The 57,671-nt window shown below is 65.8% G+C and carries 48 protein-coding genes (1 of these 48 only partly in view); 15 read left to right on the top strand and 33 right to left on the bottom strand.

Annotated elements, in window-relative coordinates:
* Positions 1 to 60: 60 nt before the first annotated feature.
* The 3 genes from dmpI to ABD301_RS18915 form a co-directional block, all read right to left on the bottom strand.
* A complete protein-coding gene (dmpI, locus tag ABD301_RS18905; protein WP_163569384.1) occupies positions 61 to 243 on the bottom strand; it encodes a 4-oxalocrotonate tautomerase DmpI in 183 nt (60 codons plus the stop codon).
* 91 nt (positions 244 to 334) lie between these two features.
* Complete coding sequence (locus ABD301_RS18910; RefSeq protein WP_163569385.1) at positions 335 to 1,216, bottom strand: LysR family transcriptional regulator; 882 nt, start codon at positions 1,214 to 1,216, stop codon at positions 335 to 337.
* Positions 1,217 to 1,344: 128 nt separating this feature from the next.
* The gene (locus tag ABD301_RS18915; RefSeq protein ID WP_344311567.1) at positions 1,345 to 2,520 is read right to left on the bottom strand and encodes a cytochrome P450; all 1,176 of its coding nucleotides are present in this window, start codon (positions 2,518 to 2,520) and stop codon (positions 1,345 to 1,347) included.
* Between the two features lie 99 nt (positions 2,521 to 2,619).
* On the opposite strand from ABD301_RS18915, the gene ABD301_RS18920 reads away from it, so the two are divergent.
* On the top strand, positions 2,620 to 3,282 hold the full coding sequence (locus ABD301_RS18920) for a TetR/AcrR family transcriptional regulator (protein WP_279581014.1): 663 nt from the start codon (positions 2,620 to 2,622) through the stop codon (positions 3,280 to 3,282).
* Between the two features lie 12 nt (positions 3,283 to 3,294).
* Here the strand turns inward: ABD301_RS18920 and ABD301_RS18925 are convergent, their stop codons facing one another.
* Together ABD301_RS18925 and ABD301_RS18930 are read right to left on the bottom strand one after the other, a co-directional pair.
* The gene (locus tag ABD301_RS18925) at positions 3,295 to 4,188 is read right to left on the bottom strand and encodes an NAD(+)/NADH kinase (protein ID WP_344311569.1); all 894 of its coding nucleotides are present in this window, start codon (positions 4,186 to 4,188) and stop codon (positions 3,295 to 3,297) included.
* Positions 4,185 to 5,183 (bottom strand): SPFH domain-containing protein, encoded by a 999-nt coding sequence (locus tag ABD301_RS18930; RefSeq protein WP_344311570.1) that lies wholly within the window; start codon positions 5,181 to 5,183, stop codon positions 4,185 to 4,187. The genes ABD301_RS18925 and ABD301_RS18930 overlap by 4 nt, the downstream gene beginning before the upstream one ends.
* Before the next feature lie 85 nt (positions 5,184 to 5,268).
* On the opposite strand from ABD301_RS18930, the gene ABD301_RS18935 reads away from it, so the two are divergent.
* Complete coding sequence (locus tag ABD301_RS18935; RefSeq protein ID WP_344311571.1) at positions 5,269 to 5,937, top strand: NUDIX hydrolase; 669 nt, start codon at positions 5,269 to 5,271, stop codon at positions 5,935 to 5,937.
* Here ABD301_RS18935 and ABD301_RS18940 read toward each other — a convergent pair.
* Positions 5,934 to 7,112, bottom strand: coding sequence for an MFS transporter (locus ABD301_RS18940; RefSeq protein ID WP_344311572.1), 1,179 nt, complete (start codon positions 7,110 to 7,112; stop codon positions 5,934 to 5,936). The two genes, ABD301_RS18935 and ABD301_RS18940, sit on opposite strands and share 4 nt — an antisense overlap.
* Positions 7,113 to 7,163: 51 nt before the next feature.
* On the opposite strand from ABD301_RS18940, the gene ABD301_RS18945 reads away from it, so the two are divergent.
* Positions 7,164 to 7,631: a winged helix-turn-helix transcriptional regulator gene (locus tag ABD301_RS18945; protein WP_163569387.1), complete on the top strand. Its 468-nt coding sequence runs from the start codon at positions 7,164 to 7,166 to the stop codon at positions 7,629 to 7,631.
* A gap of 23 nt (positions 7,632 to 7,654) precedes the next feature.
* Here ABD301_RS18945 and ABD301_RS18950 read toward each other — a convergent pair whose 3' ends face one another.
* The 5 genes from ABD301_RS18950 to ABD301_RS18970 form a co-directional block, all read right to left on the bottom strand.
* Positions 7,655 to 8,092 (bottom strand): OsmC family peroxiredoxin, encoded by a 438-nt coding sequence (locus ABD301_RS18950; protein WP_163569388.1) that lies wholly within the window; start codon positions 8,090 to 8,092, stop codon positions 7,655 to 7,657.
* A gap of 44 nt (positions 8,093 to 8,136) precedes the next feature.
* Positions 8,137 to 8,583 carry a MarR family winged helix-turn-helix transcriptional regulator gene (locus ABD301_RS18955; RefSeq protein WP_279581021.1) on the bottom strand — a complete coding sequence of 149 codons (447 nt, stop codon included), beginning with the start codon at positions 8,581 to 8,583 and terminating at the stop codon, positions 8,137 to 8,139.
* A 41-nt stretch (positions 8,584 to 8,624) separates the two neighbouring features.
* Positions 8,625 to 9,893, bottom strand: a complete 1,269-nt coding sequence (locus ABD301_RS18960; protein WP_344311574.1) for a nitric oxide synthase oxygenase — start codon at positions 9,891 to 9,893, stop codon at positions 8,625 to 8,627.
* Positions 9,894 to 10,216: 323 nt separating this feature from the next.
* The gene (locus ABD301_RS18965; RefSeq protein ID WP_344311575.1) at positions 10,217 to 13,441 is read right to left on the bottom strand and encodes a discoidin domain-containing protein; all 3,225 of its coding nucleotides are present in this window, start codon (positions 13,439 to 13,441) and stop codon (positions 10,217 to 10,219) included.
* 102 nt (positions 13,442 to 13,543) lie between these two features.
* Positions 13,544 to 14,401, bottom strand: coding sequence for a LysR family transcriptional regulator (locus ABD301_RS18970; RefSeq protein ID WP_163569392.1), 858 nt, complete (start codon positions 14,399 to 14,401; stop codon positions 13,544 to 13,546).
* A 68-nt stretch (positions 14,402 to 14,469) separates the two neighbouring features.
* On the opposite strand from ABD301_RS18970, the gene ABD301_RS18975 reads away from it, so the two are divergent.
* Complete coding sequence (locus tag ABD301_RS18975; protein ID WP_163569393.1) at positions 14,470 to 15,405, top strand: EamA family transporter; 936 nt, start codon at positions 14,470 to 14,472, stop codon at positions 15,403 to 15,405.
* Here ABD301_RS18975 and ABD301_RS18980 read toward each other — a convergent pair.
* Both ABD301_RS18980 and ABD301_RS18985 read right to left on the bottom strand, forming a co-directional pair.
* A complete protein-coding gene (locus tag ABD301_RS18980) occupies positions 15,296 to 18,610 on the bottom strand; it encodes a glycoside hydrolase domain-containing protein (protein WP_344311576.1) in 3,315 nt (1,104 codons plus the stop codon). The two genes, ABD301_RS18975 and ABD301_RS18980, sit on opposite strands and share 110 nt — an antisense overlap.
* Before the next feature lie 102 nt (positions 18,611 to 18,712).
* Positions 18,713 to 20,356: an IS1634 family transposase gene (locus tag ABD301_RS18985; RefSeq protein ID WP_344311577.1), complete on the bottom strand. Its 1,644-nt coding sequence runs from the start codon at positions 20,354 to 20,356 to the stop codon at positions 18,713 to 18,715.
* Positions 20,357 to 20,502: 146 nt separating this feature from the next.
* Here ABD301_RS18985 and ABD301_RS18990 point away from each other — a divergent pair, with 146 nt between their 5' ends.
* From ABD301_RS18990 to ABD301_RS19000, 3 genes are read left to right on the top strand one after another with little or no spacing between them, the layout of a single operon-like run.
* Positions 20,503 to 23,106, top strand: coding sequence for a bifunctional FO biosynthesis protein CofGH (locus tag ABD301_RS18990; protein WP_344311579.1), 2,604 nt, complete (start codon positions 20,503 to 20,505; stop codon positions 23,104 to 23,106).
* Positions 23,107 to 23,149: 43 nt separating this feature from the next.
* Complete coding sequence (locus tag ABD301_RS18995) at positions 23,150 to 24,109, top strand: SDR family NAD(P)-dependent oxidoreductase (protein ID WP_344311580.1); 960 nt, start codon at positions 23,150 to 23,152, stop codon at positions 24,107 to 24,109.
* Between the two features lie 40 nt (positions 24,110 to 24,149).
* Positions 24,150 to 25,574 carry an amidase gene (locus tag ABD301_RS19000; RefSeq protein ID WP_344311581.1) on the top strand — a complete coding sequence of 475 codons (1,425 nt, stop codon included), beginning with the start codon at positions 24,150 to 24,152 and terminating at the stop codon, positions 25,572 to 25,574.
* On the opposite strand, the gene ABD301_RS19005 is transcribed toward ABD301_RS19000, so the two are convergent.
* From ABD301_RS19005 to ABD301_RS19015, 3 genes are all read right to left on the bottom strand, one after another.
* Positions 25,571 to 25,870: a hypothetical protein gene (locus ABD301_RS19005; protein ID WP_163569397.1), complete on the bottom strand. Its 300-nt coding sequence runs from the start codon at positions 25,868 to 25,870 to the stop codon at positions 25,571 to 25,573. The two genes, ABD301_RS19000 and ABD301_RS19005, sit on opposite strands and share 4 nt — an antisense overlap.
* Before the next feature lie 133 nt (positions 25,871 to 26,003).
* Positions 26,004 to 28,523: an ATP-binding protein gene (locus ABD301_RS19010; protein ID WP_344311582.1), complete on the bottom strand. Its 2,520-nt coding sequence runs from the start codon at positions 28,521 to 28,523 to the stop codon at positions 26,004 to 26,006.
* Between the two features lie 90 nt (positions 28,524 to 28,613).
* Complete coding sequence (locus ABD301_RS19015; RefSeq protein ID WP_344311583.1) at positions 28,614 to 29,609, bottom strand: 2-dehydropantoate 2-reductase; 996 nt, start codon at positions 29,607 to 29,609, stop codon at positions 28,614 to 28,616.
* Positions 29,610 to 29,798: 189 nt separating this feature from the next.
* On the opposite strand from ABD301_RS19015, the gene ABD301_RS19020 reads away from it, so the two are divergent.
* Positions 29,799 to 30,530: a GntR family transcriptional regulator gene (locus ABD301_RS19020; RefSeq protein ID WP_344311585.1), complete on the top strand. Its 732-nt coding sequence runs from the start codon at positions 29,799 to 29,801 to the stop codon at positions 30,528 to 30,530.
* A gap of 1 nt (position 30,531) precedes the next feature.
* Here ABD301_RS19020 and ABD301_RS19025 read toward each other — a convergent pair whose 3' ends face one another.
* From ABD301_RS19025 to sucC, 11 genes are all read right to left on the bottom strand, one after another.
* Complete coding sequence (locus ABD301_RS19025; RefSeq protein ID WP_344311586.1) at positions 30,532 to 30,747, bottom strand: hypothetical protein; 216 nt, start codon at positions 30,745 to 30,747, stop codon at positions 30,532 to 30,534.
* Positions 30,722 to 31,138: an MFS transporter gene (locus ABD301_RS19030; RefSeq protein ID WP_344311587.1), complete on the bottom strand. Its 417-nt coding sequence runs from the start codon at positions 31,136 to 31,138 to the stop codon at positions 30,722 to 30,724. Before ABD301_RS19030 ends, ABD301_RS19025 begins: the two co-directional genes overlap by 26 nt.
* Before the next feature lie 408 nt (positions 31,139 to 31,546).
* Positions 31,547 to 32,950: an OFA family MFS transporter gene (locus tag ABD301_RS19035; protein WP_344311588.1), complete on the bottom strand. Its 1,404-nt coding sequence runs from the start codon at positions 32,948 to 32,950 to the stop codon at positions 31,547 to 31,549.
* Positions 32,951 to 33,030: 80 nt separating this feature from the next.
* Positions 33,031 to 35,178, bottom strand: coding sequence for an acetate--CoA ligase family protein (locus ABD301_RS19040; RefSeq protein ID WP_344311590.1), 2,148 nt, complete (start codon positions 35,176 to 35,178; stop codon positions 33,031 to 33,033).
* A gap of 69 nt (positions 35,179 to 35,247) precedes the next feature.
* Entirely contained in the window at positions 35,248 to 36,477 is a 1,230-nt protein-coding gene (frc, locus tag ABD301_RS19045) for a formyl-CoA transferase (protein ID WP_344311591.1), read from the bottom strand.
* A 28-nt stretch (positions 36,478 to 36,505) separates the two neighbouring features.
* Positions 36,506 to 38,233 carry a thiamine pyrophosphate-binding protein gene (locus ABD301_RS19050; RefSeq protein WP_344311593.1) on the bottom strand — a complete coding sequence of 576 codons (1,728 nt, stop codon included), beginning with the start codon at positions 38,231 to 38,233 and terminating at the stop codon, positions 36,506 to 36,508.
* A gap of 158 nt (positions 38,234 to 38,391) precedes the next feature.
* On the bottom strand, positions 38,392 to 40,113 hold the full coding sequence (gene gcl, locus ABD301_RS19055; protein ID WP_344311595.1) for a glyoxylate carboligase: 1,722 nt from the start codon (positions 40,111 to 40,113) through the stop codon (positions 38,392 to 38,394).
* Entirely contained in the window at positions 40,110 to 40,997 is an 888-nt protein-coding gene (locus ABD301_RS19060; protein WP_344311596.1) for a 2-hydroxy-3-oxopropionate reductase, read from the bottom strand. Before ABD301_RS19060 ends, gcl begins: the two co-directional genes overlap by 4 nt.
* The gene (locus ABD301_RS19065) at positions 40,994 to 41,824 is read right to left on the bottom strand and encodes a hydroxypyruvate isomerase family protein (RefSeq protein WP_163569401.1); all 831 of its coding nucleotides are present in this window, start codon (positions 41,822 to 41,824) and stop codon (positions 40,994 to 40,996) included. Before ABD301_RS19065 ends, ABD301_RS19060 begins: the two co-directional genes overlap by 4 nt.
* A gap of 12 nt (positions 41,825 to 41,836) precedes the next feature.
* A complete protein-coding gene (gene sucD / locus ABD301_RS19070) occupies positions 41,837 to 42,733 on the bottom strand; it encodes a succinate--CoA ligase subunit alpha (protein WP_163569402.1) in 897 nt (298 codons plus the stop codon).
* 3 nt (positions 42,734 to 42,736) lie between these two features.
* A complete protein-coding gene (gene sucC, locus ABD301_RS19075; protein WP_344311597.1) occupies positions 42,737 to 43,876 on the bottom strand; it encodes an ADP-forming succinate--CoA ligase subunit beta in 1,140 nt (379 codons plus the stop codon).
* Positions 43,877 to 44,001: 125 nt separating this feature from the next.
* Here sucC and ABD301_RS19080 point away from each other — a divergent pair, with 125 nt between their 5' ends.
* The gene (locus ABD301_RS19080) at positions 44,002 to 45,339 is read left to right on the top strand and encodes an OFA family MFS transporter (protein WP_344311598.1); all 1,338 of its coding nucleotides are present in this window, start codon (positions 44,002 to 44,004) and stop codon (positions 45,337 to 45,339) included.
* A gap of 32 nt (positions 45,340 to 45,371) precedes the next feature.
* Here the strand turns inward: ABD301_RS19080 and ABD301_RS19085 are convergent, their stop codons facing one another.
* From ABD301_RS19085 to ABD301_RS19095, 3 genes are all read right to left on the bottom strand, one after another.
* The gene (locus tag ABD301_RS19085; protein ID WP_344311599.1) at positions 45,372 to 46,856 is read right to left on the bottom strand and encodes a serine/threonine-protein kinase; all 1,485 of its coding nucleotides are present in this window, start codon (positions 46,854 to 46,856) and stop codon (positions 45,372 to 45,374) included.
* Between the two features lie 151 nt (positions 46,857 to 47,007).
* Complete coding sequence (locus ABD301_RS19090) at positions 47,008 to 48,381, bottom strand: NADP-dependent succinic semialdehyde dehydrogenase (RefSeq protein ID WP_344311600.1); 1,374 nt, start codon at positions 48,379 to 48,381, stop codon at positions 47,008 to 47,010.
* A gap of 93 nt (positions 48,382 to 48,474) precedes the next feature.
* Positions 48,475 to 49,104 (bottom strand): DJ-1/PfpI family protein, encoded by a 630-nt coding sequence (locus tag ABD301_RS19095; protein WP_344311601.1) that lies wholly within the window; start codon positions 49,102 to 49,104, stop codon positions 48,475 to 48,477.
* 111 nt (positions 49,105 to 49,215) lie between these two features.
* On the opposite strand from ABD301_RS19095, the gene ABD301_RS19100 reads away from it, so the two are divergent.
* Both ABD301_RS19100 and ABD301_RS19105 read left to right on the top strand, forming a co-directional pair.
* Entirely contained in the window at positions 49,216 to 50,142 is a 927-nt protein-coding gene (locus ABD301_RS19100; protein WP_344311602.1) for a LysR family transcriptional regulator, read from the top strand.
* Between the two features lie 38 nt (positions 50,143 to 50,180).
* Positions 50,181 to 51,593, top strand: a complete 1,413-nt coding sequence (locus ABD301_RS19105) for a M1 family metallopeptidase (protein ID WP_344311603.1) — start codon at positions 50,181 to 50,183, stop codon at positions 51,591 to 51,593.
* A gap of 93 nt (positions 51,594 to 51,686) precedes the next feature.
* Here ABD301_RS19105 and ABD301_RS19110 read toward each other — a convergent pair whose 3' ends face one another.
* Complete coding sequence (locus tag ABD301_RS19110; protein WP_344311604.1) at positions 51,687 to 52,619, bottom strand: LysR family transcriptional regulator; 933 nt, start codon at positions 52,617 to 52,619, stop codon at positions 51,687 to 51,689.
* An 87-nt stretch (positions 52,620 to 52,706) separates the two neighbouring features.
* On the opposite strand from ABD301_RS19110, the gene ABD301_RS19115 reads away from it, so the two are divergent.
* Genes ABD301_RS19115 through ABD301_RS19130 form a run of 4 tightly spaced genes read left to right on the top strand, consistent with a single transcriptional unit; the run spans position 52,707 to position 56,426 of the window.
* Positions 52,707 to 53,441: an SDR family oxidoreductase gene (locus ABD301_RS19115; protein ID WP_163571738.1), complete on the top strand. Its 735-nt coding sequence runs from the start codon at positions 52,707 to 52,709 to the stop codon at positions 53,439 to 53,441.
* A gap of 46 nt (positions 53,442 to 53,487) precedes the next feature.
* Positions 53,488 to 54,483, top strand: a complete 996-nt coding sequence (locus ABD301_RS19120) for an alcohol dehydrogenase catalytic domain-containing protein (protein ID WP_344311605.1) — start codon at positions 53,488 to 53,490, stop codon at positions 54,481 to 54,483.
* Positions 54,484 to 54,532: 49 nt separating this feature from the next.
* The gene (locus ABD301_RS19125; RefSeq protein WP_344311651.1) at positions 54,533 to 56,161 is read left to right on the top strand and encodes an acetolactate synthase large subunit; all 1,629 of its coding nucleotides are present in this window, start codon (positions 54,533 to 54,535) and stop codon (positions 56,159 to 56,161) included.
* A 16-nt stretch (positions 56,162 to 56,177) separates the two neighbouring features.
* Positions 56,178 to 56,426 carry a DUF2630 family protein gene (locus ABD301_RS19130; RefSeq protein WP_344311606.1) on the top strand — a complete coding sequence of 83 codons (249 nt, stop codon included), beginning with the start codon at positions 56,178 to 56,180 and terminating at the stop codon, positions 56,424 to 56,426.
* 187 nt (positions 56,427 to 56,613) lie between these two features.
* Here ABD301_RS19130 and ABD301_RS19135 read toward each other — a convergent pair whose 3' ends face one another.
* Complete coding sequence (locus tag ABD301_RS19135) at positions 56,614 to 57,252, bottom strand: RICIN domain-containing protein (protein WP_163571736.1); 639 nt, start codon at positions 57,250 to 57,252, stop codon at positions 56,614 to 56,616.
* Positions 57,253 to 57,401: 149 nt separating this feature from the next.
* Positions 57,402 to 57,671 carry the end of a class I SAM-dependent methyltransferase gene (locus ABD301_RS19140; RefSeq protein WP_344311607.1) on the bottom strand. 684 nt of this gene lie beyond the right edge of the window, so only the last 270 of its 954 coding nucleotides appear in the window; its start codon lies off the right edge, out of view; the stop codon is at positions 57,402 to 57,404.

Consider the following 57,671-nt stretch of genomic DNA (forward strand, 5'->3'; position numbering starts at 1 on the left):
GCGGTCCTCCCGGGTGTAGAGCCTCACTCTCGCACCCGGGAGATTCCACCGCCCAACCGCCTACTTGTCGGCGGTCAGCTTGCCGGCGCGGCCCCAGCTGTCCGTGGGCACCTCGTGGAACCACACGTCCACGGCTTCGGCCGGGACCTGGTACGCGTCAACGAAAGCGTCGGTGATGCGCTTGATCAGGTCCCGCTTCTGCTCGACCGTCTTGGGGCCTTGCTGAATAGTGACGACAGGCACGATGTTTCTCCTTGTTTTCGGCCAGTTCCTGACCTCTGCATTCCAGCGCGAAAACCAGCCGGGACCAAGAAGCAAGGCACGCTCGCAGCGATCACCGATCGAGATCGCCCACCGTCGCGCAGGCCGTCAACAGCCGGTCGAGATGGCGGGTCGGTGCCTGCCCACGGACCACCAGCGCGGTCATCAATGCCAGGCCCGGGGCCGCGAGCGGCCGGAAAGCCACCAGGTCAGCCCGCAGTTGCCGGGCGTGCGAGGCATAAACGACGGTCCACAGTGGCGTACCAGCGCCGATCATCGCCAGTGTGTCCGACAAGGACCCGGCGGGTTTTCCTGGTACGGGTTCAAAACCAGCCGAGTGACACGCTTGCACCACCAGGTCGACCAAGGCCGGATGGTTGCGCCGGGCGGTCAACCGCAGCGGGAGGCCCGCGAGGTCGGCCAGCGCGACCTCGTCGGCGGCCGCCAGCGGATGGGTCGCCGGGATCGCCACCAGCAGTTGGTCCCGCCACACCGGGATCGCCCGCAGCTGTGGATTTTCGCTCGTACCACGGACAAACGCGGCATCCAACTCGCCGCTCACGACCTGCTCCAGCCGCTGCGCGGTCGGCGCCGAGACGAGCTCGACCCGGACGCCGGCGAGCGCCGCCAGGACGTGATCGAGGTGCGCGCCAAGGCCGGTGCTGGTCCCCAACCGCAGAATCGTCGCCTCGGCGGACGCGAAGCCGGCCACCGCCAGCCGGGCCCGCTCCACGGCGGCCAACACCGCCAACGCCTCCGGCAGGAAGTGCTCACCGGCGGCCGTCAGTCGTACGTGCCGAGGCGACCGATCGAACAGGTCCACCGCGAGCTCCCGCTCCAGCCTTCGCAGCTGCTGGCTGACCGCCGACTGGACGATGTGCAGCCGCTCGGCGGCCCGACCGAAGTGCCGTTCCTCGGCCACCATCACGAAATACCGCAATTGACGCAGCTCCACGACCCCGATCCTGCCGTATAGGTTTGCCAGAGGTCATCGTCGAGGTGCGCGACGAGCGGGTTCACCGCGACGGCGTCCACGGCCGAGGGCGGCTGATCCCCCTGGTGTTGCTGGAGCGGTCCGGCGTTTTACCAGGCCACCGGCAGTGAGCTGACGCCGTACACGAACGAGTAGGCGCGCAACGGGACCTCATCGATCGGCACCGCGAGCCGCAGTCCCGGGAAGCGCCGGAACAGCGCGGGAAAGGCCGTACGCATCTCCATCCGGGCCAACGGAGCGCCCAGGCAGTGGTGCACGCCGTGCCCGAACGCCACGTGCCGGGCGGCCTTGCGGGTGATGTCGAAGGTGTCCATGTCCTCGCCGAGTGCCGCGTCGCGATTGGCCGACGGCAGGGACACCACGACGATGTCGCCGGCGGCGAGGCGCTGGCCGCTCAGAGTGGTGTCCGTCGTGACACCGCGCGGAATGCCGGAGTGCACGATCGTCAAGTAGCGCAGCAGCTCTTCGATCGCAGGCTCGACCGCGTCATCGCGATCGCGTACGAGCGCCAGCTGGTCCGGGTTCTGCAGCAGCAGCAAAGTGCCGAGGCCGAGCATGTTCGCGGTCGTCTCATGGCCGGCGATCAGCAGCAGGTCGCCGATGCCGGCGAGCTCCTTGTCGGTGACGTCGTCACCGTGCTCTCGTACGAGCATGCCGAGCAGGTCGTCGCCTGGATTCAGTCGCTGGCGGCGGACGAACTCCGCCATGTAAGCGCGCGCTGCGGTGATCGCGGCGACCCGCTCCTCCATGGGCAGCGACATGTCCAGCCGCGCGTTGCTGTGCCGCTGGAACTCGACTCGGTCCTCGTACGGGACGCCGAGCAGCTCGCTGATCACCAGCGACGGCACCGGCAAAGCGAAGGCCGACACCAGGTCGGCCGGCGCACCCGTACGCTCCATCGCGTCCAGATGGTCAGTGACGATCTCGGTCACCCGCGGCTCCAGTCGCTGCATCCGCCGCATGGTGAACTCGGCTGTCAGGAGCCGGCGCAGCCGGGTGTGCTCCGGCGGGTCGTACGCAAGCAGCATGCCGTCCGACTCTGTCTGCAGGCCGGGTCCGGGCATCGGACGGTTGGCGTTGCTGAACCGGGTCGCGTCGCCGAGGACCTCGCGTACGTCCTCATAGCGGGTGACCAGCCAGGCCTGCGTCCCCCACGGCATCGTTATCCGGGTCACCGGCTGCTCACGGCGGAACTCGGCCAGGATCGCGTCCGGATCAAAACGGTCACGACGCATGTGAACGGGCATGAGCGGAGTCTGGGTCATCGGAAGGTCCCTCTCCCACGTTAATCGAGATTTGACTATCACTTCGTCGTCTACACTAACACAACCGATAGTCAACTATCAGTCTGCTAGGATGGCTCAGTGCACGACCAAGTGATGCCGCCCGCCGACTCCCCGCCACGCGGCCGGGCGCCGCGCGCCGACGCGGCTCGCAACGCCGAGCGGATCCTGGAGTCGGCTCGGCTGGCTTTCGCGCAGGACGGGCCGCAGGTGCGGCTGGAGGAGATCGCGAAACGGGCCGGCGTCGGAGTCGCCACCCTCTACCGGCACTACCCGCGCAAGGAAGACCTGATCACCGCGATTTTCAACTGGCAGTACGAGGAAAAGGTGGGGCCGGTCGTACGCCGAGCCCGCACCGACGACGATCCGTGGCGCGCGCTGGTCATGCTTTTGGAGGCCGGCCTGGAAATGGCCGAGCAGGAGGCGAATATTTTCGCCGCCGCCAAGGAAACCGGCTCACTGCTGGCCGGCCTCGCCTCGGAGTTCTTCGGCACGATCGCGACCGTCGTGCAGCGCGGACAGGAGGCCGGTCTGGTCCGCGCCGACCTCGACGCCGACGACCTGCCGCGGCTGGTTTTCATGCTGGTCAGCACTATTCGGCTGACCCCGGAGCCCAGCGGCGGCTGGCGCCGTTATCTGGCCCTCATGTTGGACGCCCTCCGGCCGGCCGCCGCCACCGACCTGCCGCCCGCCCCCAAACTCTGGTTTTCCCCTTACCACCCACCTGCGGACGGCTGCTCTTAGCGGTTCGTTGGGTCAGGCCACCAGGCGCAGGGTCTGGCTGGCCACCTGGACGCTGACGGTCTGTCCCCAGGACAGGTGCAGCGCGTCGGTTTCCAGGCCATCGCCGAAAACCACCAGCTCGTCGGACTCGACAGTCACTTCCAGAGCAGTTCCGGCAAGCACGCCTTCGACGAGATCGACGCCGGTCGAGGGCGACGGCCATGCCTCGCGTACGAACCAGGACAGTGCCGGAGCCAGCGGCCCGGGCAACGCCAGCTGGCTGTGCCGCTCCAGCCACGCCGAGCGGCACCAGCCGGTCGCACCCGTACCGGTGCCGACCAGAATTCCGGACGACGCCTGCCGTTGCGCGCCATCGGACGTACGAACGGTGTAGCGCGCGGTCTGGTGGCTGGACTGTCCAATGTAGATCTCATTGAGCGCGATCAGCCGCTGGGTGTCGTCGGCCACCGCGGTCACCATCGTACGAGCCTCGACATGGCTGGCGAGCTTCCCAGCGGCCGCCAGGTCGAGCAGCTTTCCAGCGGCCTCAGGACAATGTTGGACCAGCACACCCGGATTGCGGGCGCGGTCGGCATTAATGCCGATCACCGGTTGGCCGTCCAGGTATTTCGCCGCGTTCGCGACCAACCCGTCCTGGCCGACAATGACCACGATGTCCTCGGGTGCGAACAGGAAACGGGGCAGATCGGCGCGCTCCACCGACCCACGCCGCCAGTCCGCCGGGATCGCCGCCGACACAGCCGCGATCGCTCGCTGCTGCTGGGAATGTCGTTCCTGCACCGCGGCGAGGTCACGCCCTCGGGTGGACAGGAAAAAGGCGGCCTGCCCGCGAGTGCCGTGCCGGGCCAACACATCGTCGAACTCGGTCCGGCGGTGCACCAACACGACCCTGGGCGCGAGGCTCATGACTGCTGAGCCAGCTTCGCGAGCAGGCCGGACAAAAGTTCCGGAGTCACCACCAGGCTGCCAATTTCCGGCAAGTTCCCGGCCAGCTCTTTTGCCGCCAACGCCAGCAAAGTGCCCTGCGACAGATCTCTGTACGCGGCGAGGTGAGCAGTTTCGGCGGCCGCCTCAGCGTCGCCCAGCACCCGCTTCGCGTCGGCCCGCGCGGTGGCCAGCGCCACCTCGCGCTCGGCCTGCGCCGCGGTCTCGATCCGGTTCGCCGCGGCCGCTTCTTCGGCTTGCCTACGGGCATTCGTGCCGCGTTGGCCGACCAGCTCCTGCTCCCGACGGGCCAGCTCGATCTGGCTGTCCAGCTCGTTCTGCGCGATCGCCCGCTCGCGCTCGACGGCGACCGCCCGGCGCTCGTACGTGGCACGATCCGCTTCCTGCTGAACCAGCTCTCTCGCCGGCGTCTGCAGCGCACGCTCCACCTCGGACTCGGGCCGGATCGCCACCACCCGTACGCCGATCACGTCCAAACCAATCTCCGCCAGCCGCGCGTTTGTGGCCAGCCCCAGGGTTATCCCGTCCCGTACGGTGGCCGGCCCGTCCACGAGGGCGTCCGCCAACGTCGTACGTACGAGCAGCTCGACGGCATACTGCTGCGCGGTTTCAGTCAGCAGCCCGGCAATCTGCTCCAGCGGAGCCGACCGCCAGCCGCCGAAATCAGGATCGATGCTGAAATCCAGCCGGCCGTCCGCCTTCCCCGGGTCCACGATTCGGTAGGTGACGGTCGCCTGCACGCTGACGTCCTGAAAATCGGCCGTACGAGCGTGGAAAAGCAACGGCAGCTGGCGATCATCCACCGGCACCTCGCTCAACACCGCGGACAGCGGCCGGAACCAGAAGGACGCGCCCGTACCGGCGTGCAGGACCTTTCCGTTGCGCAGGTGGCGTATGTGCAAGGTCGGTGTGCCGCGCAGGTGCCGCAGCCCGGGAAGTCTGGTGATGTCAGCCATGATTCGCTCCTTATCGTCATCTCGACGATAAGACCGTCGACCGCTTCTCGTCAATGTGACGACAACGACTGGTAGGGTCGATCGCATGACTATGGCGGTGGCGGTCGATCTGGTGGTGCTCACCGTGCGCGAGAACGAGCTGTGCGCGCTCGTCATCCGGCGCGGCATCGCGCCCTATCGCGGGCGATGGGCGCTGCCTGGCGGTTTCGTGCTTCCCGACGAGGACCTGCCAGACGCGGCTGTCCGCGAGCTTTCCGAGGAAACCCGGACCGCCAACGTCCATCTTGAGCAACTCGGCACGTACGGGCGACCCGGCCGCGATCCACGGATGCGCGTCATCACCGTCGCCTACCTCGCACTGGCCGCCGACCTCCCGGCGCCCACCGCCGGCAGCGACGCCGCCGAAGCGCGCTGGTCCACTGTGGACGATCTCGTTAGCACTCCCCGCCGATTGGCCTTCGACCACCACGAAATCCTCACCGACGGCATCGAACGAGCCCGCGCGAAACTGGAATACAGCCCGCTCGCGACCGCGTTCTGCGCACCCGAATTCACCGTCGCGGAGCTCCGGCTGGTCTACGAGACGGTGTGGGGCGTGCGACTGGACCCCCGCAACTTCCACCGCAAGGTCGCCGGCGCCGAAGGATTCCTGTTGCCCACCGGAACAACCACCACCCGCCACGGCGGCCGCCCGGCTCAACTCTTTCGCCGCGGGCCTGCCACCATCCTGTCCCCACCCATGCTCCGCAACTAACGCGAGGGTAGCCAAACGACTAATGCTGCCGCACTGAAAGCGGCGCCCAGAATGCATACGCCACCCCAGCCCGCGAGCGAGTACACAGTGGTGGAAGCGATCGCACCCAGCCCGCTGCCGATCGAATAGAAAACCATGTAGCCGCCCACCACTCGGCTGCCAGCATCGGGACGCAGCCCGAAAATCAGACTTTGGTTGGTCACGTGCACGGCCTGGACTGCGAGGTCGAGCAGGAGCGCACCGACCGCGAGCGCCCACAGAGACTGCCGAGTGAGCGCGATGGGCAGCCAACAAAGGACAAGCAGCACCAACGCTCCCCCGGTGGTCCACCGTGCATAGCCCCTATCGTTGAGCCGCCCGGCCGGACCCGCGGCCACCGCACCGGCCACGCCGGCCAGCCCGAACGCACCAATCGCACTGTGGGACAAGGACATCTCGCTGAGCGGTAGGGCCACCGCACTCCACAGCGTGTTGAAAGCCGCGAAAATCAGCAGAGCCAGCGTCGCACGCGTACGAAAGACCCGCTCCCGCAGGAAAAGTGTCACCATGGATCCGAGCAGCTGGCGATAGCTCACCTCGGCCAGCGGCCGGTGGCTCGGCGGCAGCACACGATACAGCGCAACCATCACCGCGACCGTCAGGGCCGCGGACAACAAATAGACGGACCGCCAGCCGGCGAGGTCGGCTACCGCGCCGGAAACAACTCGGGCCAGCAGGATCCCGATGACCACACCACTGGTCACACTGCCCACCACCCGGCCGCGCCGGGCCGGCTCGGCCAGCGATGCCGCGTACGCGACCAGGGTCTGCACCACGACGGCCAGCAGTCCGACCGCCGCGAGAGCCGCCAACAACACTCCGCCCGCGCCGGCCGTCCCCACGATGACCAGCGCCGCCGCGAGCAGGACCAACTGAACGACCGCGAGTCGGCGCGCGTCGACCAGATCTCCCAGCGGTACGACCAAAAAGAGCCCCACGCCGTAGCCGATCTGGGTGATCGTCACGACCAGGCCGAGCACGGCCCGCCCCATCCCGAAGTCCCGGCCCATGGTGACCAGGAGCGGCTGGGCGAAATAGACGTTCGCGACCGCCACGCCACCGGCCACCGCCAACAGCGAGGTCACGGAACGGGACAGCACAGTCTGGCCATCAACAGTCTGGTTGCAAGTTGCCACCACTAGACCATAGACAAGAGTGGTAGCATGTTGCAACTAGTGGAGGTGAGGATGGTCCAGCGCACCAGGTTCGACGACAGCGAGTGCCCGGTCGCCCGGTCCGTGGACGCGATCGGCGACTGGTGGTCGTTGTTGATCGTCCGGGACGCCTTCGACGACTGCCGCCGGTTCGGTGATTTCCAGCGCAGCCTGGGCGTCGCCAAGAACATCCTCACCGCTCGACTGCGAACGTTGGTCGCGCAAGGCATTCTGGAAACCGCGCCGGCCGCGGACGGCAGCGCCTACCGCGAATATGTCCTGACCGGAAAAGGTCGAGCGCTGTTTCCGGTCATCGTGGCACTTCGCCAGTGGGGCGAGCAGCATTTCTTCGAACCCGGTGAACCGCATTCGGAGTTGATCGACCGGCGTCGCGGGCAACCCCTGCGGGCGCTGGAAATTCGCGCCACGGACGGGCACATCGTCGGTCCGGATGACACTTTTGTCGAAAAAGCACCATCGCCAGGTGACTCGACGGGGTGACCCCGCCGAGTCCCGCGGCGGACTCAGCTCTCCAGAGCAGCGTCCAGGGTGATCGTCGTACCGCTGAGGGCCTTGCTGACTGGGCAGGTCTTCTCGGCGGTCTCGGCGAGCTCAGCGAACTTGTCAGCCGTGACGCCGTCGACCTTGGCCCGCAAGGTGATCGCGATCCCGCTGATTTTGAAGCCGCCGCCGGCTTCCGGGCCAAGCGTGACCTCGGCACTGACGTCGATCGACTGTGCGGTCAGGTCGTTCGCGCCCAGAACTCCGGAAAGATTCATCGCGAGGCACGATGAGTGGGCCGCCGCGATCAGCTCCTCCGGACTGGTCTGCCCGTCCGGGTTGCCGGCCCGAGTGGGGAAGGAAACCTCGAACTGGCCGGCGTTGGACGAATCGAGCGTGACGATTCCCTTACCATCCTGCAATCCACCTTCCCAGTGGGTGGTGGCGTCGCGACTGGGCATGTCGTCCTCCTGCTTTTTTCGCGCCGTCTGACGGCGACTTTTGGCTACCTTGCTCGGGTCGAGTCGGTCAAGGCTCGAAGTGTCTCGATCAGGTCGTGAGCCGCCCGCTCGTCCAGGCCAACCGCACACTGGATGTGCGGTGGGATCGCCCGCGCTTTGAGCCGCAACGCGTCACCGTCAGCGGTCAACGCCACCGTCACACTGCGCTCATCGCCGGCGGCCCGCTGTCGGGTGATCAGCCCCTGCTGCTCAAGCCTCTTCAGCAGCGGCGACACCGTCCCGTAATCCAGCTGCAACGCCGCGCCGATCTCCTTGACCGGCACCGGGCTGCGCTCCCACAGCACCAACAGCGCCAAATACTGCGGATACGTCAGCCCCATCTGCGCCAACAACGGCCGATAGACATCCGTCACCGCCCGCGACGCGGCGTACAACGCGAAGCACAGCTGGCCATCCAGCGCCAGCGCCTCATCACCCTCTGATCTCGACACCCCAGAACCATAGCCCACGATTACATCGCGCGCAATCTATCTCAGTCCGGGGGCATGACGCAGAGGAAGGACTGTTCGACGCCCGCGTCGCCCGGGGCCGGGTCCTGGTCAGCCGCGACCGGGCGGAAGAACTGCGGCCCGGACGACTCGTGAAAGTCGTAGTAGCGGTGAAACGTACTGGTGAGGCCGCCGGAAATCGGTGGTACGAGCCAGCTCCAGTCGGCCGGACACTCCCGACCCGCGCGTTCCTCTCGCGCCACGTGACGCGCGAACAGCTGGGCCTCGGTGTGGTGGTCACTCACGCGTACGCCGGCTGCCGCGAAGGAATGGTGCACCGCGCGGGTCAGTTCGATGGCCGCGCGGTCCGCCCAGAGGGTGTCGGGGCGGCTGGTGTCCAGCCGCATGGCCTCGGCGATGATCGGCAGCTGGTCATAGCGCGCGCGGTCGGCGAGGTCGCGCGCGCCGATCTCGGTGCCGACAAACCATCCGCTGAAGGGTGCGGTCGGATAGACGATTCCGCCGGCGTACAAGGCCATGTCGCTCACGACCGGCAGCCCAAACCACCGCAGGCCCAGTTCACCGAACCACGGATAGTCCGGGTGCGAGAGCTCCACCTCGGGGACCACCGCGGGCGGCAACGATCGCACCCGCGAACAGCCGTGCGGATCACGCATAACCAGCGGGAGAACGTCGAACCGCCCGCGCTGGCGGGGCGGTGACCAGCCAGCGTGTACGGCCGCCGCGGTGAGGCCGCGATTTTTGGCGTCTCCCAACGTTCCTGGACCTTTGAGCCGATAGCCGGCGTAGCACAGAAGCTGCGGGCTGATGATCTCCACGCCTGGCTCCGCGGCTTCGCGCGGCGCGAACACCGTGATCATCGGCCTGATGTGACCACCGTTGTAGCTGGCCTCCAGGTGCTCGCAGCAATGCTGGAAGACCTCGTCCACCGTCTGGACCGCACGCAGGTCACGGACTCGCAGGCTGCTCCAGTAAAGCCGGCCGACGCAACGAGCACTGTTGCGCCACGCCACCCGCGCTCCCCAGGTCAGTTCGTCAGCGGTATGGACATATCCTCCTGTTTCGGCGATCTGTCGGCGTACGCCCCGCAGCCGCTCACCCAACACTGCCTCAGTTTTGTTCTGTTCCAGGTGAAACGCCTGAAGGAATTCCTCGGCCACCGAATAAAGCGACGGCTCATCCAGCCCCCTCCGCAGCGCGGATGGATAGGTCGTCGCCCCGACCGGCAGCTCGGAACCATCGCGCGATGCCAGCTCGGTCACGTCCCCGGACCGCGGCAATCGACGGCTCATGACGGCCTTCCCCCACTCGAGGACATGAAAAGGCCCACGAGACGCTGCCAGTGGGACATGCCTCGTGGTCACCGGACGCTATCGGCCGGCGCGGTCAGCAGGATATTCGCGCGACCGGAAAACAGACGGCCGGAGAATGTCATGAAAGACCCATCGCGTGTCCGATTCGGGGTGTCGACATGGCTTTTCGCCGAGAGTGGGGTTTTGTCCCACACTCGACAGGTGCGGCGCCATGCCCGACGTGAACTCGACTACCGCCCTCGCGACGATGCGGGATCGTACGCGGCCACCCTGCGATACCAGGAAGATGTTTGCGAAGGCGGCTACCCCGCGTGGACTTCGATCTCGGAGAGTTGAGCCCGGTAGCTCCCGAACCCATCGGCACTCAGCTTGGTGGCCAGGACTCGGACATACCTCGTTGTCACTGGCGCGAAGGCGAAGACCTGCGGCATCGCATCCGGCGCCGGATAGCCGGTTTTGGATACCAAAGTCGACCAGGAAGCTCCGTCCGTGGACTGCTGAACAGCGAAATCAACGGGGAAGCAACTTCCCGTCGCCGGCCCGTCGGTACGCGCGTAAAGCGTCACGTCCTTGATTTGGCTCAATGCCCCGAGATCAACCGAGACCCACTCTGTCTGTGTCGCGGCGGTGGCGCCGCCCGACGACCAACCCATCGGGCTTGCGAGCGCTGACAACCACGAACCGTCGGTCGCGCAGGCAGCTCCCCAACCCTCGGACGGCGACTCGTACGAACTGGATGACGTCACTGGCCGTCCGGCGGCGAGGTTTCCACCGTACGCAGCGATTTCGGCGAGCTGGAAATGGTACGCGCCGAACTGGTCGGCGGTCAGTTTTGTGGCGGTGACGCGTACATAGCGAGCCTGTGTGGTACCAAAAGCGAAAGCCTGATTCACCGCCGCCGGCTTGGGGTATCCCGTTTTGGTCGCGACTGTCGTCCAAGTGCTGCCGTCGGTGGACAGTGAGATGGTGAAATCACTCGGGAAACCGGAGCCGGCATTCGTACCGTCCGAGCGCGGGTAGAGGTCGACGCGGCCCACTGGATACGACCGTCCAAAGTCGACGGTCACGGTCTGAGCGGTGCCTGGGTCGGTGGAACCCGCGCTGGACCAGCCAAGCCCTCCGGTCACCGACGCGGTCTGCCCGTTCACCGCCGCGGTCGGCGCCCACCCGTCGGCGGTGTAAGTGCTGGTGACCGTCACCGCCTTGCCTTCGGCGTAGTTCACCTCCGGATTGACCGAGAATCCGGAGAACCGCGCGCTCGCTCCACCCGTGACCAGAGCAACATTTCCGATCACAAAGGCGGAGTCGTTGACCGTGAGGATCGGGGTGGCAGCCGGTCCCGCACACACCGTCAGGGTGGATCCGAGCGCGACCACTTTCAGCCGGGTCGGGCTGGCGGTGGTGAAGCCTGGCACCTGCGCTTTGCCCAGGGTGTCCCCCGAACGGTAGACGAAAACCTCGCCGTTTCGTCGCAGGGCGACCATATATCCGGTGTCCATATCGGACCCGTTCGCGCTGCGCACCACCAACCCGGCCCAGTTGGTGTCGCCGCCGCTGCTGTTCACTCCGGTGATCTGTACGTCCACGGTCGCGGCGAAGTCGCCGTATGCGCGCGCTTTCAGGGCGGACGTGTAACCCCAGTTCGCCGAGGAATCGGTCTGGTTGTAACCACCGCCGGACACCGACCAGGCGCCCTGGACGTGCACCCAGTTTCGCTCGTCCGCGAAACCGTCGGTGAGCGGAAAGCGGCTGTCCCCGGCCGGCGAGGTCAACGCGTCCAGCAGATGCCGGTGCGCGGCAACAACATCTTCACCGTTACGTGTGTAGGTGGTGGAGTCGGTGATCAGGGTATTGGCCACCGCGTGAGCTGTGACTGGTTTCGTACGCGCCAACGCCGTCAGCAGCTCGAAGTCCTCAATGCCGTCCAGTTGCGCCTCACTGCGGACGCTGTCGTAAACGTCCAGCGCGGGTTTGTTGGGGCGTACCAACCAGGCGTCGCCATTTTGGTGGCCGTCGAAGGTGTCAGCGGCGGTCCAGCCAGCCGCCACCGAACCGTTCACCCAGTAGTTCCAGCCCCAGTGCAGATAGCCGGACGCGCCGATTTTCCACAGCAACCAGGGGATCAACCGCGTCTTGTCCAGGTGATATCGGATGAAGCGGTTCATGTAGTTGCCCTGCGGGATAATGCAGGTGTAGAGCCAGAGTTCCTTCCCGGGCGTCTGGCGGAATTTCTGGTAGGTGGCGACGCTGTTCTGGTAGACCTCGGTGGTCGGCGTGACGGTGGTGAGGATCTTGTCCAGATCGGGCATGTTCGTGTTGTGCGCCTCGTTCGTCCGCGGGTGCGGAAAATACTGCGCATATTTGGCGTAGAGCCAGGTCGCCGCGGAGACCTGCGCCGTCGAACTGGGCTCGTCGAGCGCGCTGAAATAGAAGATGTCGGTCCACCCCTTGGTGTCGAGGTGGGCTTTCAGAGCGGGAAACACCTTGTCCAGATAGGCATTGGCAACCGCGGAATTCGGAGTTACCAGGACTTTCTGGGTGCTGCCACCGACATTCTGCAGGATCTCCACCTGCGGACCGGCGCCCTCCAGCAGCGTGGGCGTGTAGATGTACGAGAGTGCGCCAGCATCGACGAACAACTGAACGAACCGATCGAAACTCTGCCAGCCGAACGTGTAGTTGCCAGCACTGTCGATCGTGGTGTTCGGAATGAGCAGCGCCTGGAAATCGGCGTAGATCACGTTGTTCCGGTGCAGGGCGTGGTTTTTCGCGAAGTTCCCCATGACCGTCCACCAACGGTCGTCGAACATCGTGCACCCGTACTGCAACGGCACCGCCTGGATCGTGCCGGTGTAGTCCCAGCCAGCCGAGGTGAACCAGTTGTTCATCTTCAACGTGCTCTGGTTCGCGGCCGGGATGGCCACGTCATAGACCTGCACCGAAATCGGCACTGGAACGTCCCCACCACTGGTGGAAACCGTTACGGTGCCGGCGTACCGGCCAGCCGCCTGACCGGCGGGCACTCGTACGCCAACGTGGTACGGCTGCGTGGTGTTCGCCGCGACGGAGATCGCGGCATTATCCATCAGCGCGTCGTAGAAAATCGAAGCGCCGCCGGGCGCAGCCTGCATGTCGCCGTCCACCGTGTCCACGTTCGGGTGCGGATATTCGCGTCGGATCTGGACTTGGGTGGCCGGCAGCACCGCGCCGCCGGGGCCGGTCAGATCGGTGACGGTCAGCTGGACACCGGACACCGCGCTGGCCGGCCGCACCATGATCTGGGCGGCCTCGTGCTCGCCTTTCGCCGCGGCCAGTGAGACGGCCTGAATCGAGCCAGCCACCGAAGTGGAAAAAACCCGGTCGGACCCGCCCTGCGCCCAGACGGCTACCCCGGCCGCGCCGAACGCGACCTGTGGCCACGCCAGCGGCGCGGCGCCGACAGCCGCGACGGCGGCAGCACCGCGCAACAGGCTCCGGCGGCTCAGCGGCTGACCGGCGATGGAAGGAAAACTCGGCTCGGTTGGCATGCCCGACATAGTGAACAGCGTGACAGACCACCACAAGGCCAAACAGCCGTTTAGACCTCTACCGGTCTCAATTGCGTTGCGATCGACCTTCGTTGGAAAGATTCATACTTTCGATGCATAAAGATCAGTTAATAATTCGACCACGGATCGAGTGGCCGGGTGTGGGTCGTCGCGCCACCACGCCAGCCGTACGGCAATCGGTGCGGCGTCTTTCAAAAGCCGAAAGACAATGCCTTTACGCGGATATTGCGTGACGGTGCTTTCCGGGGTGATGCCGACAAAACGACCGGTCCCGATCGAGATGAGCCAGTCGTCGATATCAGTGGTGTATTCCACCGCCGGGCGCGTCTGGGGTGGCCACATCTCGGGCGTGGTCGTGCCGGTCCGCCGATCGACCAACAACACCCGCTCGCTGACCTCGGCCAACCGGATCGCCCGCCGCCTGGCCCAAGGATCGTCCGCGGCCACCACACAGAATCGCCTTTCGAGGCCGACGATAACGCTCTCAAAACGCCGTTCGTCCGGTTCGTTGCGCAGCACCGCGAGATCGCAGGCGCCCTCGACCAATCCAGCGGTCGGCGAGTTCGTACGCACCAGCTGCAGCTCGACGGTCGGCGAAACAGTGGCCCACCGACGTTGGAAAGTCTGCGTGTGCCGGCCCATCGCCGACCACGCATAGCCGATCCGCAACCTGGTGTGCCCGCTGGTCGCGTCGCTGACCAGCGCCTCGGCCTCGGCCAGCAGCCGCCGGGCGTGGCCGAGCACCCGGGTGCCGGTCGCGGTCAGCGTCACTTCCCTGGACGTACGCCGAAGCAGCCGGACGCCGAGCGCGGATTCCAGCGCTGCCACCGTCCGGGACACCGCGGCCTGCGAAACCCCCAACTCGACGGCGGCATCGGTGAAGGTGCCGGTGTCGACGATGGCGACCAGGCACCGCAACTGCCGCAGCTCCACATGCATAACCAAAGCGTATCAATCGTCCAGACTATGCATTTTGCGAAAGTGCGACGCTGACGCATGGTGGACGTATGAAGGACAACCGTCTGACCGGTACCGCGCTGATGATCGGCAGCGCGCTGTCCAACCAGACCGGCGCGGCCATCGGCTCACTCGCCTTTCCGGTCATTGGTCCGATCGGGGTGGTGGCGGTACGGCAATGGGTCGCGGCCGTCGTCCTGCTGACCATCGGCCGGCCGAAGTTTCGGTCGTACACCTGGGCACAATGGTGGCCGATTCTGTTGCTGGCCGTCGTTTTCGGGACGATGAACCTCTCCCTCTACACGGCGATCGGCCGGATCGGCCTCGGGCTTGCCGTGACACTGGAGTTTCTCGGCCCACTCACCGTCGCATTGGCCTCGTCACGCCGTGCGCTCGATATCGGGTGCGCGGCGATGGCCGCCGCCGGCGTTCTCTGGCTGACTCGTCCGCAACCGTCCGCCGACTATTTCGGCATCGGACTCGCGCTGCTCGCGGCCGGCTGCTGGGCCTCGTACATTCTGCTCAACCGAACGATCGGCCGCCGGTTGGACGGAGCGCAAGGGTCGGCGACAGCGGCCGGCATTTCCGGGCTGGTGTTCGTCCCGATCGGGATCGTCGTCCTGCTGCACCACCGGCCGTCGGTGGCGACCATCGCTTTCGCCGCCACCGGTGGCATTCTGTCCTCGGCCATCCCGTTTCTCGCTGACCTGCTGGCCCTGCGGCTGGTCCCCACCCAGTTCTTCGGACTGTTCATGAGCGTTAACCCCGTATTCGCCGCGATCATCGGCCTCGTCATCCTGCGCCAGCACCTGGGCTGGACCGAATGGCTGGCGATCCTCGCGATCATCGCGGCGAATGCGGTGAACGGGCTGGGAGCTACGCTGCGTGGACCTGGATTTCGGAAATCTGGGCCCGGTAACTGCCGTGATCATCCGCGGACAGCTGACTCACCTGCACCCGTACGTACCGAGTCGTCACAGGTGTGAAGCCGAAAATCTGTGGTTGGCCGTCCGGAGTCGGATAGCCGGCCTTTGATGCCAAGGTGGTGAAAGTGGAGAAGCTGGGATCTGACGAGCATCGAATCTCGAAGTTCACCGGGAAACACTGGCCAGTCAGGCCGCCGTCGGTACGGCCGTAGAGCGTCACGTCCTTGATCGGGACCTGGGCTTGCAGATCGACGGTGAGGTATTCGGTGTGGTGCGGGTCTGTGGAGCCGCCGGACGACCATCCCATCGGGGTGCCGAGCGCGGACAACCACGAGCCGTCGGTCGCCGCGGCGGCGCCCCAGCCCTCCGCCGGCGACTCGTACGAACTGCTGGCCGTCACCGGCCGGCCGAGCGCGAGATTTTCGCCGTACATGGCGATCTGCGAGAGCTGGAAATAGTACGCCCCGAACTGGTCAGCGGTGAGTTTTGTCGCGTTCACCGAGATAGCGCGGATCTGCCTGGTGGGGAAGGTGAATGTCTGTACGGCCGCACCAGGTTTGGGATAGTTGACCTCGTTCAGGATGGTCGTCCAGGTGACGTTGTCCGGCGACACCGCGATGCTGAAATCGGTCGGAAACCCCAGGCCGGCGTTCGCGCCGTCCGTCCGCGGGGTGAGGTCGATCCGGTTGACCGGATAGGCCCGCCCGCAGTCGACGACGATCGCCTCGCTCTTGCTCGGATCGGTGGAACCGGCACTGGACCAGCCCAACGCGCCGCTGGTCGAACCGGCCTGGCCGTTCACGACAGCGGTCGGCGACCACCCGTCGGCGCTGTGCGAGGTGGAAACGTTGACCGCCTTGCCCTCGGCGTAGTTCACCTCCGGGTTAACGGCGAAATTGGCGAACCGGGCGCTGGCTCCGCCAGTCACCAGAGCGAGGTTTCCAGCTGTGAAACCAGTGTTGTTGATGGTCAGGAACGGAATCGCCGCGGGACCCCCGCAAATCGTCAGGGTGGAGCCCAGCGCCACCACCTTCAGCCGGCTCGCGCTCGCGGTGGTGAACCCGGGCATCTGCGCATGACCCAACGGATCCCCCGACCGATAGACGAATACATCGCCGTTTCGGCGCATGGCGATCAGATATCCACTGTCCATATCGGACGCGTTGGCACTGCGGATGACCATGCCCGCCCAGTTGGTGTCGCCGCCGTTGCTGTTCACGCCGGTGATCAGCACGTCAACGGACGCCACGAAATCGCGATAGCCGCGGCCCTTCAACGCGGCGGTGTATCCCCAGTTCGCCGACGAGTCGGTCTGGTTGTAGCCGCCGCCGGACACGGACCAACTGCCCTGGGAATGAGTCCAGTTGCGCTCGTCGGCGAATCCGTCGACGACCGGGAAACGGCTGTCGCCGTCGGGCGAGACCAAGGCATCCAGCAGGTGCCGGTGCGCGGCCACCACGTCCTCGCCGCTACGGGTGTAGTTCTGGGTGTCGGAAATCAGCGTGTTCGCCACCGCGTACGCGGTCGCCGGTTTGGTACGCGCGAGGGCGGTCAGCAGCTCGTAGTCCTCGATCCCGTCCAGCTGCGCTTCGCTGCGAATGCTGTCATAGACGTCCAACGCGCCCTTGTTCGGGCGTACCAACCACTTGTCGCCGGTCTGCTCGCCGTCGAACGTGTTCGAAGCGGTGAACGCGGTTCCCGCCTGATTCGAGTCGACCCAGTAGTTCCAGCCCCAATGCAGATAGCCGGTCGCCCCGATTTTCCAGAGCATCCAGGGAATCAGCCGCGTCTTGTCCAGGTGGAACCGCATGAAACGGTTCATATACCGGCCCTGCGGCCAAATGCAGTTGTAGAGCCAGAGTTCCTTGCCGGAAAGGCGAAGTTTCTGGTACGGCCCGACCAGGTCATGGTAGAGCGAATAGAGCGGCGCGGTCGTGGTGATCAGCTGTTCGTTGGCTGGCAACCACGCGGAGTGCGCCTCCGCCGTGTGTGGGTTCGGAAAATATTGCGCGTATTTGCCGTAGAGCCAGGCTGCCGCGTCGGTCTGAATATGCGAACGCGGTTCGTCCAATGCGCTGAAGTAGAAGATATCGGTCCAGCCCTTGGCATCCAGGTGCGCTCTCAAAGCCGGCAGCACCTTGTCCAGGTACGCGTTGGCCGTCGCGCTTCCCGGCGCCACCAACACCTTCTGGGTGGATCCGTTGACGTTCTGCAGGATCTCCACGTTGACGGCGACATCGTCCACGCCCGGATTTGGCTTGGTGTTATACCACTCCAGAAGCGTCGGCGTGTAGATGTGCTTGAGCGCACCCGCGTCGACGAACAACTGGATGAAACGGTCGAAGGTCTGCCAACCGAAGGTGTAGTTGCCGGCACCATCGATGGTCGTGTTCGGGATCAGCAGCGCCTGGAAGTCCGCGTAGATCACGTTGTTCCGGTGCAGCGCGTGGTTTTTCGCGAAGTTCGCCATCACTGTCCACCACCGCGCGTCGTACATGCTGCATCCGTACTGCAGCGGTACGGATTGCTGGGTTCCGGTGTAGTCCCAGCCCGCCGAGGTGAACCAGTTGTTCATTTTCAACGTGCCCTGCGTAGGTGCCGGCATGGAGACGTTGTAGACCTGGACACTGATGGGTACCGAGACACTGCCACCGCTGGAGGAAACCGTGACCGTGCCCGTGTAGATCCCGGCAGTTTGGTCGGCCGGCACTCGTACGCCGACGTGGTACGGCTGGGTCGTGTTCGCGGCGACCGTGATCGGCGCGTTGTCGAGCAGGGCGTCGTAATAGACGTTCGTACCGGACGGCCCGACCTCGTTGTCAGTCGGAGTGCCGATCGGATCCTGCCCCATCGCGTCGACATTGCCGTGCGGATACTGCCGGCGAAGCTGGATCTGGCTGGCCGCGATGGTGGCGCCGCCAGGCCCGGTCAGCGCGGTCGTCGAAAGCGACACCCCGGACAGGGCGGACGACGATCGCACCATCACCTGCGCGGCCTCGTGCTCGCCTTTGGCCGCTCCCAAGGAAATCGTGGCCGTCACCTCGGGCACCGAGGTCGGAAAGAGCCGGTCGGCGGCGCCGCGTACCCACACCGAGGGAGCCGCCGCGGCCGCGGCCGGGCGAACGGTCTCGGCCGAGAGTGCCGCCTGCGGATTAATGATCTCTGCTGCGCCGACCGCCGCTACGGTTGCTGCGGCGGCCCGCAGCACCGAACGACGATCGACCGGGTGACCAGTAACAGCGGGAAAAACCGGCTCGTCAGGCATGGCCGACATAGTGAGCAGCCAAGCCGGCGCGCACAAGAGGCACCGGCCATCCGGCGAGTTTGCGGTCACAACTGGCGCGAACTCACCTTTCAAGAGCAGCTATCAACCTTTCGGTTCATATGACAAAAGTCCGAAAAGGTCAAAAAGCCGCTGCTGGTGAGGATCGCGGTCGGTGAGCACCCGGCGGGTCCGTGGCCGGCCGCCGGTGGACGGATAGCGCAACATTGTCTCCTGAATTCCGGACAGGTGCTCCAGCAGTTCCCGCACCGAAAGGTCCAGCCCGGCCCGGTCGGCCTCCCGCCGCATCAGATGGGTCACCGTGGCCGCAATGACACAAACGAGCCCATAAACGGCTATTCGATGATCTGTCCAATACCACCGCGAGCCGCCGGCCGCCGGCCCGGCGACATACGGTTCGCTCAGTTGCCGGAAAGTCGAGTCCAGGTGATAACGCGCCCGGTAGGCGGTGACAACATCGGCCACCGACCAATCGTCGTGATCAGTGACCAGAAGTTGCTTACCGAAAACCTCCTGGGCCAGCCGGGCGCGAGCGCCCTCGTCCACCCGCCATTCCAACCGCATTCCCGAAGGTGGCGTGCCGGTGAGCCGGGTCGAGAGCACCCGGTCGATCCGGGACGCCCGGGTGATCCGGGCGACCTCGCTCAGCACCTCGTCGCGGGACTGCCGGTACGTGCCGGCGGCCAGCCCGGCCGCCAACCCGTCCAGTTGCCGGGTGGCCGTACTCAGTGCCTGCGCGAGCCCGCGGGCCTGCGCCGCGTGCAGAGTCGCCGAGTGGGTGAGAATCACCCGCCTGCCGACGCCGAAAACCGTGGCTCGGGTGTCCAACGCGGTCAGCCCGGGAAATCGATGCGGGTCCACCGTGCGGCGAGCGGTCGCTGGCCGGGACAGCAGCTCGGGATGGTCTCCCGGCGGCAGCGCGCCGACGAAATGCGGGCCGGACGCGAGGTTCAGTTGGGAATGCTGGCCGGTGTCGAAAACCAGCGTCACATCGTCGGCACCCGTCAGCCGGTGGTGCCTCGCACCGAGTTGCTCAGCTAGTACGCCAAAAGACGCCACCACCGGGACATCGCGCCGGTACGCCCGGGACACCAGCGGAATAGCACCGTCGCCGGTGACCACCAATCCGAGTCCGGCCAGCGTGGCATCCGACCGACCGGCCGCCAGCGGGTCGACGGAGGCCACAAAGGTCGCGAAACTCGGGACATCCACGGCCAGAGCTGGTCCGGCACCGGAGATTTCCCTTACCGTCGCACATAGCCCGGCCTCGATCTGCTCCAACTGCCCAACGGTCAGCCGGTCCAACCGCTGCCAGAGCCGCACACTGTCCCAGGTGGACGCTGGCAGCCGCGGCCGGACGAATCGGGGCGCGGCGGTCGAAGCCCACCACTGCCCCCATTCCACCCCCGGGCCGGTGATCCGGTGCAGAACGGCGACCGCGACGTACGTGCCGATCGGCACCTTCGCGGACCGGGTGCCGGCGATCCGGTCGACCAACTCGGCCACCTTCAGCCGCTCCAGGGTGGCCCAGACCGCGGCCACCTCACCGAAGGCCAGGTGCCGCGACCGCGCCGGCACGCCACCCTCGCCGGCCAGCGCGGCCGCGATGTCCTCGGCGCTGCCCAGATAGCGCTGCGAGACGATCCGCGGCTGGCCGTTCACTCGCGCGGACTCAGCCAGGTAGTAGTACGTCCGGCCGTTCTGCCGCTTGCCAATCACCGACGCCATTCTTTAGGTAATACAACCCGGCGGCCGGAAAGGCAACCCGGATCAAGGCGGCGACCAGCCAGAACAGCAGGTGCCCGTACGGGCATCCCAGCCTGGTACGAATCCGAACTGGAGAAGGCCGGCGGGCCGGTCCTAGCGTTCGACGCATGGACTCCGCTTCAGCTTCGGCTCCCCCGACGGCGTCGGCAATGCGCCGCGCCCTCGCCCGCGCTCGCGACGCGAAGGCGTTGGACGTGGACGAGGCGACCGTGCTGCTGCAGGCCCGCGGCACCGATCTGGAAACCCTTTCCGAGCACGCCTCGCGGGTACGGGACGCGGGCTTGGCCGCGGCCGGCCGGCCGGGCATCATCACGTACAGCCAAAGTGTTTTCATCCCACTCACCAAACTGTGCCGGGACCGCTGCGGCTACTGCACTTTCGTCACCGTCCCGCACCAGCTGCGCAAGAACGGCGAACAACCTTATCTGACCCCCGACGAAGTTCTCGACATCGCTCGAAAAGGCGCGGAAATGGGCTGCAAGGAAGCCCTTTTCACGCTCGGCGACCGGCCGGAAGACCGCTGGGATGTGGCCCGCGAATGGCTCGACGCACATGGCTATGACGACACGCTTTCGTACGTACGAGCGATGTCCATCCGCGTGCTGGAGGAAACCGGCCTGCTGCCGCACCTGAACCCGGGTGTCCTGCACTGGCAGGATTTCCAGCGTCTCAAGCCGGTCGCCGCGTCGATGGGCATGATGCTGGAAACCACCGCCACCCGGCTGTTCACCGAAAAAGGCGGCCCGCACTACGGCTCGCCGGACAAGGATCCGGCCGTACGCTTGCAGGTTCTCGAGGACGCCGGGCGTACGTCCGTGCCGTTCACCACCGGCATCCTGATCGGCATCGGGGAAACGTACGCGGAGCGCGCCGACTCGCTTTTCGCAATCCGTAAGGTGTCAAGGACATACGGCAACATCCAGGAAATCATCGTGCAGAACTTCCGGGCCAAGCCCAGCACCAAAATGCGGGCCACCCCGGACGCCAACCTGGAGGAACTGGCCGCGACCATCGCGGTGTCGCGGCTCGTTCTCGGCCCCAGCATGCGCATTCAGGCGCCGCCGAACCTGATCGGCGGCGAGTACGAGCTGATGATCAACGCCGGCATCGACGACTGGGGTGGGGTCTCGCCGGTCACGCCGGACCACGTCAACCCGGAGCGGGCCTGGCCGCAGATCGACGAGCTTTCCAGCCGTACCAAGGCCGCCGGCTTCCAGCTCCGCGAGCGACTGCCGGTTTACCCGGAATACGTGAAAATCGGCGAGCCTTGGTTGGATCCGCGACTCAACGCGCACATCGCGGCGCTCGCCGAGCCGGAGACCGGCCTGGCTCGCGAAGACGCGATGCCCAAGGGAATTCCGTGGCAGGAGCCCGACGGTGGCTGGCAGGAGTCGGGTCGTACGGACCTGCACGTCGAGGTCGACACGACTGGGCGTACGGGTGACCGGCGCAGCGACTTCGACTCCGTTTACGGCGACTGGAACGAGATCAAGGGCCGGATCAAGAGCGCGCCGGCCCGGTCCGACTCGGACGTGCTGGCCGCGCTCAGGCACGCCGAAAAAGACCCGGCGGGCATCACCGACGACGAGGCTTTGGCGCTGCTTAACTCGGACGGCGCCGATCTCGACGCGCTGACCAACCTGGCTGACGGGTTAAGACGCGACACGGTTGGCGACGACGTGACTTTTGTGGTCACTCGCAACATCAACTTCACCAACGTCTGCTACACCGGCTGCCGGTTCTGCGCTTTTGCCCAGCGCAAAACCGATGCCGACGCGTACACACTGTCGCTGTCACAGGTCGGCGACCGGGTCGACCAGGCATGGGAAGCCGGCGCAACGGAAATCTGCATGCAGGGCGGCATTCACCCGGACCTACCCGGCACCGCGTACTTTGACTTGGCCGCCGAGGTAAAACGCCGTCAGCCGGACATCCACCTGCACTCCTTCAGCCCGATGGAGGTCGTCAACGGCGCCAGTCGTACGAACCTGTCCATCCAGGACTGGCTGAGCCGCGCGCACGACGCGGGTGTCGACTCACTTCCGGGTACGGCCGCGGAAATTCTCGACGACGACGTGCGATGGGTGCTGACCAAGGGAAAGTTGCCGACCTCCAGCTGGATCGAGGTCGTCACCACCGCCCACAAGCTCGGCATCCCGACCACGTCAACGATGATGTACGGGCATGTCGACACTGCCCAGCACTGGGTGGCACACCTCAAGCTGTTGGCCGAGTTGCAGCGCCAGGGCCTGGAAAAGAACGGCCGGCGCGGCTTCAGCGAGTTCGTGCTGCTGCCGTTCATCCACCAGAGCTCGCCCATTTACCTGGCCGGCCTGGCCCGCGCCGGCAACACCGCGAGGGACAACCGAGCCGTCCACGCGATGGCGCGGCTGCTGCTGCACGGCATGATCGACAACATCCAGTGCTCGTGGGTGAAACTCGGCCCGGACGCCTGCCGCGCGGTTTTGCGGGGCGGGGTCAACGATCTCGGCGGCACGCTGATGGAGGAAACCATCAGCCGGATGGCCGGCGCGTCAAACGGCTCGTACAAAACGATCAGCGAGCTGGAAGACCTGGTCGAGCCGATCGGCCGGCCGCTGGTGCAGCGGACCACGTCGTACGGCCGGCCGTCCGTCGAGCGCATCGCGGCGGGCCGGGCCAGTGACGGGGTGGCCAGCGCCGTCCGCCAGCCGCTGCCGATCGTCGGCTAGCGAAGCTTGACTTGGAGCGCGCTCCAAGTCGTACGTTCAAGATATGACCACATCGCAGCACCAGATCGGCTCCGGTTTCGGAGCACGCAGCACCGCCGTCGAGGTCCTCAAGGGCATTGACCTGAGCGGCAAACTCGCGGTCGTGACCGGCGGATACTCGGGCCTGGGATGGGAGACGACGCGCGCGCTCGCCGGCGCGGGCGCACACGTCGTCGTACCAGCCAGGCGGCCCGAGGTCGCCCAGGAGGCCTTGAAGGACATCGAGAACGTCGAGACCGAGGCGCTCGACCTGGGTGACCTGACCAGCGTTCGCACCTTCGCCGAGCGGTTCCTGGCCTCCGGCCGCGCCATCGACATGATCATCAACAACGCCGGGATTATGGCCCCGCCCGAGACCCGCCTCGGGCCTGGCTGGGAGTCCACTTTCGCCACCAACCACCTCGGCCACTTCGCGCTGATCAACCGGCTGTGGCCGGCGATCGCCGCTGGCCACGGCCGAGTCGTCTCCGTCTCGTCAGCCGGCCACCGCCGCTCCCCGATCCGCTGGGACGACCTGAATTTCGAGAGTGGCTATGACAAGTGGGCCGCGTACGGGCAGGCCAAGACCGCCAACGTGCTGTTCGCCGTGCACCTGGACACGCTCGCCAAGGACGCCGGCGTACGCGCCTTCGCGCTGCATCCGGGCGGCATCATGACGCCGCTGCAACGGCACATGGACCCTGCCGAGATGGTCGCGATTGGCTGGGTCGACGAAAACGGCAACCCCACCATCCCGAACGTCAAGACGCCCGAGGAGGGCGCCGCGACCCAGGTGTGGGCGGCGACCTCGCCGCAGCTGGCCGGCATGGGCGGCGTCTACTGCGAGAACTGCGACATCGCCGAACGCGCGGTCACCACGGAGAACTTCACCGGTGGCGTCCTTGACTGGGCCACCGACCCAGCGCAGGCCGCCCGGCTCTGGACTCTGTCCGCGGACCTCACCGGCGTCAACGCCTTCGCCTGACCCCTGACCCCTGACTTTGGCCTGTGCTAGAAACGGCGGCATGACCTCGCTCGCGGACGACACCCGTTGGATGGACGCCACCGACCAGGCCGAGCTGGTCCGCTCCGGTCAGGTGAAACCGAGCGAGCTGGTGGAAGCCGCGATCGAGCGGATCGAGGCGCTCAACCCGGCCCTCAACGCGGTCGTGGTCCACTGGTTCGACGAGGCCCGGTCGACCGCCGACGACCTGCCCGCCGGCCCGTTCCGCGGGGTGCCGTTCCTGCTCAAGGACCTGTTCGCCGCGTACGCCGGCCAGCCACTGAGCAATGGCAACAGGGCTTTGAAAGAAGCCGCCATCCGGTCCACTGTGGACACCACGCTGGTGTCCCGGTTTCGGGCCGCAGGCCTGGCCACCCTGGGCCGGACCAACAGCAGCGAGTTCGGCAGCCTGCCGACCACCGAGCCGCTGGCCTGGGGGCCGACCCGCAATCCGTGGAACACCGACCGCTCGGCCGGCGGCTCCAGCGGCGGGTCGGCCGCCGCGGTGGCCGCCGGCATGGTGCCGATCGCGCATGCCAGCGACGGCGGCGGCTCGATCCGGATTCCGTCCTCTTCCTGCGGTCTGGTGGGCCTGAAGCCGTCACAGGGCCGCATCACGATGGGCCCGAACCGGGACGAGAGCAACCTTGGCGTCGACCTCGGCGTCAGCCGTACGGTCCGGGACACCGCCGGCCTGCTGGACGCCGTCCGCGGCCCGGGTGTCGGCGACACGGTCATCGCCGCGCCACCGATCCGCCCGTACGCGCAGGAGGTGGGCGCCGATCCGGGCTCACTGCGCATCGGCGTGGTCACCCAGCATCCGCTCGCCCAAGCCGAGAACCTGACCGCCGCGAAGAACGCCGGAGCGTTGCTGGAATCCCTCGGCCACCACGTCGAGGACAGCTTCCCGTCCGCACTTATAGACCCGAAGTTTCGCGAGTTCTTCGCGGTCATGTGGGGCACCAATATGGCCGTCAACCTCGCTCGTGCGGCCGAAACGCTCGGCCGCGAGCTCACCGAGGACGAGGTCGAGCCGCTCAACTGGGCCCTTGCCGCCAGTGCCCGTCAGCACAGCGCGGTCGACTACGCGCAGGGGCTGGCGATGAACGGCCTGTTCCGCCGGGCGGTGTATCAGTGGTGGGCGGACGGCTTCGACCTGCTGGTCACCCCAACCATGGCCGCGCCGCCGCCCCCGATCGGCACTTTCGCCCACGACCCGGCCAACCCGATCGCCCCGCTGATGACCGCCGGGAAGTACGTGCCCTTCACCCCGCCCTTCAACACCACCGGCCAGCCAGCGATCAGCCTGCCGCTGCATTGGACGCCCGACGGCCTCCCGATCGGCGTCCAGTTCGTCGCCGCGTACGGCCGCGAAGACCTGCTCTTGCGGGTCGCGTCGCAACTGGAACAAGCCGCTCCCTGGGCTTCTCGCCGGCCTCCGCTTTAAAGGCGTACAGCGAGACGCAGGATCTTCGCTCGTACGGCATCGGCTGCGGCCGTACGGGCCGGGCCGTCGCCACCAGCGGTGACCCAGGACGCAAAGAGACAGCGGTGGTCCAACGACTTCGTATAGAGCTCGAGAGCCCGGGCCGGCGCGGTGTCGACCACCGAGTCCGCCCAACTCTCGTAGAACTCGCCGCCCGGATCCTCCCACCAAGCGAGCTGATATCCGTACCGCTTGAAGAGAAACTCGGCTTCCTGCCAGCGTCGCGCGCCAATCAGCTCGGCGAACTCCTGGCTCATCCGAGCGACACACGGTAGCCAGAGCACATCGGAATCAACTCCATTTTCGTTGCCACAGAAAGAACATCGGGACGATGTGTGGACAACGATGGCAGTGTGGACCGACGCTCACATGGGGAGTGGTTCCCTATCTTTAGCTCGTACGCCGCCGCAGCTCTCGCCGGGACCGTGCCCCGGTCTTGCGCAGCACAGCGGAAACGTGATGGCCCACCGTTCTGATCGAGAGATGGAGCCCGGCCGCGATCTCAGCGTCGGTGTGGCCAGCCACGATCCACGTCCGCACTTCCTGTTCGCGGGCGGTGAGACCGTCCGGCGTGGCCGCCGTGCTGACCCGCGGGCCACGGGGGATCGACCGCACCCCCAGTTCCCGCAGCTTGCGCGCGGCTCGCAGCCGGCCGGGCCGGGCACCCAACTCGGTGAAGCGATCGAGCGCGTCCCGCACGACGACGGCATCGTCCGAGTCGCACCAGGCGTCGGCCGCCTCGTACGGACAGCCGAGCTCCGTCCAAGCCCGGCCCGCCCCGACCGGGTCGGCGTCGACCTGCAGCCGGTACGGCTCAGCGGCGGCGGCCGGCACCGCGTCGATCAGTTGGTGCCGCCACATCCACAGCCCGAGCTCGCCGATCGACCACGCGTTCGAGCGTTCCACCGCCAGCTCGTACGCCTGCCGCAGACCCGAGGCGCCGTCGTCTCGTACGCCGGCAAGCCAGCGCGCCTCCGCCCGCGCCGCCATCACCGGCGTCAGCCGCTGCAGCGATCCGCTGATGTCCGCGATCCGTTTTGCCTCGTCCAGCGGTTCCCACACCTGCGGATCGCCGCGCCGGGCCCGGAGTCGGCCCTGGATGCTCCAGGCGACGATCCCGGTGATCGCGCGCGGCTCGACCAGCCGGGCCAACGCCTCGGTGACCCATCTCGCCGCCTCCGACCAGCGGCCCTGTTCGAACAGGCAGCGGGCATACCAGGAGTGCGCGTAGCTGGCGTGTCCGTCCAGGTCACGAGCCACGTAGAAGTCGAGCGCCTCAGGTATGGCCGCCATGCTTGCGTCGTACAGCCTCGCCTCGCCGGCCGCCGAGATGAGGTTCGCGTAGGCGCGACCGAGCTCTCCGTCCAGCCCGGCCTCCTTGGCCACCTGCACGGCACGCCACAGGTGCGCGCAGCTGGGGTCCTGTCCGGTGATCGTCAACCCGCTGCCCAATGCCTGCAAAGCACAGGTCAGGCTTGCCTGGTCGCCGACCTCGGACGCGAGGTCGACCGCCTGCCGGGACAGCGCGATGCCGGCCGTCAGGTCCCGCGCCAGCATCCGGTTGGTGCCCAGATGGGCCAGCGCGGCGGCCAGGTCCGGTGACGGTCCGAGCGGCTCCAGGATCTCGACAGCGGCCAGCGCGAGCCGGTGGGACTCGGCGTCCGCAGGCGTCACCCGGCTCAGCCACCACAACGCCTCGCCACGCAGCAACGGCTCCTGCAGCGGGCACAGTTCCACCGCCCGCTGCGCAGTCGCCAACGCCTGTTCGTCACGGCCGACCAGGTACGCCTCCTGGGAGGCCGCCAACCACAGCCGCGCCAGCTCGGTCTGGGAAGCCAGGCCAGCTCCGTCCGCTGCCGCCTGGTGATAGTGCTCGGCGGCCTCGCGGTGCGCGCCCAGCGCGACCGCCCGCTCGGCCGCCGCCCGCTGGCTGGTGAAGGCCAGCTCCAGCTCGTGCGCGTGCCGGGCGTGGTACGCGATCGTGGCCGGAGCTATGTCGCCCTGCGCGACCATTCGGCGTACGACGTCCGCGTGCAGGTCCTGGCGCTGTCCGGGCGTCAGCGCCTGCTCGACAGCGAGCCGTACCAGCTCGTGCCGGAACTCCACGACCGCGCCGTCCACCCGCAGCAGCCCGGCCACCACCGGTTCGTCGAGCCGCGACCAGTCCGCGCCGAGCAACTCCGCGCCGACTCGCCCGGCGATCACCGACAGCAGCTCTACGACACCGCGTGCGGAAGGTGACAGGCGGGCCACCCGGGCCGCCACGGCATCGCGTGTCGATGCCGCCACCCGACCGTCCGGCGCGAGCAGCAACTGGCTCACCAGGAAGGCATTTCCGTTGGTCAGTCGGTACGCCTCGGCCGCGTCGATTTCGGTCTCGGAGACCATTTCCGCGACGCCGGCCCTGGTCAGCGGCGGGACCGTGACGCGGGTGACGCCGGCCGCGCTGGCCAGGTCACCGAGCACCCTGCGCAGCGGATGGTCACCGTCCACCTCGTCACGGTAGGTCACCACCAACAACCCCGCGGACGTGTCGATGCGCCGGCCGATGAACCGCAGGACGTCAGCGCTCGCGTCGTCGATCCAGTGGGCATCTTCGACCACCAGCGGAGTCGGCGTACGACGTACCCACGCGAGCAGCCGCTCCCGCATGTCGTCGACGTCGAAATCCTGCTCCGCCGGCCAGATCTGCCGTGCGATGTCCTGGAACGGCCCGAGCGGACGCGGCGTCGAGAGTGGCTCACAGAAGCCCCAAACCGCCTGTTCGGAGCCGAAGAACTCCCGTACGAGCGAGGTCTTCCCGACCCCCGCCTCACCGGCGACCGCGACGAGCGAACCAGCGCCACGCCGAGCGGCCGCGCTCACCGCGCCCAGCCGCTCGACGAGCACGTCACGCTCAACCAGAGTCACACCCGAGAGCGTAGGCCGCACACTCCCGGCCCGCCTCAGCCGAATGTAACGAAAGGGCGGACCGTTTCGTTACATTCGGCGGCAAAGCGGCTATCCGGCCGCGGCCATCGGGGGCGGGACCACTTTGCGGGCGAGCAGGGTGATCGCCGCGTTGACGTTACGCAGGGTGGGCGCGGCTACCCCGGTCAGCTCGGCGATTTCCACGACAGCGCTGATAATCGCGTCGGTTTCCAACACCTTCCCGGCTTCCAGGTCCTGCAGCATCGAAGTCTTGTGATGCCCGACCTTTTCCGCACCGGCCAGCCGCCGATCGATCGACACCTGCGGATTGCTGCCAGCGGCCCTCGCGACGGCGACGGTTTCGGCCATCATCCGGGCTACCAGATCGCGGGTGTGCTCGTGAGCGCAAATCTCGGCCATGGTCGCCCGGGTGAGCGCACTGAGCGGGTTGAAAGCGACGTTTCCCATCAGTTTGACCCAAATATCGTCCCGCAGATTCGGTTCGACCGGACATTTGAGCCCGCCGGCCACCATCGCGTCACTGAATTCCAGGCAGCGGGTGGAAATGCTGCCATCCGGCTCGCCAATCGAGAACCGGGTGCCCTCCAGATGCCGGATCACCCCCGGCGCCTGGATTTCGGTCGAGCAGTAGACCACGCAACCAATCGCCCGCCAGGTCGGCAAAACGGCGCTGGTCGCACCGCCAGGATCAACTGCCTCGATGCGATGCTTTTCCAGCGGATGCCCCTTGAGCCCGTGGAAATACCACCACGGGATCCCGTTCTGGGCGGCCACCACGGCCGTCCGCGGGCCTAGCAGCGGCGCGAGCAGCTTGCCGGCGCCGGCGTACGAGTGCGCCTTGAGGCCGAGGAACACGTAGTCGACCGGTCCGACGTCGGCCGGGTTGGCGGTCGCGTACGGGTGTGCGTGGAAGTCGCCGCGCGGGCTTTTGACGTACACACCGTGGTCCTGAAGAGCGACCAGGTGCGGCCCGCGGGCGATCAGGTGGACTTCGACGCCAGCTCGGTGCAAGGCGGCGCCAACGTACGCGCCAATCGCACCGGCGCCAAGGACTGCGACTTTCATGTCATACCCCATTCGGTATGGCGGCCAAAGTAAGATTGCATACGATCTACAGAATGCCGTCAAGGGTTAGCGGGTAAAATGTTCCTTACTCGGCAGGACTCCCCGCCCGCCAATGTCTTTTGCATACCAAAACCTGTATCCTCGGAGAGCTTGGCTTTTGCCCAGAGCACTGAGGAAGAGAAGGTTCCGATGACGCAACCCGCCGCCGGCATTCCGGGCTCCAAGGGACGCCCGCCGGGCCGCCCCCGTCTGCTGGGCGAGGGGGCCACCCGCCGGGTCGAGCGGCCGGCGCCGCTGCGTCAGGCCGTGTACGACGCGCTGATCGAGCTCATCGTGAACCAGACCCTCAAACCCGGCCAGCACCTCGTCGAGCTGGAACTCGCGGAGTATTTGGGGGTCAGCCGCCAGCCCGTACGAGAAGCCCTGCAGCGACTGCAGACCGAGGGCTGGGTCGACCTCCGGCCGGCGCAGGGCGCCTTCGTGCACACCCCCACCGACGAGGAGGCCGACCAGTTGTTGGGCGTACGCGTCGTGTTGGAGACGCATTCCGCCCAGCTGGCCGCCGGCCGGGCCACCGCCGAGGACGTGCAGCGCCTGTGGGAGCTGCAGCAGATCGGCATCGAGGCGCTGGCATCGGCGGACACCGAGGGCCTGGTGGTCGCCAACGCCAACCTGCACACCTGCATCACGAACCTGTCCGGGAACAAGGTGCTGGCCGAGATGATCGCGATGGTGGACCGCCGGGTCCGCTGGTATTACACCCCGATCGCTCGCCCTCGCGGCAAGGATGCCTGGACCGAACACGCCGACCTGATCAAGGCCATCGCGGCCGGCAACGCCGAGCTGGCCAGCAAAACCATGCACCAGCACGCCGAGCGGACCCGGCAGGCCTACCACGAGCAGCGGGCGGCCGCTCAGTAAATCAGGACACCTCCTGGGCTACCGGTTGCGGTCGTACGAGTTTTCGGCCTGGCTGGCGCAACATGAAGGCCAGCCCGGCAGCCATCAGACCAATCGAGCCAGCCAGCACGAACGCTCCCGAATAACCCCAGGACGCCACCACCAGGGCACCCACACCGGAGCCGAACAGGCCGCTCACCACTTTCCCGCTGTTAGACCATGCCGTAATTGCTGGCATTGTTGTTCTCCCCGAAATAGTCGGCCGTCATGGCCGCGAAGAGCGGAAAGATGGCGCCGCCACCAAAGCCCGAGATCATCGAGCAGAGCAGGAAGAGCGCCAGGTTCTGCATGAGCCCGGTCGCCAACACGCCGAACTGCGCCAGCCCCAGCACGATGCACACCAACACCAGGGTCTGCCGCCGGCCGTACTTGTCGGAAATCCAACCGATAACACCGCGGCCGGTGCCGTTGACGATTGATTTCAGCGCCGCGCCAGTAGCCGCGATGGCGGCCGCGAAGCCCATTTCCTTGCCAAACGGCACCTGGAAGGCGATGCCGAAAATGTTGATTCCGGAGGTCATCAACAAGCACAGCCACATCATCGGCAGCACCGCGGCCTGGAAGAACACCCAGACGCCCAGCAGCCAGAAGATGTGGACCGAAGACCAGCCGTGTGCTTCGTGCAGAGTTTCCTCGGCCGCCCCGAAAGCGTATTCGCCAGACGCTGATGCCGAGCATGCCGATCCAGGGCAACAAAACCATCAACCAACGCGGCCGGCCCATAATATCGTGAGGTGTCTCACCCATGCGATACACCCGGCCGTTCTGATCTTTAACCTCAGTGAAACCATTCGTTGTTACGCTCATGCTTGTCTCTTTCCAGCAATTGCTGTGCACCGCCGGTTGCCGCCCGGCGGAGCTGGTGACCGGGCCGGGAGAACCCGGTCACCGTCGGGCGATGAGTCGACGCCAAGGACGGACAGTGCCGTCCTTGGCGAGGGGCGGGTGAAACATTTCTTTGGTACGGGTAAGAAGACTCAGCCCGTTGCGCTGCCGGAACGGGGTGCGGTCATCGCGTCGACCGCCGGGCCGGCCGGGGATGAGGGGTTGCTCCCTGACGTATGTCCTGGTTGTCGAAGGAAAAGCGTGAGGACCGCGGCCAGGATCGCGATACCACCAGCCAACAGATAGGCGCCGGTGTAGCCCCAGACCACGATGATCCCGGCGGCGATTCCACCGCCGCCGATCCCGCCGAAAAGCTTCGCACTGTAAACTAGGCCATAGTTTGTGGCGTTGTTGTTCTCGCCAAAGTAATCTGGCACCAGAGCGGCGAAAAGGGGATAGAAAGCGCCGCCGCCAAAGCCAGTGACAAAAGCGAAGAACATGAACAGCCACAGGTTGTGAATGTTGCCGGACCACAGCACGCCGAACTGTGCGGCGGCCGCCACCAGCAGCACCAGGGTGAGGGTTTGCTTGCGGCCAAGCCGGTCGGACAGCCAGCCGACCAGGGCCCGACCGGTGCCGTTGACGACCGACAGGATGCCGGCCGCGGACGCCACCACGAAGGGACCGAAGCCGCTGACCTTGGCGAACGGCACCTCGAAGTTGATCCCGAAAAGCGAGACGCCACCAATGATGACCAGGCACAACCACATCAACGGCAGCATGCCCGTACGAATCGCCTGCATGGGCGAGAACTGTTTGACCGCGGGCGGGTTTTTGGCAAGCCTGGTGTTCGCCTTGCGATCGTTCGCCCAGCGCACCGGGTCGATCTCGCTCGGCCACCAGTTCTTCGGGGGATCCATGAAGAAGACGCCGCAGAGCAGGACCGCCACCAGCATGTAGGCGCCGACCAGGTTGAGCACGATGGAGAAGTTTCCCGGTGTGAAGAAATAGCTGAAAATGTAAATGAGGGGCACCGCACCGTACGCGAATCCGCCGTTGACGAATCCGGTCCGAGCACCGCGCTTTTCCGGGAACCACTTGCCCACCATGTTGATGCAGGTGGCGTAGACGAGTCCGGCGCCGGTGCCGCCGAGCACCGAATAGCCGACAAACGCCACCACCAGGTTGCCGCTGTTGGCGATGGTGAAATAGCCGACGCCACTGAGAATGGCGCCCACGACCATCGCTGCGCGTGCCGAAATGATGTTCTTCTCCCGCAGCCGGCCGGCCGGGAACGCCACCGCCGCTTGGAAAACCGCCCACAGGCTGGCGATCCAGAAGACCTCGCCAATGGACCAGCCGTACGACTTCTCCAGGGTCGTGGTCGCCGCACCCCAGCCGTACTCGAAAACACTCACCGCCATCATGGCGATCCAGGGAAGCCACACCATCCAGTTACGGGAACGCCCCATGATGTCTCTCGGGGTTTCGCCAACCCGATAGACACGCCCGTTCTGGTCGGTGACCTCCTGGAAAGTTGCTGCCGCACTGCTCACTTGAGCCTCTTTCTGCTAAACGGATGGACCTTGTGCAGTCCCTCCCTTCCCTGAGGCCTGTGCCGCGCGGTTGGCGAAGCTCACGACGCGGGTCCCAGTAGTCCGGCGGCGCGTGCCCAACGGTACTTGGCACCGAGGACGGCCACCGGCTTTTCGGTGGTGTACGGATAAGCCACTACCCCGTGCTGGTACAGGTAGTCGCTGGCCTCTTCGACCTCGATGTCGCCGGAAAGCGACGCGACCACCGGCTTGTGGATGCCCTTGGCGCGGAACTCCTCGACCACCGCGACGACCAGCTTCGCGAACACCATGGGCGGCGTCACGATGGTGTGCCAGTAACCGAGAATGAGCGAGTGAACACGCTCGTCCGACAGCCCGAGGGCGATGGTGTTGCGGTACGTCGACGGCGGCTCACCACCAGTGATGTCCACTGGGTTTCCGGCGGCGCCGAACGGTGGGATGAACTTCCGGAATGCCTGATCCAGGTCCTCCGGAATCTCCATCAAAGACAGCCCGTTGTCGACGCAGGCGTCGGACAGCAGGACGCCCGACCCGCCCGCGCCGGTGATGATCACGACGTTTTCGCCGGCCGGGGTGGGAAGCAGCGGGATGCCGCGGGCGTATTCGAGCATGTCGTTCAACCCCGGTGCCCGGATAACCCCACTCTGACGCAGAATGTCGTCGTAAACCTTGTCATCGCCGGCCAGCGCACCAGTGTGCGAGCTCGCCGCTTTGGCACCCTGCGCCGTACGCCCGGCTTTCAGAACAACGATGGGCTTCTTCGTCGAGACCCGTTTCGCGGTCTCGGCGAAAGACCGGCCGTCCTTGAGGTCCTCCAGGTGCATCGCGATGAGACCGGTGTTGTCGTCGCTTTCAAAAAACGTGAGGAGATCATCCTCATCGATGTCGGCCTTGTTGCCCACCCCCACGATCGCCGAGACACCCATTTTCGCGGACCGGCTGAAGCCCAGGATCGCCATCCCGATGCCGCCGCTCTGGGAGGTGAGCGCCACCTGCCCCTTCACGTCGTACGGCGTGCAGAAGGTCGCGCACAGGTTTTCCGGCGTATAGTAATAGCCGTAGATGTTCGGTCCGAGGATGCGAACGCCGTGCTTGCGCGCGATGGCCAAGACCTCGTCCTGCAGCTCCTGGTTTCCGGTCTCACCGAAACCCGACGGAATCAGGATCGCGCCCGCGACCCCCTTCGCACCGACCTCTTCGAGAGCCGCGGCCACAAATTTCGCTGGAATGGCGAAAACCGCGACATCCACGTCGCCGGGTACGTCAGCGATGCTCTTGAACGCCTTGCGATCCAGGATTTCGCTGGCTTTCGGGTTGATCGGGTAGATCTCGCCCCGATAGCCGCCGTTCACCAGGTTTTTCATCACCGAGTTGCCGATTTTGCCTTCTTCGGCGGAAGCTCCGATGACCGCGACCGCGGCCGGCTTCATGATGCGGTTCATCGAGGCCAGGATCTCCTCCTGGCTGAACCGCTCCGGCACGACCGCGGCAGCGGGATCGATGAGAATGCGTACGTCCACGGCCGTCGCACCGCTGGCGGTCACCAGCACCGGGTTCAGGTCCACTTCGGACAGCTGCGGGAAATCCGTCACCAGCTGCGAAACCCGCTGGATGATCGTGGACAGGGCGGCCCGGTCGGCCGGCTCCGCACCACGTACACCTTTGAGGATTTGCGCGGCCTTGATGCCGTCGATCATCGACAGCGCCTCGTCCTGCGAGGTCGGCGCCAGCCGAAAGGTCACGTCCTTGAGCACCTCGACCAGCACACCGCCGAGCCCGAAAGCCACGATCTTGCCGAAGGTCGTGTCAGTGGTAGCACCGATAATGACCTCCTGGCCGGAAGTCAACTGCTGCTGCACCTGGACGCCGAGGATCTCGGCATCCGCGTTGTACGCCTTGGCGTTCGCCACAATCGTACGAAATCCAGCGGCCACTTCCTCGGCGGTGGACTGCCCTACCAGTACGCCACCTGCCTCGGTTTTGTGCAGGATGTCCGGTGACACGATCTTGAGGACGACGGGGAACCCGATTTTCTCGGCGTAAGCCACCGCCTCGATCTCGGAGGTCGCCAACGCCTCGGCCGGCGTGGGAATACCGTACGCGTCGCAGACTTTCTTGCCTTCCAGGGCGGTCAGCGAGTCCCGGCCCTGCCCGGCGGCTTCGTCAAGCACCGCCTGAACGGCGGCGCGGTCAAAATTTTCAGCCATAGCTGGAGTTCTCCTTCTTACCGGGCAGACCGTGAGTCAGCGACCCACCCGGTCCGATGTAAAGACAGGTCAGATGACGCCGGCGGCGCGCAGCTCTTTCAGCCTGTCGCCGCTGTAACCGAGCTCGCTCAGCACTTCTTCGTTGTGCTCGCCCAGCAACGGCGACCGCTGGACGTCGACCGGCGAGTCCGAGAGCTTCAGCGGACTGCCGACCGTCTTGAAGGTGCCACGTTCGGGGTGCTCGACCTCAACAACCGTGCCGAGTTCGGCGAGAGTCGTGTCATCGATCAACTCCTGGGTGGACAGGATGGGCCCACAAGGAATGTCGTGCGCGTTCAGCTTCTCCAGGATTTCCCACTTGGTGTGCTTTTCGGTCCACTCCTCGACCAGCGCGAAGACCTTGTCCAGCTTGGAAAGCCGGGCCTCCGGCGTCGCCCACTGCGGGTCCTGCACCAGGTCGGGCCGGCCGATCAGCTCGGCCAGTGGCTTCCATCCGGGAGGCTGGATAATCACGTAGATGTAGTCGTTTGGACCGCCGGGCGCACACCGTACCGCCCAACCGGGCTGTCCTCCACCGGACGCGTTTCCGGACCGAGGCACCTCAACGCCGGTGTTCGGAGTCGGATATTCGTTCAGTGGGCCCAAAGCGATCCGTTGCTGGTCACGCAGCTTCACCCGGCACAGGTTCAGCACGGCGTCCTGCATGGCGACCTGTACGCGCTGGCCGCGGCCGGTGTTCGTACGCTGATAAAGCGCGGCCAGAATCGCGGCCACCAGATGAATCCCGGTGCCGGAGTCACCGATCTGCGCACCGGTCGCGGTCGGCGGGCCGTCGGCGAAGCCAGTGGTCGCCATCGCGCCACCCATCGCCTGCGCGATGACCTCGTACGCCTTGAACTTCGCGAACTTGCCGCCACCGAATCCCTTGATGGAGGCGTAGATCAGCCGCGGGTTGAGCTCCTGCAGCCGCTCCCAGGTGAACCCGAAGCGGTCGACCACACCCGGACCGAAGTTCTCCACCAGAATGTCCGAGGTCTTCACCAGGTCGGCGAAGATCTCCTTGCCTTCCGCGGTTTTCATGTTCACCGTGATGCTGCGCTTGTTGCAGTTCAGCATCGTGAAATAGAGGCTGTCCACGCCGGGCTTGTCGCGCAACTGCTGGCGGGTGATGTCACCGCGGCCAGGCGTCTCCAGCTTCACCACGTCCGCACCCAGCCACCCGAGCAGCTGCGTCGACGACGGTCCGGACTGGACATGTGTCATATCGAGGACTCGTACGCCCTCCAGAGCCTTGCTCATGAGCCGGCCTCCGCTCGAAAGCTAACGATTACTTGTACATTGTTTGGTTCATGGTTCCCGGCGCGTACGCGTCCGGATCGACCCAGACATTGATGAGCGACGGCTTGCCAGATTCGCGCGCCCGCTGCAAAGCCGGCGCGATGTCCTTCGGGTCACGCACTTCCTCGCCATAACCGCCCAACATCTGCGCGAACTTGTCGTAGTGCACATCGCCGAGCGTGTTGCCGATCCGCTCCCGAGCGAGTCCGTACTTCTGCGCCTGGCCATAGCGAATCTGGTTCATCGACGAGTTGTTGCCAACAATGCCGACGAAAGGCAGGTTGTAGCGGACCAGCGTCTCGAAGTCCCAGCCGGTCAGGCTGAAGGCGCCGTCACCGAACAGCGCGACCACTTCCTTGTCCGGGCGGGCGTGTTTTGCCGCGAGGACAAAGGGAATGCCGACCCCCAGGGTCCCGAGCGGGCCCGGGTCCATCCAGTGGCCGGGCGACTTGGGTTGCACAACCTGGCCGGAGAAGGTGACGATGTCGCCGCCGTCACCGATGTAGATCGAGTCCTCGGTGAGGAAGTTGTTGATCTCGCTGACCAGCCGGTACGGGTGGATGGGGCTGGCATCGGAGAGCAACTGCGGGAGCCGCTTCTGCTTGGCCTGGTCTTCGACACCGGCCAGTTCTTCCAGCCACTGCTTGCGTCCGGTCGCGCCATTGTCCTCGCGGCCGCTGGCGGCCTGCGCGACCGACGCGAGGACGACACCGACATCACCCACGATGCCGAGGTCGATGTCCCGGTTCTTGCCGACCGTACGGTAATCCAGGTCGATCTGGACGACGGTCGCGTCCTTGGAGAGCCGCCGCCCGTAGCCCATCCGGAAATCGAAGGGTGTGCCGACAATGACGATGAGATCGGCGTTGTTGAAGGCATATCGCCGGGAAAGCTGGAAGTGATGCGGGTCGCCAGGCGGCAGCGTACCGCGGCCGGCGCCGTTCATGTAGGCGGGAACATTGAGCGTACGCACCAAATCGATGGCCGCATCCGTCCCGCGAGTGGTCCAGACCTGGCTGCCGAGCAGGATCGCCGGCTTTTGGGCATGTACGAGCAGATCCGCGAGCTTCTCGATCGCGGCCGGGTCGCCGGCGCTGCGGGTCGAGGCCTTGTAGCCACCGGCCTGCGGGATCCGCGCCGACTCCAACGGCACCTTCGCATCCAGCACATCCCTGGGAATCTCCAGGAAAGACGGGCCGGGAGCACCCACGTAGCATTCCCGAAACGCCATCGACACCATGTCCGCGATCCGTGCGGTGCCCGGCACGGTCGCGGCGAACTTGGTGATCGGGTTCATCATGTCCACGTGCGGCAGGTCCTGCAGCGATCCCATTTTGTGCTGGGACAGCGATCCCTGGCCGCCGATCAACAACATCGGGCTCTCCGCGCGGAAAGCGTTCGCCACGCCGGTGACCGCGTCGGTGGTGCCGGGGCCGGCGGTGACAACCGCACATCCCGCTGTGCCGGTAATCCGGGCATAACCGTCGGCCGCGTGCGCGGCGACCTGCTCGTGGCGTACGTCGATGACCTTGATGCCCTCGTCGACGCAGCCGTCATAAATGTCAATGATGTGTCCGCCGCAGAGGGTGAAGATCGTGTCCACCCCTTCGGCCTTGAGCGCCTTCGCCACCAGATGCCCACCGGATATCACTTCGGGGGTGGCTACCTCGGCATTGTTCGTGCCGGCCACGGCATCACCGGTCGCCGTTTGCGCCATCGCTGGTCATCTCCTTGCTGCTCGGCCTTGGCGGCCGGGAGCCGAGTCAAACTCCCCGCCACACCTGTCCACTGTAGATTGCATACCGTATGTCTTAGCCACATCGTGGCCCTCCCGCTGCCTCATGTCCAGGGGATGACCGGAAGAAGTCCGGTTTCTTAGGCTGTGTTAGCCGTAGGGACCAGATTCGGCAGCGGCTCGTACTCCACGATGTTGTCCAAAGAGGGCCCCATCGCGGCATTTGCCTCGCGTTCGACCATCACCTCGACCAACACCGGCACCTGGGCGTGCTCTGCCTCCGCGGTCGCCCACGCCAGCGCGCCGGCGATGTCCTCCGGGCGATCCACCCGGCGAGCCGGGCAACCAAAAGCATCCATCAGCTTGACGTGGTCGATGCCGCCCTCGCCGTAATGCAGGTCCACGGCGAAATTCATGTCGTACGGCAGTTCGGCCTGTCGAATCAGGCCCAGATATTCGTTGTTGACCATGACAATCACGAACGGGATCCGATACTGCGCGGCGACCGCGATCTCCTCCATCAGGAACTGGAAGGAATAGTCGCCCACCACCGCGACGACGGATCGGTCCGGATACGCGCATTTCACGCCGATGGCGGCCGGAATCTCCCAGCCCAGCGGGCCCGCTTGACCGCACACCAGATAGCGGCGCGGCAGGAACGTACGCTGGAACTGCCCGGACCAGATCTGATAGAGCCCGATCGCGGTGACAAAAGTGGTGTCAGGGCCGTAAAACTCGTTGAGCTCGCGATAGACCCGCGGCGGCTTGATGGGCACGGCGTCAAAATCGTCCCGCCGGACCAGTGTCGACCGCAGTTCCCCCACCCGTTCGGGCCAGCGTCCGGTGGGCCGGGGCGGAGCGAGTTCCTGAGCCTGGAAAGCCAAGGCGGCCAGCGTGGACCGCGCGTGTCCCACGATGCCCAGGTCCGGCTCGAAAACCTTGCCGAGCTGGGTCGGCTCGATGTCCACGTGGATGAATTTGCGGCCTTTTCGGTACGTTTCCAGGTCACCGGTGTGCCGGTCACCAAATCGCGCGCCCACCGCCAGCACCAGGTCACTCTCCAGAAAGGCCGCGTTGCCCCACAGCGTCTGCGTCTGGATTCCCGCCATACCGGCAAAGAGCGGGTGGTCTTCGGGAAACGCGCCTTTGCCCATCAAGGTGGTCTGCACCGGGATCTGCAGCCGCTCAGCCAGATTCCGCAGCTCGTCGGCGGCGTTCGCGATGATCACACCGCCACCGGCCAGGATCAGCGGCCTTTCGGCCTGCAACAGCATCTGTACGGCTGCCCGGATGCCCTGCGGCGACGGCTCCGGCACCTCGATCGGCAACGGAGCGTCCACAGTGGAGTCGTAAAGACACGTCCCGCGCTGCACGTCGATCGGCAGGTCGATCAGCACCGGCCCAGGCCGGCCGGACTGCGCGATCCGGAACGCCTCCCGGAAAACCCAGGCGGCCTGCGCCGGTTCTTTGAGCTGTACGGCCCATTTCGTCACCGGTTTGGCGATCTCCACGATGTCGACCGCCTGGAACGCCTCCTGGTGCAGCTTCGCCCTGGCGGCCTGGCCGGTGATGCAGATCATCGGGATGGAGTCTGCCATCGCGGTGTAGAGGCCGGTGATCATGTTGGTGCCGGCAGGTCCGGACGTACCGATGCAGACACCGACTTTTCCGGTCGCTCTTGACCATCCGTCAGCGGCATGAGTGCCGCCTTCTTCGTGCCGGACGGTGAGGTGCTTGATGGAGCTTGTCCGCAGCGCCGCGTAGAGGGGCAGGATCGCCGCGCCCGGAATGCCGAAGATGGTGTCCACGCCCTCCGACTCCATCACCGCGACGGCGGCCTCCATGCAGGGAATGCGCTTCACAGGCTGGCCTTTCGTCCGGAAAAACTCTCGATGACCTTCAGCAGGGCCGAATGGTCGAGGCTGCCGTAGCCCTGCTGGCGGGCCGCCGAGATGAGCTGCGCGACCAGGGCCGCGGTCGGCAGCGCGACCTCGGCCTCCCGCGCGGCGGACAGCACGATCCCCATGTCCTTGTGATGCAGGTCGATCCGAAAGCCCGGAGCGAATTCCCGGGCGACCATGGTTTTCCTTTTGAGGTCAAGAATTCTGCTGGCGGCAAGACCGCCGGCGAGTACGTCCAGACCGGTACCGGCGTCCACCCCGGACGCCTCCAGCAACACGATCGCCTCGGCGACCAGCGCGTACGTGCCGCCAACGACCAGCTGGTTGGCCGCTTTCACGGTCTGGCCGGCGCCGTGCGGTCCAACGTGCACGACCGTCTTGCCCAACGCGTCAAAAAGAGGTTTCGCACTCTCAAAATCGTCGGCGTCGCCGCCGACCATGATGGAGAGCACCCCGTCAACCGCGCCTTTTTCGCCGCCGCTGACGGGGGCGTCGAGGACCCGCACCCCGCGGGTGTGGCCGGCCTCCGCGATCCGCCGGGAGGTCTGCGGCCGAATGGTGCTCATGTCGATGACGAGCACCCTGGGTTTTACGTTCTCCAGCACGCCTTCCGGCCCGAAGGTCACCGCTTCCACCTGGGGCCAGTCCGGCAGCATGGTGATGACCGCATCGACACCATTGACCGTCTCGGCAATGCTGGCGGCCGTTTCGCCGCCCGCCTCAAGAAGGCTGCGCGGACCCTTTTCGGCCAGATCAAAGCCCCTCACGCGATAGCCGGCGCGGACCAGATTGCCAGCCATTGGCGCACCCATGATGCCCAACCCAACGAACCCGACGGTGGTCACGACGAGACCTCCACTGTGGACGGCCGGAACGGCAGCCAGTCGAAGCTGTCCGCGCTCGGCCCGACCGGCTTGTATTCCAGGCCGACATAACCGGCGTAACCGGAGGCGTCGAGCCGCGCGAGCACCTGCTCGTACGGGATGGCCCCGGTGCCGGGCTGGCCGCGGCCGGGCACATCGGCTATTTGTACGTGTCCGAACCGGTCAGCGGCCCGGTCGATCAGCTCGATCGACTCTTCGCCCATCCGGTGCAGGTGATAGAAGTCGGCCAGGAACGCGATGTTGTGCAGCCCGCTTTCGGCGCGTACGCGATCAATCACCGTGAGCGCCGCGCGGGAGGACGTGAGCGGATAGTGCGGACTCTCGTACGAGTTGAGGGCCTCGACCACCACGGTCGCACCGATCCGGTCCGCCGCCGCGGTGGCGAGCACCAGATTTTCCACCGCCAGCTCGTCCTGCCGCGCTGGCGAGGTGTCCGCGTCGCGATTTCCGTAGAGGGCGTTCAAAGTGCGGCAGCCCATTCGTTGCGCGAAGCCGACCGCCACCTCGATGTTCGCCACGAACCGGCCGCTCTCGGCCGGCCGGGACAGCAGCCCGCGGTCCCCCTTTGCCATGTCACCAGCATCAAAATTCAGTCCGACGAGCTGCACTCCAGCGTCGTCGAGGGCGCGCTGCAGAGCATCCAGGTCGGCGTCCGGCGGCGTCGGGCCGGCGAACGGCCACCACAGCTCCACCGCGCCGAAGCCCGATGCTGCCGCCGCGGCCGGTCTTTCCAGCAACGGGATCTCGGTGAAAAGGATGGAAAGATTCACATCGTACGTAATCGGCATTCTGCTCCGATCTCAGGCGGCCGCGGTGCTGTGCAGTCGCTCGCGCAGGAGGCGGGCGGCCTCGCTGGGGGTCTTGCCGACGCTGACGCCGGCGGCTTCCAGGGCGTCTTTCTTTGCCTGGGCCGTGCCGGCCGAGCCGGACACGATCGCCCCCGCATGGCCCATCGTTTTGCCTTCAGGGGCGGTGAAACCGGCGACATATCCGATCACCGGCTTGGTGACGTGCTCCTTGATATATGCGGCGGCACGCTCTTCCGCATCGCCGCCAATCTCTCCGATCATCACGATCGCCGCGGTCTCCGGGTCGTTTTCGAAGGCCTGCAACGCATCGATGTGCGTCGTACCGATCACCGGATCACCGCCGATGCCGATCGCCGTCGAGAAGCCGATGTCCCGCAGCTCGTACATCATCTGGTACGTCAAGGTGCCCGACTTGGACACCAGCCCGATCGGTCCCGGCCCGGTGATGTCCGCCGGAATAATGCCGGCGTTTGATCGGCCAGGACTCACGATGCCCGGACAGTTCGGCCCGACGATCCGCGTCCTGTTACCAGTGTCCACGGCGTGCGCCCAAAATGCGGCCGAGTCGTGGATGGGCACGCCCTCGGTGATCACCACCGCGAGGCCGATCGACGCGTCGATCGCCTCCAGAACGGCGGTCTTGGTAAAAGCCGGCGGCACCAGGATGACGGTGACATCGGCCTCGGTGAAGGCGATCGCCTCGGATACGGACTCGAACACCGGCAGCGATATGCCATCGAAGTCGACTTTCTGGCCTGCCTTGCGGGGATTGACACCACCGACCACGGTGGTGCCGGCCCGCAACATTCGGGCGGTGTGCTTCACACCCTCCGAGCCAGTCATGCCCTGGACAATGACTCTGCTTTTCTCCGTCAGGAAAATGGCCATGTCTCAGGCTCCCGCCACTGCGAGTTCGGCGGCCTTCGCAGCCGCGGTATCCATCGTGTCCATCACGGTCACCAGCGGATGGTTCGCCTCCGCGAGGATCCGCCGGCCCTGCACCACGTTGTTCCCGTCCAGCCGTACGACCAGCGGTTTGGACGCCTGCGCACCGAGAATCGCCAGCGCCTGAACAATTCCGTCCGCGACCGCGTCACAGGCGGTGATCCCGCCGAAAACGTTGACGAAAACGCTGCGTACATCCGGATCGCCGAGAATCACCGACAATCCGTTCGCCATCACCTCCGCCGAGGCACCGCCGCCAATGTCCAGGAAGTTGGCGGGTTTGACACCGGCGTACGCGACAACGTCCAATGTGGACATCACCAGCCCGGCTCCATTGCCGATGACTCCGACCTGGCCGTCCAGTTTCACGTAGTTCAGGTCCAGCGCTTTTGCCTTGGCTTCCAACGGATCCACGACAGCGGAGTCTTCCTGCGCTGGATGCCGATAGGCGGCGTTGTCGTCGAGCGTGATCTTGCTGTCCAACGCGACGATATGGCCGTCCCCGTCCCGTCCGAGCGGATTGATCTCCAGCAGCGTGGCGTCCTCGGCGACGAAGCACTCCCAGAGTTTCACCAGCACCTCGGCGACTTCCTCGGCCACCTCGGCCGGAAACCGAGCGGCCGCCACGATTTCCCGGGCCTTGCCGAGATCCACTCCGGCCGACACCGGGATCCTCGCCAGCGCCTCGGGCTTGGTCGCGGCCACTTCCTCGATGTCCATGCCGCCTTGGATCGACGCCATCGCAAGGAAAGTACGGTTCGAACGGTCCAGCAAGAACGAGACGTAGTATTCCTCGACCACCTGACAGGCGGCCGCGACCAACACTTTGTGCACGGTGTGGCCCTTGATGTCCATGCCGAGGATCTGCGCGGCCTTACTGACCGCATCGGCCGGGTCCGCGGCCAGCTTGACGCCGCCGGCTTTGCCGCGCCCGCCTGTCTTCACCTGGGCCTTGACCACTACCCGACCGCCCAGCTGCGCGGCCACCGCGGCCGCCTTGGTCGGATCGTTGATCACCGAGCCAGCCACCACCGGCACGCCATGGGCGGCCAGCAGGTCCTTCGCCTGGTATTCGTACAGATCCACTTACGTTCCTCCGATCGAACCAGGTCGATAGTATGCAGTATTCAATTTCCTTCGTCTAGCTGTGGCCACGGTCACATCGGTACGGTAGATTGCATACAGTATTACGTCAACCGTGGGAGGTCGCGATGTCCGTGACGACGGAATCCGTGCCGGGACTCGTCCGCGAGGTGTACGACTGCTGCGGCCGCCGCTATCGGGTCGGGCCGTCGGCGCGGCGGCTCACCGGCCACTCGCGGGCGTGGATGCTGTGGCTGCCGTGGGCCGCGATGGCCGCGGTCGGCGTGCTGCAGTACGGCTTCGGCGCCGCCGTACCAGCGCTCTCCGCCGCCCACGGCTGGCCGCCGGCACAGACATTCTGGCTGCTCGCGCTCTGGACGGTGTGCCAGGCCGGCGTCGGCCTCCCCACCGCCTACCTGCGCGAACGCGGCGTCGTCGGGCCGCGCACGGTGATGCTGCTGGGCGCCGCGCTCTGCCTGGCCGGCCCTGTCACGCTGGCCAACAGCAACACGATGGGCGCGGCCGTCCTGGGCTATTCGGTGCTCAGTGGCACCGGCGCCGGGCTGGTCTACGCGGGCGCCACCTCGGTGGCCTCGAAATGGCACCCAGAACGGTCGGCCAGCAAGGTCAGCTTCGTGACCGGGGCTTTCGCGTACGGCTCAGTGCCCTTTGTCATCGCGTACGTCATCGGCATGACGCCCACCAATCTGCCGGTCTTTATGGGCGTCACTGGGTTGCTTATCGGGTTGGTTGTCGCCTTCGCCGGCATCCTGCTGCGCGATCCGCCGGCGCACTGGTGGCCGCCGCACCTCGACCCGCAGCGCTGGGCGCTGGACAACCGGCTGAACCCGGGTCGAGTGGCGAACCCGCCGGCGGTCCGGCAGTTCACCCCGCACGAGGCGATCCGGACCGGCGTCCTGCCGATCATGTACGTGCTGCTCTTCTTCGCGGGCGCGGTGTCCCTGTTCAACGTGACCTTCTTCGCCACTTACGCCCTCTGGTCCGGCCTCACACCCTGGCCGATCGCGGTCGGCGCGGCCCTGCTGGTCGGCCTCAACGGCGCCGGCCGGGCGTTCGCCATCCGGGTCTCGAACCGGCTCGGCCGCCGCCGCACGCTCAGCTTCGTCCTCAGCACGCTCGCGCTCGGCCAGCTCTGCTTCGCCGGCGCCGCGAGCGCCGGCATCCGGCCGCTGCTGTTCGTCGCGGTCGCCCTCGCCGGCATCGGCGGCGGCGCCTTCTATCCGCTGTTCGCCAGCCTCACCCGCGACTATTTCGGCGAGCGCAACACGCTGGAAATCCACGGGGTGATCTACAGCGCCAAGGCTTTCGCAGGCATCTGCGGTGTCGGGCTCGCGGCCGTGGCAGTGCCCGCCTTCGGATATCCCGCGGTGTTTTTGCTGGCATGTGTACTCGCGCTCGGATCCGCGTTGCTCAGCCGCCGACTCCGCCGCCCCGGCCACCACTGATTCAGTGTGTAGGCCTGGGTCGGCGCTGATCGTCACGGATGGGGGGCGTGCCCGGGCTTGTCGTACAGGTGACCCGCGTACCGCGGCAGCAGATCGCGGAGCTGGCCGACCTTCACCTTTTCCGGCGTCGTAAGAGACGCCGGTCCATAGATGCGGTAACCGCCGTCTTCCCGCCGGGTGGCGCCGTGTTTGCTGACCCATTCGGGTGACGGCTGACGGGACGCCCGGAACCTGACCGACAACGCGGCCGCGCTGCCGTCACCGTCCACGTCGATACGTTCGAGTGCGTCCCAGCCGATCGTGAAAGTCTCGCCTGTCCCGTGCGTCCGGCCGGCTTGGTTGTTGGCCAGGTAGTGAGCAGCGAGCAGCGTCTTGCCGCCTCGGACGGTGGGCGCCTTGTAGACAACCGTCAGCTTCTTGGCGTCCAAGGTGATGGTGTCAGATTTGACACCCCGCGTTGCCAGCAAACCAAAAAACACGCCAAGCACCGCTCCAGCCGCCGCACCACATGCCCCGGTCACCAGCGGCTTGACGTACCAGGCAGCACCAGCGTAAATCTGCACGTCTGGTCTGAGCGTCATAATAATCGCCAGTGGCACGGCAAGGAACCAAGCCCAGATCTGGGCATGAAGGGAGACGTTTGTTTTCAGCATGTCGAACGTGGTGTTGGTAAGCGTGACCGGTGCTGGTCCTATCCGACTCGTGGTGTTTCCAGCCACGCTTTCCGCCCGGGCAGCGCGAAGAGCCGCGGCGACTTCGCGCGCATTGGCCGGCCGGTCGGCGGGGTCTTTGGCCAGCAGTTGGTGAACAAGGTCGGCAAGCTCGTCAGCCACGCCGGACAGTCGGGGCGCCGGGTCAGCGAGATGTTGATGCGCATAAGCAAGATAGGTCGGGCCGGGAAATGGCGGTTCACCGGTCAACAACACATGCAGGGTGGCTCCGAACGCGTACAGATCCGTGCGGGCGTCGACAGATTCTCCGCGCCACTGCTCAGGAGCCATAAACGGTGCCGTGCCCACCGTCGTACCAGTTTTCGTCAAACGAGCAGACGCCTCAGCATAATGAGCGATCCCAAAATCGCAGATCTTTACGCCGCCGGCCACCGATATCAGATTTTCCGGCTTGATATCGCGGTGCACAACGCCACGGTCATGCGCGTACGCGAGTGCGTCCGCCACTTTTGCCATGAGCTCCAACGCCATATCGACGGGCATCACGCCTGCCTTGGCGAACGTGTGCCCAGTCAGCAACTCCATGACAAAATATGGATGCCCGTCGTGCTCGCCAATGTCATGCACGACAGTGATTCCCGGATGCTGCAACGCCGCCGCGGTACGCGCTTCCTGCCGCAGCCGGTTGGTCAACTCCCGATCGTCGTCGAACGCCGAGAGCAGGATCTTGATCGCCACCTGCCGGCTCAGCTCCTGGTCCCGGGCTTCCCACACCTCCCCCATGCCGCCCCGGCCCAGCCTCCTGACCAGCCGGTATCGCCCACCCAAAACCGCCTCAGCCTGCACGACTCGTACCACCTCCCCCGTCTGACGAGGGTCCCGACCTTAGCCCACCTCCGCAAGGCCGGACCGCTTGGACGCGGCACCGGCGCACCGCAACAATCACTTGCCCTTTCAGGCTTCAGAGATAAAAGTTTTCGGGCTTTACAAAGGCGAACTACCCCACCCAGACGGATTTCAGGTTGCAGAACTCCCGAATCCCGTGGGCGGACAGCTCCCGACCGTAGCCGGAGCGTTTGATGCCACCAAAAGGCAGCTCCGGGTACGAGGTGGTCATCCCGTTGATGAAGACATTCCCGGCTTCCAGCTCCACGGCGAACCGGGCCTGCTCGTCAGGGTCGGTCGTCCACGCGTTGGAGCCGAGGCCAAAACTCGTCGCGTTCGCCACCGAGAGCGCGGCATCAAGGTCGTCCACTCGATAAAGTGAAGCCACCGGCCCAAAAACCTCTTCGAGATAGATCCGCATCTCGGTCGTGATATCGGTAATGACGGTCGGCGGGTAGAACCAGCCCGGACCTTCCGCTCTCGACCCTCCACAAAGGACGGTCGCGCCGCTCTTCACTGCCTCGTCGACCAGTTCCTCGACGTCCGTACGCCCCTGCTCAGTCGCCAGCGGCCCGACATTGGTGGCCGGATCCATCGGATCTCCGACCTTCAGTGCCTTCATTTTCTCGACGAAAAGCCGGCTGAATTCGGCAAAGGCGTCGGTGTGGACGATGAAACGCTTGGCGGCGATGCAGGACTGACCGTTGTTCTGCACTCGCGCGGTGACCGCCACCGATGCCGCCTTCTCCAGGTCGGCCGACGGCATGACGACGAAAGCATCACTGCCGCCCAGCTCCATCACCGTTTTTTTGACCTCGTCACCACAAATCGCGGCCACCGAGCGGCCGGCGGGCTCGCTGCCGGTCAGCGTCGCCGCGGCCACTCGCGGATCACGCAGGACCTGCTCGACCTGTTTCGAGCCGATCAGCAGTGTTTGGAAGCAACCAGAGGGAAATCCGGCTCGTACGAACAGATCTTCCAGATACAGCGCGCTTTGCGGCACGTTCGAGGCGTGTTTGAGCAGGCCCACGTTGCCGGCCATCAGCGCCGGCGCGGCGAACCGTACGACCTGCCAGAGCGGGAAATTCCACGGCATCACAGCAAGCACCACACCCAGCGACTGGTACGAACCGTAGGCCTTCGACGCACCGACCGCGGCCGCGTCGACCGGCTCGTCGGCGAGGAAGTGTGCCGCGTTCTCCGCGTAAAAACGCATGCCCTTGGCGCACTTGGCCGCTTCGGCGGCGGCGGAGGCGAGGGTCTTGCCCATCTCCGCGGTCATCGTCCGCGCGATATCGTCCTTCTCCGCGTCCAACAGCTCGGCGGCGGCCCGCATCCAACCAGCCCGCTCGGCGAACGTGGTCCGCCGGTAGGTCAGCCAACGCTCGTGCCCGCGGCCGATCGCCGCCTCGATCTGCTCACTGGTGAGCGCGTCGAAAGTCTTCAGGGTCTCCCCGGTGGCCGGGTTGATGGTGGCGATCGGCACGACTGTCCCTCCTGCGGCGGATCCAACAGGTACGACTTCACGCCGGAACGGCCCGGCCGTCAAGTCGAACGGCCGGGCCGTGCCAGCGTGACTTCAGCGCGCGGCCACCGATTCCATCAGTGCGTAGAACCACTTCCCATCACCGGTGTGGAAAAACTCGAACCACGCCTCCAGGGTTTCCTTGCTGCACAGGTCCAGGCGCTCCAGCACCAGCCGCCCAAGATGCAACCCGCCAGTCGAGTTCGCGGTGATCAGCGGGCCGTCCACGACCGCCGTTTCCGGCACGTACCGCGGCTCCCCGGTGTAGTCCGGCGCCACCATCTTCAGGTATTCCAGCGCGTTGCTGGTGTGCCGCCGCTCGTTCAGCAGGCCGGCCGCGGCGAGCGCGCCGGTCGCACCGCAGATGGCCGCCACCGGCACCTCGTGGTCCAGCAGATCGGCGACCTTGCCGAACACCGGCGCGTGCTGGGACTCGTGCCAGGTCTCGGCGCCCGGAAGCAACAGCACGGCCGTGTTCTCGGTGGTGACCTCGTCGATCGTCGCGTCCGGCACGATCCGCACGCCGCCCATGGTGACGATCGGGTCCAAAGTCAGGCCGACGGTACGCACCGGCACCGGCTCGATGCTAGGCCGGAAGTAGCGGCCGGTGTTCAGCTCCGGCAGAACGTATCCAAGCTCCCAGTCCGAAAGCGTGTCCATCACGTAGGTGTAGGCGTACTTCATGGGAAAACTCCTCAATCGCGGTGACTCATTGATCGAATCAGCTGACTGACGCCCTGACCAACACCCGTTTGGCTCTTGTGACAACCGATGGTTGTCGACCATCGTGGACGGATGGATCTTGACCTTGGCCAGGTCCGGGCCTTCGTCTCGGTAGCCGATCAGCTGCACTTCAGTCGCGCCGCCGGGGACCTCTTCCTGACCCAGCAGGCACTCTCAAAACGCATCAAAAGACTCGAACAAACCGTCGGTGTCTCCCTTTTCACCCGGAATGTACGATCCGTCCAACTGACCAGGGCTGGCGACCGTTTCCTGCCGTACGCACGCGATCTGCTGGCCACCGCGGAGGCGGCCGGCCGGGCATTGCGCGAGTCACTGCCGGCGATCCGGGTGGATGTGTGGGGGCAAGTGCACGCTCCCACCCACGTTCTTCGTGCGGCTGGCAGCGACACCACTCTGTCGCTCAGCATGCGCCGAAGTGACGCGGCAAGCACCGGCGCGCTACGCCGCGGCGAGCTGGATTTGGCCTTCGTCGGCACCCTCACCGCGCCGCTCGCTGACCTCTCGTACGAGGAGGTGTACCGCGAGCCGATGGCCGTCCTCGTCCATCCGGACCATCCGCTGGGGAACCTGGAAGTCTGGACCGTTGACGACTTACGCCACACTGGTATCTGGTACCCCGACCTCTCCGCGGTTCCTGAGCTACAGGCCTTTTTTCACGACTACGCCAAGGACAACGGCATTGATTTCACCGTCGAAGGCACCAACCTGGGGCTGCGCGACGGGGTCGCGTTGATGCGGCAGGATCCCGCGCGGGTCACCGTCCTGGGCGCGGAATGGGACATCGGCGACGAGAAGGTGCTGCGGCGAGTGCCGCTCACACCGACGCCGGCCTATTCGTGGTCGATGGCGTGGCGCAAGAACGACCGGAATCCGGCCCTCGCCGCGCTGGTTCAGCGTATCCGCCAGGTCGTACGACGCAAGGGCTGGCTGGATCTGGCCGATAATCCCGCTTTTGTTGACGGACCGCGTCGGGGATGATTCTTCACGTTGGTCTGGACCAAGGGAGACGGGTCGCCATGCGTGTAAGAAAACTGTTGGGCATCACGGTCGCCATCGCGACAGCCATCACCGCCGGTCTGGTGGCGTTCGCACCGCCGGCCGCCGCGTCGGTGTTCAGCCCGGGAGCGCCCGGCATCGGTGACCCGTACTTTCCGTTGGAGGGCAACGGAGGTTATCGCCCGCTGCACTACGACCTGAACCTGTCGTACGACCCAGCCACCAAGAACCTCGCCGGCGTGATGACGCTGACCGCGGTTGCCACCCAGAACCTCTCCAGTTTCGATCTGGATCTTCAGGGCCTGAACGTACGCTCGGTGTCGGTGGACTCCTTCCCGGCGGCTTTCAGCCGGAACGGCCAGGAGCTGACCATCAAGCCCCGCTTTGGCCTGCTGCGCGGCGGCCCTTTCCTGGTAGCGGTGAAATATGACGGCTCACCGCAGACGATCGTCGGATCGCCGGTCGTCTTCGGCGCGCCGTACGGCTGGATCTACACCGACGACGGCGCCTTCGTCGGCTGCGAGCCCAATGCGGCCAGCACCTGGTATCCGTCCGACGACCACCCGAGCATGAAGGCGACTTTTACTTATCACATCACGGTTCCGGCGGACCGCTCGGTCGTGGCGAACGGTGATCTCCAGTCGACCAGGCACCATGGCGACCAGACCACCTTCACCTGGAACGAAACCAGCCCGATGGCCACCTACCTGGCGACCATCGACATCGGCAAGTGGCAGTTCCGCAATGGCCGTACGCCCGGTGGCATCCCGGAAACCACCGCCACCGACCCGGCGCTGGCCACCCAGGCCGCCGGCATCTATGACCTGACCGGCCAGGTGACCGACTACTGGAGCAAGATGTTCGGCCCGTACTCCTTCAGCTCCACCGGCGCGATCGTCGACAACGTCCCGGACATCGGTTTCTCGCTGGAAACCCAAACCCGCCCGCTCTACGGCTTCGCCGCCGGCCCCGGCACGGTCTCCCACGAACTCGCCCACCAGTGGTTCGGCGACACCGTTTCGGTCGCCAGCTGGCAACACATCTGGCTGAACGAGGGCTTCGCCTCCTTCGCCGCCTGGCTCTGGACCGAACACACCGGCGGCCTCCCCACCGCGCAGAGCGCCCTCAACGCGTACAACCGCTTCGCCGCCACCAGCCCGTTCTGGAACCAGTCCATCGCCGACCCGCAACGCGACACCATGTTCTCCAGCGCCGTCTACAGCCGAGGCGCGATGACCCTCGCAGCCCTGCGCCAACGCATCGGCGACGACAAGTTCTTCCGGATTTTGCAGACCTGGACGGCTATTCACCGCTACAGCACGGGCACCACCGACCAGTTCACTTCGCTGGCCCAGAAAATCAGCGGCCAGGATTTGAGTGGGTTCTTCAAGACATGGCTCTGGGACAAAACAAAGCCCGCCTCTTTTTCTTAGGCAGGTCCGTCGTCGAGTGCGGGACAAAACCCTACACTCGACGTCGAGTGCGGCATAAAGTCCCGCACTCGACGAAAACCAAGCCCCCACCCATCAGGAACGAGACGCAGCAGCGACAGCCGCGGGCGTGCAGGGTCGTACGATCCGGCGGCTTTCGCGCAGCAAGAGATCCAGAAGCGGACTAGCGCTTCGCCGGGGCCACATCAGCGCCAGCCGCAACGGCTCCGCGTCGACCAGCGGCAGCCACACCAGCTTCGGGAACGCGAAATACGTGGCGGTCGACGCGGGCGCGATCCAGCTTCCGCGGCCGGCGGCGACCAGTTGCAGGCATTCCTCCGGCGTACGGCCCTCGGGACCGAAGATGGCGGGGGTGCCGTCCGGGCGAGGGTCGATGAACCAGAATCGGACGACCGCCGGCGGCATACCCGCCCGCGGTCCGACGATCGGCTCGTTCGCCAAATCGGCGATCCGCAGCTCGGTACGGGCGGCGAGTGGATGGCCCGGACACAGTGCCACCATCCGTGGCTCGGAGATCAGGTCGTGGCTGGTGAAACGGTCGTCGTCGCCGATCGGCAGCCACAGGAAGGCGGCGTCCGCGGCACCGTTGACCAGCGCGTCGATCTCGTCCGGCAGGGTGCTCACGGACAGTGGCTCCAGGACGACCTCGGGCGCCACCCGGCGCAAGGCGGCCTCCACGTCGGGCATGAAATGGGCGGTGCTCTGCCCTTTGAAGGCGATCCGCAGCCGATGCGACTTCCCCTCGCCGAGCAGATGCGCCTCGCTCAGCATCGTGGTCGCGGCGGCCACCAGCGCGGCACCCTGTTTGGCGACCACCTCGCCGGCCGGCGTCAGCTCGACACCTTGCGGAAGGCGGAGCAGCAAGGCCGTGCCAGCGATCCGCTCCAACTGGCGAATCTGCCCGCTGACCGCTTGCTGGGTCATGTTGAGCCGAGTGGCCGCGCGTGTCATGCTGCCCTCCTCGACCACCGCGAGAAGCGCTTCGATCAGCCGCAGGCTCAGATCCACGCCAGCCATCCTGCCACAACGATCGCTTGTGGGCTCCCCCACGAATTGTTGTTTCCGCATTCGTCCCGGCCGTCCGATCATTAACACATGTCACTCGAAGGAAAGACCGCGCTGGTCACTGGTTCCTCCAAAGGCCTCGGCCGCGCCATCGTGCTGAAGCTCGCGTCTCAGGGCGCGAACGTGATCATCAACTATTCTCGCGACAAGGCCGCGGCCGACGAGGTACGTGACGCGGTCACCACGAAAGCGTTGACCGTCGCCGCCGACGTGTCCACTGTGGACGGCATCACCACGCTTTTCGATGCGGCCACCGCGGAATTCGGCCATCTCGACATCGTGGTCGCCAACGCCGGAATGGAAAAGGTGAACATCCCCGTCACCGACGTGACCGAGGCGGATTTCGACCAGCTGTTCCAGGTCAACACCAAGGGACCGTATTTCGTGATGCGAGAAGCCGCGCGCCGGGTCGCGGACAACGGTCGCATCATCAACATTTCCTCCAACACCACGACCGTTCCGCAGGAAGGTGTCGGTCTTTACGGCACCAGCAAGGTCGCCTCCGGTTATCTCGTACGCGTACTGGCCCTCGAACTCGGCCGTCGTGGCATCACCGCGAACTCCATCGTGCCCGGGCCGATCGACGGTGCCGGCATTTTCACCGACCCAGCCAATGACGCGTACAAGCAGAGCCTGATCGACATGGTGCCGATCCGCCGGCTCGGCACGGCGCAGGACGTGGCGGAAATCGCCGCGTTCCTGGCCTCCGATGCGGGCGGCCTCATCACCGGACAACAAATCGTCGCCGACGGCGGAATGCACTGAACTTCGAAAACCACGACCTTCAAAAAACTCAGAGGAGACAGGGATAATGAAAGCAGTTCAAGCACAGGTTGCCGGCGGCCCGTTCGTCGTCACGGAAATGGACGTGCCCGAGCCGGGGCGCAACCACGTACGGGTGAAGGTGCACGCCTGCGGCATCTGCGGCGGCGACGCTATCCCCCGCCTCGGGCTGTTCGGCGTACAGCTGCCGCGCGTCCCGGGCCACGAGATCGCTGGTGTCGTCGACGCGGTCGGCGAGGACGTCCAGCTGTGGAAGGTCGGCGACAAGGTCGGCGTCGGCTGGTCCGGCGGCAGCGACCTGACCTGCGAGTTCTGCCGGCGCGGCGACTTCACCAACTGCGTCAGCAGGACGATCGTCGGCACCTCGTACGACGGTGGCTACGCCGAATACATGGTCGCGCCGCAGGACGCCGTGGCGCGGGTGCCGGAGGGCCTGAAGTTCGAAGAGGCCGCGCCGCTGATGTGTGGTGGCATCACCGCGTTCAACGCGCTGCGGCACTCGCCGGCCGGTCCGGGCGACATGGTCGCCATCCAGGGCGTCGGCGGCGTCGGCCACCTGGCGATCCAGTTCGCCAACAAGATGGGCTTTCGTACGATCGCCATCAACCGCGGCCGGGACAAGGAGGAGCTGGCCCGCCGGCTCGGCGCCGACGAATACATCGACAGCAACGAAGGCGACGCCGGCGAGGCTGTCCGCAAGCACGGCGGCGCAGCCGTGATCGTGGCCACCGTCGACCACGCCGACCTACAGTCCGCCCTGGTCAGCGGGCTGCGGCCGAACGGCGAGCTGATCGTGCTGGAAGGCCAGCAGCCGATCCAGGTCACCGGCCACGTGCTCGCCACCGACCGGCTGAAGATCGGCGGCTGGTACAGCGGCGTCGCGCAGGACAGCGAGGACACCCTGAACTTCGCCGTCCTGAAGGGTGTACGCCCCATCATCGAGACCTTCCCGCTGGCGGAGGCCGAATACGCGTTCACCAACCAGAGCAAGGTCAACATCCGGCCGGTACTCCTCACCCCCTGACCCGCGGCGGGGTAGGTTCGAGCACGTGAGCGAACTTACCGCCGCCGAGCTGATGGTCCGCTGCCTGGAATCGGAAGGCGTGAGGTTCGTCTTCGGCATTCCGGGCGAAGAGAACATCCATTTCACCCAGGCGCTGGACGAATCCGAGATCCGATACATCCTGACCCGACATGAGCAGGCCGCGTCATTTATGGCGGAGATGTACGGCCGGGTCACCGGCACCGCCGGTGTGATGTCCGCGACGCTCGGGCCGGGCGCCATCAACCTGCAGCTCGGCGTCGCGGACGCGACCACCAACAGCACGCCGGTGGTCGCGATTTCGGCGCAGGTGGGCGCCGACCGCAACTTCAAGGAATCGCACCAGTTCGTCGATCTGGTGTCGATGTTCGCGCCCATCACCAAATGGTCCGCCAGTGTGCCGTCGCCGCGGGCCATTCCGGAGATGTTCCGGAAGGCCTTCAAGACAGCCGAAACCGAGCGGCCAGGCGCGGTCTACCTGGCCGTGCCGGAAGATGTCGACGAGGCCGCCGCGGATGCCGCCGCGCGCCCACTGCCCCGCAATGTCGTACGAGCCGAGGCCCCATCGCCGAGCCAGGTGCAGCGGGCCGCGGACCTATTCCGTACGGCTCACAAGCCCATCCTGCTGGCCGGCCACGGCGCCGCCCGCAACGACGCCGGCAAGGCGGTCGCCACTTTCGCCGAGCGTTTCAGCATCCCGGTCGCGACGAGTTTTCACGGCAAGGGCGTTATTCCGGACGACCATCCGAACGCGATCGGCACCATTGGTTTCATGCGGCACGACTACGCGAACTTCGGTTTCGACGAGGCCGACCTGATCATCTCGGTCGGCTACGAGCTGCAGGAATTCGATCCGGTACGGATCAACCCACCGGCCGACAAGAAAATCATCCACATTCACCGCTTCCCGGCCGAGGTCGACGCCCACTACTCCATCGATGTGGGCATCGAAGGCGACCTCAGCGCCTCGCTCGACGCACTCACCGCCGCGCTCGCCGACTACGAGCAGCCAGCAAGGCCAGCTCCGCGCGTACGAGCGCTCCTGGACGACGAGTTGACCCGCGGCCGCCAGGACGACCGCTATCCCCTTGCGCCGCAGCGAATTGTCGCCGACACCCGGGCCGCGCTCGGTCGCGAGGACATCGTGCTGGTCGACACTGGCGCACTGAAGATGTGGATGGCGCGGCTTTATCCCACGTACGCACCGAATACCTGTCTGATCTCCAACGGCCTCTCCACCATGGGATTCGCGCTTCCGGGCGCTTTGGGCGTGTCGCTGGCAAAGCCGGACACCAAAGTGCTCGCTTCGGTCGGTGACGGCTCGTTCCTGATGCACTCGCAGGAAATCGAGACGGCCGTGCGGGAACACATCCCGCTGGTTGTGCTGGTCTGGGAGGACAACGGCTACGGCCTTATCGAGTGGAAAATGGACCTCGAGCTCGGCAAGCACAGCAATGTCGCCTTCGGAAATCCCGATGTCGTGCAGTATGCGGCGAGTTTTGGCGCCAAAGGCGTGAGAATCGGTGCCGCAGACGAGCTTTTGCCGACTTTGCGAGAAGCACTCGCCAGCGATGGCGTGGCGATCATCGCCTGCCCCGTCGACTACTCCGAGAACCTCCGCCTCACCACCCGACTCGGCGAACTCGACGCCGTACTCTAAAAGGAGAAACACTGCCATGGCTGAGAACGAAGGCCAGATCATCGGCCGGATCGACGAGTTGATCGCCGAGGAGCATGAGCTGCGCCGCAGCGCGGTCGGGCAGGGGCTCAAACCGGAGCACCAGGCCCGTCTGAAAGAGCTGGAAGAGCACCTCGACCAGTGCTGGGACCTGCTGCGCCAGCGCCGCGCCCGTGCCGAGTTCCACCAGAACCCCAATGACGCCCAGGCCCGCCCCATCCCCGAAGTCGAGTCCTACCAGCAGTAGCCCCTCCTTCGAACGGTGGATGCAACCGGATCCGTCAACCGCTGGTCGTTGAGGTGACAGCAAGTCACCGTGTAGGCGTTCACCGGAAATGTGGCGGACGCCCAGGACGCTGTGCAGGACGCGTTCGTACGGACGTTCCGCCACCCGGAGAGTGATCCCGCGAGCAACCTGAATCAGACCCGGTCAATCACCCTCGATTGCTTTGACCGGTCCAGAACCACATCTGGCCGAGGTTCTTCGGGGCGCATGCCGACACAGAGACCTCGTTCTGGTATTCATCGTTTTCCAGGCACCCTCCGCTCGCTTGGTTCACGATTTGGTAGGTAGCGTGGTAAACCTCCGTCATGCCCCAGAGCTCGTCGAGGTCGCTTTCACAGTATTCGTCGTTGACACCGCCGCCGAGCACATTTTCGTGGTTCGTGCCCAGGCACAGGCCGCTGACGCGGTTGCGGAACATGATTCCGTATGGGCTGTCGTAGTCGGTGGCCCACTGCTGGGCGGCATTGTTCGGATCGCACGTTGCTACCTGGACCCAATGATTTGCCCCTTCCTGCAGGCAAGGCGCCGATGGCAGTGCGCTGTTGGGGATTTCGTAGTAGTCACTGTCCGCGGGCCCAACCGCGGCGCCAGCCGGTTTCGCAGCGTTTGTAAGAAAGCCGCACACAAACAGGGCGGTCAGGCCGATCGCCAGGAGAAGTCGCCCACGTGGATGGGCAGATCCGATCAGCATGTTCGAGGTCCTCCAGTTAAAGTCATACGGATATTTCTTCTGTGGTTGAGTCCGGGCACCGCTGGCAAGGTCTATGTGCGCGTCATTCCTGATCATCGTCGATGCCCAGGACTCTGCTGGCTGTCCGCGGCTGGCGGCTGCATTTGGGGTATCTATTGTGAAAAGATCGGCGTCGCGGGTAGTCGGGCGCCATCATCTGGGTGTTCGGTGGCGAATGACCGAACGGTTCCGCGAACCGGTCGGGCTCACGGGCGTTCTCCTGTCCGGTTGGGGTTCGCGCTCGCCTGGGCGCAAATCACGAACATCGGAGGGTCGCTGTCCAGAACGACCGGCTCGGTGACGGTGAATCCGTCGGCGGCCAACCATCGGCGGTATCTGTCGGGTGGGTGATCCGCACCGCCGTACGTGCGCAGGTAAAGACCCAGTTCATGCAGTGTCGCCGCGCGGCCGCCGGGTACGATGTCGACTACCGTGAGAGCGCCGCTCGGAGCCACCGCTGGCCTGAGCCGCCCGAG

Source organism: Fodinicola feengrottensis (assembly GCF_039530045.1).
Classification (GTDB): domain Bacteria; phylum Actinomycetota; class Actinomycetes; order Mycobacteriales; family HKI-0501; genus Fodinicola; species Fodinicola feengrottensis.

Bases quoted from the DNA above. Each gene is read 5' to 3' on its own strand.
- ABD301_RS19120 (WP_344311605.1), top strand. From the start codon at position 53,488: ATGAAAGCAGTTCAAGCACAGGTTGCCGGCGGCCCGTTCGTCGTCACG.
- ABD301_RS18970 (WP_163569392.1), bottom strand. From the start codon at position 14,401: ATGCATGTGGAGCTGCGGCAGTTGCGGTGCCTGGTCGCCATCGTCGAC.
- ABD301_RS18925 (WP_344311569.1), bottom strand. From the start codon at position 4,188: ATGAGCCTCGCGCCCAGGGTCGTGTTGGTGCACCGCCGGACCGAGTTC.
- ABD301_RS18930 (WP_344311570.1), bottom strand. From the start codon at position 5,183: ATGGCTGACATCACCAGACTTCCCGGGCTGCGGCACCTGCGCGGCACA.
- ABD301_RS18995 (WP_344311580.1), top strand. From the start codon at position 23,150: ATGACCACATCGCAGCACCAGATCGGCTCCGGTTTCGGAGCACGCAGC.
- ABD301_RS18935 (WP_344311571.1), top strand. From the start codon at position 5,269: ATGACTATGGCGGTGGCGGTCGATCTGGTGGTGCTCACCGTGCGCGAG.
- ABD301_RS19015 (WP_344311583.1), bottom strand. From the start codon at position 29,609: ATGAAAGTCGCAGTCCTTGGCGCCGGTGCGATTGGCGCGTACGTTGGC.
- ABD301_RS18980 (WP_344311576.1), bottom strand. From the start codon at position 18,610: ATGCCTGACGAGCCGGTTTTTCCCGCTGTTACTGGTCACCCGGTCGAT.
- ABD301_RS18945 (WP_163569387.1), top strand. From the start codon at position 7,164: ATGGTCCAGCGCACCAGGTTCGACGACAGCGAGTGCCCGGTCGCCCGG.
- ABD301_RS18990 (WP_344311579.1), top strand. From the start codon at position 20,503: ATGGACTCCGCTTCAGCTTCGGCTCCCCCGACGGCGTCGGCAATGCGC.
- ABD301_RS19025 (WP_344311586.1), bottom strand. From the start codon at position 30,747: ATGCCAGCAATTACGGCATGGTCTAACAGCGGGAAAGTGGTGAGCGGC.
- ABD301_RS19040 (WP_344311590.1), bottom strand. From the start codon at position 35,178: ATGGCTGAAAATTTTGACCGCGCCGCCGTTCAGGCGGTGCTTGACGAA.
- ABD301_RS19020 (WP_344311585.1), top strand. From the start codon at position 29,799: ATGACGCAACCCGCCGCCGGCATTCCGGGCTCCAAGGGACGCCCGCCG.
- ABD301_RS19105 (WP_344311603.1), top strand. From the start codon at position 50,181: ATGCGTGTAAGAAAACTGTTGGGCATCACGGTCGCCATCGCGACAGCC.
- ABD301_RS19095 (WP_344311601.1), bottom strand. From the start codon at position 49,104: ATGAAGTACGCCTACACCTACGTGATGGACACGCTTTCGGACTGGGAG.
- ABD301_RS19135 (WP_163571736.1), bottom strand. From the start codon at position 57,252: ATGATCAGGAATGACGCGCACATAGACCTTGCCAGCGGTGCCCGGACT.
- ABD301_RS19005 (WP_163569397.1), bottom strand. From the start codon at position 25,870: ATGAGCCAGGAGTTCGCCGAGCTGATTGGCGCGCGACGCTGGCAGGAA.
- ABD301_RS18985 (WP_344311577.1), bottom strand. From the start codon at position 20,356: ATGGCGTCGGTGATTGGCAAGCGGCAGAACGGCCGGACGTACTACTAC.
- ABD301_RS19065 (WP_163569401.1), bottom strand. From the start codon at position 41,824: ATGCCGATTACGTACGATGTGAATCTTTCCATCCTTTTCACCGAGATC.
- ABD301_RS18975 (WP_163569393.1), top strand. From the start codon at position 14,470: ATGAAGGACAACCGTCTGACCGGTACCGCGCTGATGATCGGCAGCGCG.
- frc (WP_344311591.1), bottom strand. From the start codon at position 36,477: ATGAGCAAGGCTCTGGAGGGCGTACGAGTCCTCGATATGACACATGTC.
- ABD301_RS18965 (WP_344311575.1), bottom strand. From the start codon at position 13,441: ATGCCAACCGAGCCGAGTTTTCCTTCCATCGCCGGTCAGCCGCTGAGC.
- ABD301_RS19100 (WP_344311602.1), top strand. From the start codon at position 49,216: ATGGATCTTGACCTTGGCCAGGTCCGGGCCTTCGTCTCGGTAGCCGAT.
- ABD301_RS19000 (WP_344311581.1), top strand. From the start codon at position 24,150: ATGACCTCGCTCGCGGACGACACCCGTTGGATGGACGCCACCGACCAG.
- ABD301_RS19080 (WP_344311598.1), top strand. From the start codon at position 44,002: ATGTCCGTGACGACGGAATCCGTGCCGGGACTCGTCCGCGAGGTGTAC.
- ABD301_RS19115 (WP_163571738.1), top strand. From the start codon at position 52,707: ATGTCACTCGAAGGAAAGACCGCGCTGGTCACTGGTTCCTCCAAAGGC.
- ABD301_RS19050 (WP_344311593.1), bottom strand. From the start codon at position 38,233: ATGGCGCAAACGGCGACCGGTGATGCCGTGGCCGGCACGAACAATGCC.
- ABD301_RS18950 (WP_163569388.1), bottom strand. From the start codon at position 8,092: ATGCCCAGTCGCGACGCCACCACCCACTGGGAAGGTGGATTGCAGGAT.
- ABD301_RS18960 (WP_344311574.1), bottom strand. From the start codon at position 9,893: ATGAGCCGTCGATTGCCGCGGTCCGGGGACGTGACCGAGCTGGCATCG.
- ABD301_RS18915 (WP_344311567.1), bottom strand. From the start codon at position 2,520: ATGACCCAGACTCCGCTCATGCCCGTTCACATGCGTCGTGACCGTTTT.
- sucD (WP_163569402.1), bottom strand. From the start codon at position 42,733: ATGGCCATTTTCCTGACGGAGAAAAGCAGAGTCATTGTCCAGGGCATG.
- ABD301_RS19130 (WP_344311606.1), top strand. From the start codon at position 56,178: ATGGCTGAGAACGAAGGCCAGATCATCGGCCGGATCGACGAGTTGATC.